Raw genomic sequence first — 57,671 nt, forward strand, 5'->3', positions numbered from 1 at the left:
GTATATTCCGTTTGACAAGGTTACTCTGTTGCAGGGCGATCCCGGCAATGGGAAAAGCAAGTTAATGTTATCAATCGCCGCCCTGCTCTCAAATGGAGAACCACTTCCATTTACTGATGAAGAAGAAACCGAGCCTATGACTAATGTATAATTGAATTATAAGTTGTAGAATCTCTACTGTAGTTACTTGCACATATTTATTCCAATGGGAGGGAATTTTGATTACGGGAGAAAATTTATTAGAAGAATTGACATTGGAGCAAAGGCAAAAATTACTGACATTGCCAGCCGAACTGAAACATTTCACTTAGACTCAATGGGCTGCAATATATGGGATCGAGCCTATGACACAAACACTTTTCGACAGTATTCAGTTGGAACGCTTGAAAGCATGAGAGGAACTGGAATCTGCTGCCCTGGATACATTTCTGAAATATCCAGAGTTTGCCCTTAATTACAGCAGTCGGCTCGAAAATGCCTTAAGCACTTCAAATACTATCTCTTCTGACGATACAGAAGAAAATTTTAAGAAATTATATGAAAAAATGCGGCATTCTACATATGAGAAATTTCAATATGATATAGGCGCATAAGCTAAGAAAAATCAGGAATATTAAAATTCTGACTTTCTTGTAAACAATTATGTCACATACGACATTATCTCAAATAAAAAACAGGGAACCCTCTTATCATCAAATTTTAGGATATACCTAGATAATAAAAGAGTTCCCTTTATTATGATTTATCTATTATTACTCATTCAGCTCTTCAAAGAAATCATTAAACTCACACTCAAAGATTTCTTTCATGGCCACCAGTTCGCTTACTTTAATATTCATCCGATTTGTTTCCAGCTTCGCATAGGTACTTTTGGAGATCTGGATCCCCTTGAGATTCATTTTAGCAATCACCTGATCCTGTGTAAGCTTTCGGCTATACCGTATTTTCTGTATGTTCCCGCCAATGTTCATATCCGGTCTGAGTTTCTGCATGATATTCCCTACCTTCACCAATAATTCGTTATTAAGAAACTTTTGTATTGATAATAGCCGAGAAACTTCATATAATGTTTCGTGATAAAGAAATATTTCATGTAAAAAATCACAAAGGAGAAAATGAATCAATGCAAGAACAAACAAGAACCCCCGTCTTCCAAAACAGTGACGGCACCTGGGGACACCTTACCAAAACCATAAATCCGCTTATCTGCACCATTGAATATGGCAGCAGTACCAGATTTTCCTCAAAAGAAGAAGCCGAAAAAAGTTATCAGAAATCCATGGATTCCTACCAGGATCTTCTTTCCATGCTAAAGAAGACCCGCAATGTTCCTTTTACCTTTTCAGAATACCTGGATTACTGGATCAAAGAAATCCAGGCCTTAAGACGTATAACCATCGCTAGGTCAAATGAAAAGAATGTTAAAGATCGTAGGAATCATTTTTTCTGATCATTGTGCTTATCGTAGCAACATTATTGATTTGGTTTTCTCAAAGCCGGCGGTAGTAGACGATTATATAAAGTTCAGACAAGCGGTGAGATTGAAACAAAGTATCCTGCTGTGTTAAAACATCTTGCTTCATGGGGATTTATTGTTATGGCAACCGAAGAAGAAAATTCGTGGAATGGGTTTTCTTCTGAGATGTGTTTGAGAACGATTATCAAGTTTAATGAGACAGAGACTATTGAAGGATGGGAATCGAATCCATTTTACGGTCGTGTTAATATTGATAACATTGGTGTTTCTGGACACTCTCAAGGCGGTGTAGGTGTTATCAATGCGGCAACAGAGAATAAGCATGGATAATATGATTAAGGCGATTTTCTCTGCAAGTCCAACGAATATGACGATGGCACAGGCTTTGCAGTGGGATTATAATCCAAGCCTAATTTCTATCCCTGTGTTTTTTGTATCAAGTATGGGCAATGGCGATGAAAATCTTGTTGTATCCGGCACTCAGCTTCAAGAAATATTTGATGCTGTTCCCGATACTGTTACGAAAGTGATGGCTCGAAGAACAGATGCAGAGCACGGCGATATGCTCAGCGTTGCCGATGGATATATGACAGCATGGCGGGAGTGTCATTTTCATTTGCTTTTTCTCTATCTTTCCCTATAGCATCCCATGCATACTAAGAAGAGTGCTCATTGTTTCTGCTGATTCGCACATACCACGTTTCAGCCATTCTTCAATCCAGCCGAGGATACCGTTGGCAACAAAGACAACGGTGTAGGCGGTCATATTATCCATTGTTTCAGAAGGTCCCCAAAGGGTAAGATAGCTTTCTTTGAATAAATGGAATAATCCACGCATCTGGATTAACATCATCATATCACCATGTTGTTTTAGATGCATAAAAAGATGCCCGAATAATTCTGCATTCGAGTCAGAGTTTTTTTGTTTCCATTCATTATCCCATTCGGATAGCAGCTGATAGAGATATTTTTTTATAATATCTTCTTTGTCAGCATAGTTCCTATAGAAGGAGTTGCGGCTTACCTGAGCTTTTTTTGTTATTTCCCCAATATTGATATCGGACAATTCTTTCTCCTTCAGTAATTCCAATAATGTAGTTGTAATTTGTTGTTTCACATAAGTGTTCTTATCTTGATTATTCATGATGGTACAAATCTCCCTGTTTTGTGCCATTTTTTTGAATGGCTTGATTTTAGCAAAAATTGATGATACATTTGGCACAACATAGATGGTACAAAAGTTCCATCAAAATGTCAAGGAGGAAGCATGAAAAAAGTACTTAAAATGATAGGAAAAATATTAGGAATCATTCTTTTAGTGATACTTGTGATTGGAATTATCGTTTATGCATTTGTATTGCAATATCCAAAGTTAAAGGATGATCCCAAAGTTGGAAAATCATTATACGGATACCGATGGAAAGGAAAAGATTTTGTATCATAATGGTTATGTGAATTATACAGAGACCATGAAAAAAGTGATGGAACAGGCAGGGATTAATGATGCAGATACCGTTCTTGTGACAGGGTACAGTGCCGGAGGATTTGGTCCTGCTGGCTGATGATGTGTTTACAAATTATTTCCCGGATGCAAAAAGCAAAAATGTGCTCGTAGATGCATCCTTACTTCTGAATAATGACCGGCATAGTATTGCAACTGATGTCTGGCAGACACCAAAGGAGATATTCGACAAACTGGTAAGTAACAATCTTACTTTTGACTGCTTTGCTTCATTACATAAAAAGTATGGAGACGATATCCATCTTCTTTTTGACTGTTCAACCAGAGATGGTGATTTGGCAAAGGTGCAGAATTATTTTGATGATGGAATTATGGATGTGGATGAAAAGCAGGCGGATGAGTTCCAACAGATACTAAAAGAGGCAATACCTGAGTTTAAAGAAGCTGGAGTAAGCCTGTTTATCTGGGATGGAGTACCTTGGTATGATGATCTGAGAAATATGACAGCACATACAATCATTGCAACCCCGGCAGTATGGATACCATTTGAAGATCAAAAAAATCTGTTGCAGAATGGCTGACAGATGCAATTGAGGGGAAAATGTCTGATTATGGAGTTGAACTGATTGATAAAAAATATGATTAGTACGAGAAGGAGAAAGAGATGTCACTTACAACAAAACGAGTAATACTTATTGCGATTATTGTTATTGTAGCATTCATTTTAGGAAGATTAGCAGTTAGAGCATTTATGAATTTCCTCTTGGGAGGAACCTTGTTTGGAGGGAATATTTTATGATGGAAATAAGTAAAGAAAAGAAGGAGAAAAAGAAAAGAATTGTGCCAATTTGGGTTTGTATTCTGATATTTATAGGTGCTTTTTTTGCGGGGATGATTTCAAAGGTTGCTATCAAGCCTGCATGGAGCACAAAGTACACAGCTACCTGGTCTGAGGAACTTGGAACAAAGATTACAGATATTTCCTATGGAGAGGCTAACAAATTTGACCTTTATTTGCCGAAAGATTCGACAAAGGATACCTATGGATTGGTTATTTATTTGCATGCAGGTGGTTTTACATCCGGAGATAAGACAGACGATGAAAATATGCTTGCATGGCTTTGCAGTAAAGGATATGTTGCAGCCGGTATCAATTATACCCTCCGCACCGATACAAACAATGCAAGTGTATTGTTACAGTCCAACGAGATTAAGGAAGCTATTCCTATAGTAGTTGAGGAAGCGAAAAATCAGGGTTATAACATTGATAAAATGACCGTAGCCGGCGGTTCTGCAGGACATGCTTTGGCAATGATTTATGCATACAGAGATGCGCAGGATGCTCCGGTACCGGTTGTATTTACTTTTGGAGCTGTAGGCCCATCTTGTTTCTATGTGGAAGATTGGGGTGTTTATGGACTTGATCAGAATACGGAAGAATCAAGAATTGCAGCAGCAAATCTGTTCAGTGTTATGGGTGGCGTAGAGATTACTCCGGAAGAGATACAGAACGGAAGTTATACAGAAAAAATGAAACCAATATCCGCAGCAGAATGGGTGAGTAAGAATCCAATCCCAACAGTAGTTGCGTATGGTACGTGCGATAAAGTTCAGCCATTCCTGGCATCATTAAGATTGAAGGAAGCATTAGAAGACAATGGTGTGGATTATAAATATTATGAGCTGCCACATTCAGGACATGGGCTTCAGAATGATAATAGGATTTCGGAACAATGGATGGAATCAATTGATGAATATTTGAATAAGTATATGCCGGTGAATTGATATGAAAAAGAAAGATATCATATTTTTGTTTGTGATAGTAATTATCGCCATTATATTAGGAGCAGTATGTGGCAAATTATTATTGGATAATATCATATGAAAAAGAAAACCAAAATCTTAATATATGTCATTACATTTATTGTCGTATTTCTAATCAGTGCCCTAATAAGGATTATGTTATTAGGGAGTGCTCCGGAAAGACTGATAAAAGTGGAATGGGACGAAAGTGTAGGTGAGATATATAGTAATCTTGATTATGAGAATGACAACGGAAATCAGTATGACCTGTATATTCCGTCAGGCTTAGATAAGTTAGAAAACCAGTATTTGATTCTGTTCATTCATGGTGGCAGTTTCAATTCCGGTTCCAAAGAAGACGGAGAGAGCTGGTGTAAATATTACGCTACAAAATGGTACATTACAGCTTCTGTTGATTATACGTTGCAGAATCAGGGCAAGGACGCATCAATCTATTTAATGAATGAAGAAATTGAAAATGCAGTAACGGCAATAAAGCAGAAGACAGAGGAATTGGGATATCATATTGCAGGAATGGCACCTTGCGGAGTGTCTGCGGGTGGAACGCTGGCGATGAATCTTGCATATAATGGTAATTCTGCGATTCCGGTCAAGTTCGTTTTTCAGTTGGCTGCGCCTACATACTTTGCCCCATCTGAATGGTCATTACTTATGAAAGTTGACCGATTGGATTCAGAAGAGAAATTTTGCAAAATGATGACGGGAAAAGAGTTGGAGGACTATGATACAGAGATTCAGAATATTTCCCCGGCGTGTATTGTAAATGAGGATTCCGTTCCATCGTTAATTGGATATGGACTTATCGACCATTGTGTGCCGTTAAGCCAAAAGTATTATTTGATAGAGGTATATGATAGGGACAATGTCATGTATGACTACATTGAATTTCCAAAGTCAAATCATGGCATGTATAACGACTTGGATAAGCTGCAGGAGTTTTTGGACAAATCCCTTGAGTATGCAAGAGTATATTTTACAAATTGATTTCATGATTGGTTTTTCTATTGCTAATGTATTATTTTCATGATTTCAATTATGTGAAGAAGAGACGGTATTACCGATTTACCCACATTTGCATCGTTCCATCAAGATACAATCTTGCATATTCAAGTGGTTCATCAATAGCAAGTGCATTTAATGCACAATCTGATCCAGGTGTTGTTTTTAAATTCTTTTCTGCTTCCCAGCAGTCAATGCGAAGCATATAGCCAGCACTGGTATATACATCAATGCTGTTTCTGTGTGGATTGTATTCTGCAAATATCGTTCTCATCGTATCAAATTTTTGCCCTTATCAGAGTTCGTAAACACTCATGGGACAATATAATGCAAGGGAAACAATAAGAGAAAGCTCACCTGCGACAAACTTAGTGTTTTCAAGGGCTTGAGAGATATTTGATAATAAAATATAACAATTATTAAATCCCATGGAATATATGAAATCTCAATTCAAGTTTATCGAACTATCAAAACGCAAAAAACAATATACTATATAATCAATGGGCGGCCGACTTAATAACGAGATCGTCTGCCATTTTTTATACGTATTATGGCTTCCACAAATTTTTTTCAAAAGAAGCTTTTATTGCTGCAAAAACTCGGCATCCTCAATCTACACAACTAGAAAAACCATGTCTTCGCCAAACAGAGATGAGGCACTCATTCAGATCTGCCGGAAGCAGTTTGTCCCATATTCCTATACCGTAAAAGAATTTTATGATTACTGGCTTTGGTATTATATGTGGAACGAAAAAGATATTTCTTATAATACTTACATGACATACCGGAACATCATATTAAATTACATCGATCCTGCACTCGGCACAATTTCTCTGCCTTCCCTGAAACGGAAAGATCTCTTACAGGTTCTCCTTAGGATTCCGTCTCCCACTGTACGAAAGCATGCCTGCGCCATTGTAAGCAGTTCCATGCAGGTCGCCAGGGACAAAAACTATATTTCCTGCAACATTGCCATGAAAATCACCGCCGAAGTAAACCGGCTGAAGAGGGCAGAAGAGCAGCAGCTTATGGACACATACTCTGCTAGGAAACGGACTGTAAAAGTATATTCTGCTGCCCAGTTAAACTGTCTCCAAAATATATGCCGGCAGGAAGAACCATCCCTTTACCTGCCCATGCTGCTGGCAACAGCAACTGGGCTCCGGATTTCAGAACTCCGAGCCTTAAAATATGAGAATATTGACTTTCTGAATAAATACGCATCTATCGAAACCCAGCTTGGACGCACAAAAATTTCCTTTTGTTTATTCTTTCTGAACAAATATTATGGAAGAAGGAAGAGAACAACTATAAAGAAAAATTTAAGAAATCAAGATAAAAAAAATAAAAATAATAATAATTTAAATTGAATTTCCTGCATATTATGGATATAATAATATCGGAGGTGCAAAAATATGTTAGTAGAATTTCGATTTAAAAATTATAGATCTTTCAGGGATGAAGCTGTTCTTTCTATGGAGGCAGTTGGACTTGCATCGTTTAAAAGCTGTCTGATCGAACAAAATAATATGAAGTTATTACCCGGTGTAGCTATTTATGGAAAAAATGGCGGTGGTAAGAGTAACGTAATCCGGGCATTTTGGTTAGCTGTTCAGTTTATTCGAAATGCACAGAGAATACAGCATGAAAAAGCTACAGTTCCCGTAGTACCTTTTGCACTCAATGATTATTCTGCGAATGAACCAACAGAGTTTGAATTTGATTATATTAATGACGGTATAAAATATTGGTATTCATTTTCTGCAACGAAGCAAAAAATAGTAAGAGAATCTTTATATCATGCACCCAAAGGCCAAAAAGCTCAGGTGTTTGTCAGAGAAGGACAGAAATTTACATTTACTGAGGATAAAGCAAGGAGAAAATTAATAAGTGAAGCGGTAGCTGAAAACCAGCTGTTTTTCTCAGTTGCATGTACAATGAATGATGCCATATGTATTAATGCAATGAAATGGTTTCGGGAAGATATTTTCTTTTCCAGGGATTATACCGACATTCCGAGGCAGCTGCTGGAATATTACAATGACAGCAATATGCTTAAAGCTATTTCGGATTATGCAAAAACAGCAGACTTTGGAATTGAAGAGATGCAGTTTGAGGTAGAAAACAAGGAAATTGGAAACGATCTTGAATTTCCTGATGATATTCCAGAAGGCGTGAAGGCTGCGCTGACATCATTTATCCAGATTTTGTCTGAGACTTCCAACAATTCGGAAGGCCAGCTGAAAATGAGCCAGGTAAAAGCGAAAACCAGGCATAAGGGCATTAATGCTGCAGGTGAGGACAAACTGTATCATCTGGAATTGGAGGATGAATCAGATGGAACAAGGAAACTGATGTCAATTGCACCTGCAATTGAGTCTGTCCTTAATAAAGGAGGAATTTTATTAGTAGACGAATTAGAGAGGGAATTACACCCTATGCTTGTTAATTTCATTATTGCAAAGTTTCAAAGCAAAAAAAGCAATCCTAATGGTGCCCAGATTATTTTCACCACGCATAACACTGAACTTATGAATTTAGAGTTTATGAGAAAAGATCAGATTTATTTTGCAGATAAAAAAAGGTCTGATGGCTCATCTGAGCTTTACAGCGTGACTGATTTTGTCACCAAGACAACCGATAATATCCGGAAAGGCTATTTGGTTGGAAAATATGGTGCCACTCCTAACATTGAGATTGAAGAGGTGGAATAATGGCAAGAAAAACTGGCGGCAGAGGATCTGGTAAAGTTATTATCAGAGTGTTTTGTGAAGGAGAAAGTGAACAGGCATATACTGAATTTTTGAAGCATAAATTCAGTGATGTGGCTGTAATTGAGTATCCGAAAGAAACTGGGTTATTTGACAGAGCAAGTGATCGTTTTGCTAAAGATCCATTGTACAGAGACTATAAAGAGGTTATTAACGAAATTTGGTTCTTCTTTGATGTTGAAACAAAGGATATTGATAAAGTAAATGAACGGTATCAAATAATAAAACGCTTAAGGAAATTTGGCAGGAATAAAAATACCCGTGTTCGTCTGTTGATGACAACGGGATGTATTGAATATTGGCTCATGCTGCACCGCAGATATTATACACCTTCTTTGCAAACTACTGCTGAGAAAGAGAAAGTGATCTCTGATATAAAGGTAGAAGAGCCTTTATATAAAAAGGGAAATAAAGAAATCACTGCGAAGATAGCAAAAGATTATCCGGTTGCAGTGAAAAATGCCAAAAAGACTTTGGCAAGACTTTTGGATGAAGGTATGCCGGGTTTGGAAGATACTGATGTACGAAATCAGTGGCTGCTCAGAAAATGTATGACCTTTTCCAATGTTTTTGAAGCCATCGAATTTCTGGAAAGTAAGGAACGCTGAAGGAATGGTTTTGGTAACATATTCCCAAATTTCCAAAGTATGTTTGGCGAAAAAGGAATTTTTGAAATGTATAGTGTTCCCACTGCACTATACATTTTTTATTTCTCGTCCTTTTTCCTTTACATAAAAATACACATAGGAGAAGCAAAACAATGCAAGAAAAAAGGACACCTGTATTTCAAAATGAAGACGGTTCCTGGGGACACGTCACCCAGACAGTAAATCCGCTTATCTGTACTATTGAATACAGCTATAATACCGGCTTTCCCTCAAAAAAGGAAGCAGAAGAGAGCTACCAGAAATCCCAGGATGCCTATTCCAACCAGATCCAGCAGCTGAAAAAATCCCGGAAGATCCCGTTTACCTTTTCTGAATATCTGGACTACTGGTTCCGTGAAGTCTACTCCCCTTATTCCACCAGCAAAAGTACCTTATTCAAATACCGCTGGGTCCTGTACCAGATCATCCTTCCACATCTTCAGAATGACGTTCTCCTGGACTGTGTCAGCGAAGAATTCCTGAATAAACTGCTGGATTCCTGCCAGGGATACTGCCAGAATGGAGGCTATTATGCCTATAAGCTGTTAAATATCATCTTATGGTCTGCTTACCAGAATAATTATATTCCGGAAAAGGAATTTCCCACGCTAAAACACTATTCGGACCCTCAGCATAAATCCGTATTCCTTTCCACCGAACAGATCCGGAAACTGCTTGACCAGGCTTCCACAACATCCTCTTATCTGGAAATCCTCCTTGCCCTTTTCTGCGGACTTTCTACAGGAGAAATCCTGGGACTGAAATATTCAGACCTCAATTCCAAAGAACATACCTTAACTATTCAGCGGCTCTGTACCGATAACAGGGCTCATCTTGACACTCCAACATTTAAGAACCTTTTTGGAACTGCCCAGAACCGGACCTTGAAAATACCAGATTTCATTTTCCAGGAGCTTTCCAAACGTAAAAAAGAAAACCGGCTGATCCTGGAAGCCAATCCTGATACAACAGAATTTCAGGATTATGTCTGCCTTGGCGCCACTGCCAGAATAAAATCCACTGCCACTCCCGGCTCAACACTTAGAAGTATCACAAAAAATGCCCTTCTGCCAGCTCTTAACATGACCGATCTCCGACATATGTCAGCCTACATACTGGCAGAAATGGGAGTGGATATCGAAAGCATTTCCCATATCCTTGGACACACAAAACTCAGTTCCACCATCGCATTCTGCTGTAATTTTCCTGATGAAAATAATGAAATTCAATCTGTATTAAGCAACACCCTGGATCCGGTTCTTGGCATCCGGAACAGTCTGGGAAAGGAGGTTTCCCATGCCCAAGGGAAAGAGCATTGAAAAACCATCTGTGAAGGATACTTTCTTTTTGGGAAGCGTTGTATCCTGTCTTCCCGGAAGGAGCATAAGTTTTATAACGTCCCGTAAGAGATACAGTTTCCGTTTTAAACTTGTTTTCCAGTCGGGAGTCTCAAAATCGATCCAGCGCGGTGGCTTTCCCACCCGGAAAGCAGCCCAGCTCGCCAGAGATGATGCACTCATTCAGATCTGCCGGAAGCAGTTTGTCCCGTATTCTTATACCGTAAAAGAATTTTATGATTACTGGCTCTGGTATTATATGTGGGACGAAAAAGATATTTCTTACAACACCTATATGACATACCGGAACATCATATTGAATTATATTGATCCTGCACTGGGTACCATTTCCCTGCCTTCCCTGAAACGGAAAGATCTCATCCAGGTTCTGCTTGGGATTCCGTCCCCCAATGTGCGAAGGCTCGCCTGTGCGGTTGTCAGCAGTTCCATGCAGGTTGCCAGGGACAGAAATTATATTTCCTGTAACATTGCCATGAAAATCACCGCAGAAGTGAACCGGCTGAAGAGGACAGAAGAGCAGCGTCTTATGTCCACACCTGCAGCCAGGAAACAGACTGCAAAAGTATATTCCTCTGCGCAGCTGAGCCGTCTCCAGAATGTATGCCGGCAGGGAGAACCATCCCTTTATCTGCCTATGCTGCTGGCAGCCGCAACCGGTCTCCGGGTTTCGGAACTCCGGGCCCTGAAGTATGATAACATCGACTTTCTGAACAAATGCGCATCTATCGAAACCCAGCTTGGACGCACAAAGGATGCAGATCCTGATAAAAACTACCACTCCATGCAATTCCAGGAAAAGAAGCTGAAAACGATAAACAGCCGCAGGAAAATTGTACTGCCTGACTATGTCCTGACGGAGATCCTGCTGGAGCGGCAGCGTTATGAACACAACCGGGCCACAGAACCGGATTTCTGTGATCTGGGCTATGTCTGCTGCCGCAAAAATGGTTTGCCCTATGGACAAAATTTTTACAAAAAACCGTATCAGCGTCTGTTAAAGAAATACAATTTTCCAAAGATCGACTGGCGGAAACTGCGCAATTCCAATGCTACCATCCTGGCTAACGAAAAAGTCAGCATGAAAGCCATTTCAAAAAACCTTGGGCATTCCAGTCCGGGTTTTACCAATACTGTATATGTAGAGCATCAGCCTCTGGTCTATGACCTCAGCAGACAGATGGAAGAGTATGTCTTACTTCATGGACTTCTGCCAGAATCCCCGGCAAAGAGAAGCAGCAAGGTAAATGCCTTTCCGGACGACTCGGCATATATGAAATATTTTTCGGATAAAATTTAAACTTTCATTTCTTTATAAGACGCACAGTGTAACGATCCGTTATATTGTGTGTCTTTTTTCTTCTGTATAAACAGGCGCTTTTGATTCCAATTCAGCCGAATTTAGTTTTTCCAATGTTTTCTTATAAAAATAAGCCTTTTCTATCATTTTCATACATATTATATATGCCTATAAAATAATTTTATTTAAAAAGATAAATCAGCTAAATTATTTTTTCCAAAAACAGGATTTCAAAATCCGACATAATAGTAATAAAGGCAGGAAAATACTGGTTCGAATGCCAGCCATCAGTCGGCACTGATGTTTTTACGCCTTATATAAGCAGGAGGTCCTTTATGCAGAAAAAAGCAGAAGAGAATGTATTTTTCTCACACAAAAATTTATGGTGCTGCCATACTCCGGTTGTAAACTTTAACTCTAAGACTATTGAACACCGTACCCGCACAGGGTTTCTGACACGGGACAATGCAGAAAAAGCTTATGAGAAAGCCAGCCGCCATTTCCCAAAAGAGCTTGCAAAGCTGAAAGCATCCAGCCCGTGTCCATTTACTTTCACGGAATACCTCAAACACTGGTATGAAAAGCTCTACGTCCCAGTGAGTACCAGTGGAAGCACAAAAGTAAAATACCACTGGATCATCTACCATATTATTCTGCCCCGGGTCACTGCCGATCCGCTTCTTCCATATGCAGATGCAGAATATATTGAAAACCTGATTGAATCCTGCAGGAACTATTGCGCAAGTGCAGAATATGCCGTTTATAAATTATTATACAGGATCCTTTATTCTGCATGGGACCAGGGATTCCTTGAAACATGCCTGGCATCTGACATCACAGAACGCAAAGAACCGAAATCCAGCCTTCGTATTTATACCAAAGAACAGCTGAAATTATTCCTGCACGCCGTGCATGAAGATCCATATGCACACCGCCTGGAGTTTCTTCTGGCACTGTTCTGCGGACTGCGTCCTGGTGAGATCCTCGGGCTTACTTATAACAACTTCGATTCCAGCACCCAAACCTTAAACATCCATAAACAATATACAAAAGATGGACGCCTTCCTTCTGAATCAGCAGATTCCATATACAGCTGTAAGAAGTTGGAAGGAGACCGGTACCGTTCTTTTCAGATCCCGGATTTTGTCTGTGAGGAACTTGTCCTCCGGCAGGAAAAAAATATGTGTTTCTTTCGCAACCATCCGGATAAAAAGGATAATGATAACTTCTGCATCAGCAGCCGTGGGAAAGTAAAAACCCTGGAAACCCTAAATACAAGATTAAAATACATCACGGAAAAGAATGGACTTCCCATTATCACCATGTATGATCTCCGTGATATGTATGTCTGGATCCTGTTAGAAAAAGACTGCCCCTGGGAAGAAATCCAAAAGCTTACCGGAGGGGTTAAAATGGAACGCTTTTTAGGAACCTCATAAAAATCCATAACAGAAAGGAAAATGATAAAATGCCACAGAACACGATCAACCCGACAAAACTCAAAGACATTTTCTCAAACGGAAACCTGGTCCTGGCAACGCTTTCAGCCCATCCGCTTTACATTACCGCCCGAAACCAGTATTGTTACCGTATGAATTGCACCTTCGAATCAGGACGCCGCAAAATGGTTCAGACAAAATATTACGATACAGAAGCAGAAGCCGAGGCTATGTATCCAGTTTACAAAAAACAGGTGGAAGAAAAGCGGATTACTGTTTTTAAGTGTACTGTACAGGAATTCCATGCATACTGGACGCATTCCTACTGTTTTGACAATACGTACAACCGGTCTATTGCAGCTTATATTCTTCCGGTCCTCGGAAAACATTTCATGGACAACGTGACTGCCAGCGATCTGACGGATGTCCTTGCAAAAGTTCCATCTTCCGAATTTTACAGGGTATGTGATGCTGTAACCTGTTTTTTCCGGGCTGCACGGAACCATTACTGTACAACGCAGGATAACAGTGCGGATGCAGTCCGCATAATGAAAGAAAGAAAAAAAGCAGAAGAGGATCTGCATAATTATTACGAAGTTCCTTCCGGTACCTATTCTCCACAGCAGCTTCTCCAAATGCTGCAGATCTGCAAACTGGAAGCACCGACCATCTATCTTCCCATGCTTCTGGCATCCACTGCCGGCCTGAGGATTTCAGAAATCCTTACGGTCACGTTCCGGGATATTCATTTTTACAACCAGACCATCTGTCTGCAGCTTCCCGTAAAAGATGATCTTCCCAGTCGAACGGATACCATCACCATCCCGGAAGAAAACACGAAAATGGTATACCTGGCCGATTTTGTGATGGACGAGATCCGGCTCCAGAGGGAACGCTTGGAAGCCTGTCAGAAAACAGCCCCGGATTTCAATCCTTCCGGATACCTGATCTGGGGACGAAACGGTTTCCAGAGACAAAATAATTTTATCAACAAGCCTTACGCCAGGATCTGCGCCAAATGTCCGTTTCCTACCTTTCCGTGGAAAGAACTTCGAAGAATAAAGTTATCAGCCAGCAGCATGAAACGATTTGCCGAAACCCTTGGGGCTGAAAATTCCGGACAGCCTCAGCCACGCGAGATTCCAAAAATTCCAATTGACAGAAGTGACCTGATAGAATTGATGAAATAATCAGCCAGCCAATATATGAAAGCAAAATGAAAGCCATCTCTTGAAAACTACCGCATTTCATCATGCGTGTTTAAAAGGGATGGCTTTCATTTTTTTCTTCATAATATAGGAATAAATATTTACAGCAGGAAAGTGACCAAACAGGAATTTTATAATTTCCGTCAATCCTAACAAGATATAATAAATAACACTAAATAACACTAAATAACACGAAATAGCACTAAATAACATTTTATAGCATTCCTTGATACTACCCGATATTTTATACTTTTTTCCTGTTATTCTAGCCGGATTTTCTATATAATGGTCATTTCAATGCGAAAAATCCCATGATTTTCTGAATTTTCCCGAATAAAAATTATATACTTGAACTTCTAAGCGTTTCTGTTTATAATAAAAACACTGTTAATGGTCCTGTTTTCCGGTATCAAAATGGTCTCACGCATTTCCAGATGCTGAGGTTATTTTTTTGCTTGAAAATAGAAAAAAGTGACCAAACCCATTTTTAACCAAAAAACCGGCTTAAAAGTGCCCCTCTGTTTTTCAGATTTTTAGAACGAAAAGACAGATTTTTGAGTCCTAAAACGCATATTACAGCAAGTTACATTTCCTAAAAATTCATGGTTTTATTGTTGTATATGCACAATTATCGAAAGGAATAGTATGAGAAAATTAGCACTTAGTGACGAAATATTGCTTAGTGTTGACAAAGCAGCCCGCTATATCGGCGGGGAAGTCAACTCTATTATGAAAGACAAGGATAAAGTGACCACTAGAGTCGCATTTAGCTTCCCGGATGTCTACGAGATCGGCATGTCCAACCTTGGTATGATGCTTCTTTATAATATGTTCAATAAACGCCCTGATGTCTGGTGTGAGCGAGTTTATTCCCCATGGCTTGATCTTGATAAGCTTATGAGAGAACAGAATATCCCGTTATTTGCCCTGGAGTCCCAGGATCCTGTCAGGGATTTTGATTTTCTGTGCATCACACTTGGATATGAAATGTGTTATACTAACGTACTCCAGACACTGGATCTTTCCCAGATTCCACTGAAAGCAGCTGACCGTGACGAATCATGTCCTATTGTAATCGGAGGCGGTGCGTGTGCATATAATCCAGAGCCATTAGCAGCCTTTTTTGACCTGTTTTATATTGGCGAAGGAGAAACTGTGTATGATGCGCTTTTTGATGCATACAAGGCCAATAAGGAAGCCGGAGGCAGCAGGGAGGAGTTCCTTCTGAAGGCAGCTCAGATTCCGGGAATTTATGTTCCGGCATTTTATGATGTCACATACAAAGAAGACGGTACAATTGCATCCTTTGCACCAAATCGTCCGGGAGTTCCCGAGAAAGTCCAAAAGCAGCTGATCGTAGATATGGATAAAGGATATTGCCCGATTGAAAAACCGGTTGTTCCTTTTATTAAAGCTACACAGGATCGTGTCACTTTGGAAATCCAGCGTGGATGTATCCGTGGCTGTCGTTTCTGCCAGGCTGGTATGATCTACAGACCTCTCCGTGAACGTGATGTAGAAGAACTGAAGGAATCTGCAAGAGCTATGCTGAAGAATTCCGGTCATGAGGAAATTTCCCTCAGTTCCTTAAGTTCCAGTGATTACACCCATCTGGAAGAGCTGGTAAACTTCCTGATCGACGAATTTAAATCTGCAGGTGTTAATATTTCCCTGCCGTCACTTCGTATTGATGCTTTTGCCCTGGATGTTATGAGCAAGGTTCAGGATATTAAGAAAAGCAGCCTTACTTTTGCCCCGGAAGCTGGTTCCCAGAGACTTCGTGATGTAATTAACAAAGGACTTACCGAAGAAGTGATCCTTCACGGTGCGCATGAGGCATTTGTTGGAGGATGGAACCGTGTGAAGCTTTATTTCATGCTTGGGCTTCCTACTGAAACAGAAAAAGACATGAAGGGAATTGCTCATCTTGCAGAGCGTATTGCAGAAGAATATTACGATACCGTTCCAAAGGAAAAACGCCATGGAAAGGTTCAGATCGTAGTCAGCACATCCTTCTTTGTGCCAAAGCCATTTACCCCATTCCAGTGGGCTCCAATGTATACAGAACAGGATTTTATTGACAAGGCAAAAGTAGTAAAAGAAGAAATCCGTGCACAGCTGAACCAGAAGAGTATTAAATACAACTGGCATGAACCGGATGTAACCACACTGGAAGGCTTCCTTGCAAGAGGTGACCGCCGTGCTTCTGAAGTTATCTTAAAAGCCTATGAAAAAGGCGCCCTTTACGATGCCTGGTCAGAAAGCTTCCGCTACGACATCTGGAAAGAGGCTTTTGCAGAAACAGGAATTGACATTGAATTCTACACACTCCGAGAGAGAAGCACAGATGAAATCCTCCCATGGGATTTCATAGATGCAGGTGTTACCAAGGAGTTTCTGATCCGTGAGTGGAAACAGGCAAAAGGCGAAGTGGTTACACCAAACTGCCGTCAGAAATGTGCAGGCTGCGGAGCAAGACGTTATGAAGGAGGCGTATGTTATGAAGGTAAGAATTAAATTTACGAAAGAAGGGCCTATGAAATTTGTAGGACATCTTGACACCATGCGCTACTTCCAGAAAGCCATCCGCCGCGCAGAGCTTCCAATTGCTTTTTCTGGAGGTTACAGCCCTCATATGATCATGTCCTTTGCTGCCCCTCTTGGAGTTGGCGTTACCAGTACAGGGGAATATTTCGATATGGAGCTTACCGCTACGATTCCTACTGATGAAATCTGTCAACGTCTTAACAGCCAGATGGTAGATGGTATTCATGTTTTAAGTGCCCGCCAGGTGGAAGATGGAAAAGCGAGCAAGGCAATGTCCCTGGTGGCAGCAGCTGATTATCTGGTGGAATTTCGTCCTGGAAAAGCACCGGCAGATGGATGGCAGACAAGAATTACGGAGTTTTTAAAGCAGCCTGAGATCCTTGTTACAAAAGAAACCAAAAAAGGCGAAAAACAGGTAGATATCCGACCTTTTATTTACAAAATGAATTTACAGAATGACAACCGCATTTTCTTAAGTCTTGCTTCTGCAAGTGCCAACTATACCAAACCAGATGCTGTAATGGATGCATTTACCAGCTGGCTTGGACAGGAGCTTCCGGAATTTGCCTGCATGATTCATCGTCTGGAAGTATATGCAGATCTTGGAAATGAGAAAAAACATAAATTTGTATCGTTGGAATCCCTTGGCGTGGAAGTTCAATAAACTTAAAACAGGTGAATCAAGTGACGAAATTAATTCTAACAACCATGGAACTTTGCGGTAACAAATGTCATGCCTGTGCAATCGAGGAAGAAGGTCAGATTATGGAGCTTCGCCTGGAGGCAGCCGCCCGACAGTCCATTCTCGGAAATATTTATGTAGGACAGGTGGAAAATATTGCTTCTAATATCCAGGCAGCATTTGTTCTTATTGCACCTGGAGTACGCGGTTATTTTCCTCTTCAGGAAGCAGAGCAGGTTATCTATGCCTCCGGGAAAGCACTTGGCAGTCCCTTGCGTCCGGGTGACCAGATTCTGGTGCAGGTAAGCCGTGATGCCATGAAGGGCAAGCTGCCCGCACTGACTGCAAACTTAAATTTTACCGGTAAGTATCTGGTGCTCACCACAGGAGAAAAAAAGTTCGGACTATCCGGTAAGCTCTCTGGTTCAGAACGCCACACTTTATCCGGCTGGCTGGAAGCAGAGGCTGCACGTCCGGATAAGGAATATGGCCTGATTGTCCGCACCAACGCAGCCCAGGCTGAAAAGGCTGAAATCCTTCAGGAACTTTCTTATCTGAAATCACTGTATGAAAAAGTTGCTGTCAACGGCAAAAGCCGCAACTGTTTCAGCCTTCTCTACGAAACAGAACCGGTTTACCTTACCACTCTCCGTGATATTTACAGCGAAAATCTCACAGACATTGTAACAGATGATCCTGAAATTTTTCAGCAGATCACTTCTTATTTGAAAGAAACAAGTCCGGAGGAAGAAAGCAAAGCCCGTTTTTATCAGGACAAGCTTCTTCCGTTATACAAGCTTTCCCGCATGGAAAACGCGCTGGATGAGGTTCAAAAGGAAAAAATCTGGCTGAACAGCGGCGGGTTTATTGTGATCCAGCAGACAGAAGCCTTTGTCTCCATCGATGTAAACAGCGGGAAATTTACCGGAAAGAAAAAAGCCGAAGAAACCTATCGCAAAATCAATCTGGAAGCAGCTAAGGAAATTTCACGACAACTGCGGCTTCGCAACCTGTCCGGAATTATTCTTATTGATTTTATCAATATGACAAACCCAGATCATAACAACGAGCTTTTTCATGTATTGCAGAAATATCTGAGGAAGGATCCGGTGAAATGTAAAGCCATAGATATTACACCGCTTCACATTCTGGAGATGACACGAAAGAAAGTCAGAAAACCGGTAATAGAGGAGATCAGGCAGATAAAGTCAGGAGATTTTTCAAACACTCTCTAAGTAAAACTATAAGAAATTTCTTTTTCGTATTTTCGAAATTATTATAAGCAGCAAACCCGAAATATGGATTTTCATTTTTATTTTTTTACAATTTTTTTCGCAAAACCTCTTGACGAAACCAAATCTCCCTGTTATTATAATCGAGTATGCCGCACAAAGAGGTTTAAGAGTCGAGAGACCACCATATTTGGCGAGTAAAGTCTATAGGAGGTGCCACAAATGTACGCAATTATTGCAACAGGTGGTAAACAGTACAAAGTTGCTGAAGGCGACGTAATCAGAGTTGAGAAGCTCGGAGTTGAAGCTGGTGAAACCGTTACTTTTGATTCTGTAATTGCAGTTAGCAATGACGGATTAAAGGTTGGAGAAGACGTTAAGGATGCCAGTGTTACCGCTTCTGTAGTTGAGAACGGAAAGGCTAAAAAAGTCATCGTTTACAAGTACAAGAGAAAAACTGGATATCACAAGAAAAACGGTCACAGACAGCAGTACACCAAAGTTAAAATCGAAAAGATCAACGCTTAATCAGGTGCTGTTATGATCAATATTACAGTTAAGAAGAGAAAAGGCTCTTATCTGGATTTTCTGTCCAAAGGACATGCAGGCTATGCCGAAGAGGGACAGGATATTGTATGTGCTGCCGTATCAGCCTTGATCATTACTACCGTGAATTCTCTTGAGGAATTTACGGAAGAGCAGATTGAAGCGGAAGCGGATGAGGGATATGTATCCATCCATTTTAAAACAAATCCGAATACTGAGCGTGGGAAACTGCTTATGGATTCCCTGATTCTTGGATTAACAGAAATTGAGCATAGTTATAACAATCGATATTTGACAGTAAGAGTCAAGGAGGTGTAACAACAATGATGAAGATGAACCTTCAGTTATTCGCACATAAAAAAGGAGTTGGTTCCACAAAGAACGGTCGTGATTCCGAGTCCAAGAGATTAGGTGCGAAGAGAGCAGACGGACAGTTTGTTAAAGCCGGCAACATCCTTTACAGACAGCGCGGAACTAAGATCCATGCAGGCGAGAACGTAGGATGCGGAAAAGACTATACATTATTTGCACTGACCGATGGTGTTGTAAGATTCACCAGAAAAGGCCGCGATAAGAAACAGGTTTCTATCGTACCAGTAGAGGCAGAGTAATTCGTAGAGCAGGAGGCTTCAAATCTATAAAGGTTTGGAGCCTTTTCTTATAAAGGAGATTTAATGTTCGCAGACAGAGCTACCATATATATCCGTTCCGGTAAGGGCGGCGACGGCCATGTAAGCTTCCGCAGGGAAAAATATGTACCTGACGGCGGTCCGGATGGCGGCGACGGCGGCAAGGGCGGAGACGTCATTTTTGAAGTTGACGAGGGACAGAATACCCTCGGTGATTACCGTCATAAAAGAAAATATAAGGCAGAAGACGGTCAGGAGGGCGGCAAAAAGCGCTGCCACGGTGCCGACGGTGCCGACATTATATTAAAGGTACCGGAAGGTACTGTTATCATGGAGGCTGAATCCCGTAAGGTAATTGCAGACATGTCCGGTGACAATCGTCGTCAGATCGTTCTGCGCGGTGGACGCGGCGGTAAGGGAAATCAGCATTATGCAACCCCTACCATGCAGGTTCCCAAATATGCCCAGCCTGGACAGCCTTTTCAGGAGCTTGAAGTGCTTCTGGAGCTAAAGGTGATCGCAGATGTAGGACTGGTAGGTTTTCCTAATGTTGGTAAATCTACATTTCTCTCACGTGTTACAAATGCGAAACCGAAAATTGCCAACTATCATTTCACAACCTTAAGCCCGAACCTTGGTGTTGTAGATACTGAGAATGGCGGTTTTATCATCGCAGATATCCCTGGACTGATCGAAGGTGCTTCTGAAGGAGTCGGTCTTGGTCATGAGTTCCTTCGCCATATTGAGCGTACCAGAGTTCTGGTGCACATTGTGGATGCAGCTTCCACAGAGGGACGAGATCCTATTGATGATATTTATAAGATTACCAAAGAACTGGAGAAATACAATCCGGAAATTGCAAAGCGTCCTCAGGTAATTGCAGCCAATAAAGTGGACTGTATTTTTGACGACGGTCAGGAGAATCCTGTAGACAGACTTCGCAAAGAATTTGAACCAAAAGGTATCAAAGTATATCCCATTTCTGCAGTTACCGGACAGGGTGTACGCGAGCTTCTTTTCCATATCAAGGAACTTCTGGACAGTTGTCCGAAGAAAGCAATCGTATTCGAGCAGGAATTCTTCCCGGAAGATATGCTGATCAATGAGAGCCTTCCATTTACCGTACAGGTTGATGAGGAAGATCCCTCTGTATTTATCGTAGAAGGACCACGTATCGAGAAAATGCTTGGTTATACCAATCTGGATTCTGAGAAAGGCTTCGCCTTTTTCCAGCGTTTCCTGAAAGAGGGCGGCATTCTGGATGAACTGGAAAACGCCGGTATTCAGGAGGGTGATACGGTTCGTATGTATGGATTTGAATTTGATTATTATAAATAAATAGCAGCTATTCAGCAGGTATTCAGGAGATAAATTATGACAAGTAAGCAAAGAGCATATTTAAAAAGTCTGGCAATGAAAATGGATGCCATTATCCAGCTTGGCAAGGGCGGTCTTACACCGGAGAACACCAAGGCTGTTGACGAAGCACTTGCAGCGAGAGAGCTGATTAAAATCAGTGTGCTTCAGAACTGTCTGGAGGATCCTAAGGAAATGGCACAGGTTCTTGCAGAGCGCACCCATTCCCAGGTTGTACAGGTGATCGGTAAGAAGATCGTATTATACCGCGAAGGTAAAAAAGAGAAAAAGAAAATTGAACTGCCAAAATAATCGAAAAAAAATCGGGATCATGGGCGGTACCTTTGATCCCATCCATATGGGACATCTGATCCTGGGTGAGCAGAGCTATGAGCAATTCCAGCTGGATAAGGTTCTGTTTATGCCTTCCGGCAACCCGCCTCATAAACGGGACCGTGCTGGCAGAGCCTCTGATAACCAGCGTGTGGATATGGTCCGGCTTGCAATTGAAGATAATCCCCATTTTGAGTTGTCTCTTGCAGAAATGCACGAGACCGGGTATACCTATACCTATCGCACTCTGGAAGAGCTAAAAGAATACAATCCGGACACAGACTATTATTTTATCATTGGTGCAGATTCTCTTTTTGCTTTTGACGAATGGATGGAACCAGAGCGGATCTGTCGGGCCTGTACTCTTGTGGTGGCTGTCCGGGATCATGCGTCCTACGCTGAACTGAATCGGGAAATCCAGCGTCTTTCTGCAAGGTACAACGGAAATTTTGCCCTTTTGGATACTATGAATATTGATGTGTCCAGTCATCAGATCCGTCAGTGGATTTCAGAAGAAAAAAGTCTGAAATATTACGTCCCGGATAAGGTGATTTCTTACATGAAAGAGAATGGAATTTACAGAAAGAAGGAAGTCTGACCATGGCAGATTACGATTTTGCAAAAATTGAAAAAAAACTTTCCAAATACCTGGATGAGGATCGTTTCCAGCATACCATGGGCGTTATGTACACCAGCGCATGTCTGGCTATGGTCCATGGATATGATATCAAAGATGCACAGGTGTCCGGTCTTCTTCACGATTGCGCCAAATGCATTCCCAATAAGAAAAAACTGAAGATGTGCAGCGAACACAATATTCCGGTTTCCGATTTTGAGAGAAGTCACCCGTTTCTTCTCCACTCCCGTCTTGGAGCTTATATTGCTCACGAGAAATATGGGATTGACGATCAGGAGATTCTTTCTGCCATCAATTATCACACAACTGGCAGACGTGAAATGAGTCTTCTTGAAAAGATTATTTATATTGCAGATTATATTGAGCCCATGCGTTATAAAGCAAGCCGTTTACCGGAAATTCGCAAACTTGCGTTTGAAGACCTGGATGAGTGTATGTATGAGATCCTGAAAGATACCCTGGAGTATCTGGAAGAAGATTCTGCCGATGATATTGAGCCAACTTCCAAGGAGGCTTATATTTATTATAAAGAATTGCATAATAAGCGTAATAACGTATCTGATAATTAATACTCCGCATATACTGGCGAATATTTTGTCACGTTTAAAGACATTTGTTTGCGCAGGAATTTGAAATAATATTGGGTCAGTATAGGCATTATTAAGAAAGGAGCAGATCAGAATGAGTACAGTAAGTACAGAGAAAATGATGGCACAGATTGCCTGCAAGGCAATTGATGATAAAAAGGGACAGGATATCAAGGTAATTGATATTCATAATGTTTCTGTAATTGCAGATTATTTCGTAATCGCAAGCGGTACAAACTCCAATCAGGTTCAGGCGATCGTCGATAATGTGGAGGAGCAGCTTGGACGCGCTGGCTTTGAGGCGAAGCAGATCGAGGGAAACCGCAATTCCAGCTGGATTCTCATGGATTACGGCGATGTGATCGTGCATGTGTTTGATGAGGAGAACAGACTTTTCTATGATCTGGAGAGAATCTGGAGAGATGGAAAGGTTTTGGAGATGGATGAGTTCTTAGAGAAATAAAAAGTCCCCTTTAGCAAACAAATTGTCTGGAAACAGCAATTGTTTGCTAAAGGGGAAATTTTTTATGACTATTGGTAGAAACGCATGACACCAAATACTTTACCCAGAATCTGGATTTCTCCTGTAATGATAATGGGATCCATGGTGTCATTCTCTGGCTGAAGGCGGTAGTAGCCCTTCTCCTTATAGAAGGTCTTCACTGTGGCAGAGTCCTCTACCAGGGCAACTACAATGTCGCCATTATCGGCAGTAGGCTGCTGCTTTACCAGGACCTGATCACCATCAAAGATTCCTACATTGATCATGCTGTCGCCTTTTACCTTCAGCATGAAGCTCTGTTCATTGGGCATAAATTCTGCCGGGATGGGAAAATAGCCATCTACATTCTCTACAGCCAGAATAGGCTGTCCGGCGGCTACGGTGCCTACAATCGGAACATTGACCACTTCACGGCGGACAAGATTGAAATTGTCATCTATGATCTCTATAGCTCTCGGCTTCGTGGCGTCGCGGCGGATGTATCCGTTCTTCTCAAGAGCTTCCAGATGGGCATGAACAGATGATGTAGACTTCAGATTTACAGCTTCACAAATCTCACGAACTGCTGGCGGGAATCCGCGGTTCAGAATCTCACTTTTAATATATTCTAAAATTTCCTGCTGTTTTTTGCTGATTTTACCATATGTCATAAGAGTTTTCCTCCGAAATTCATTCAACTTTTTCTTATCATATCATATTTTTCTTAATTAAGCAAACAGATATTCTGAAAATATGTTCGTTTTTTGATATGCAGGCTGTTCACAGCTTCCAGCTTTGTTCACACACTTTTCGTTTTCTTTTCCTTGTGTTCACCGGCAAAAAATGGTACAATTGTTTGGTATGAAAATTCAGAGCCCGACTCAAAAACAAAGGGGGAATCCGCTTGTCCGAGAAGAAATCTAACAAGCCTGGCAAAACGGCAGGACTTTTTGTCCAGTTAAAGAACATATTCGGACTGAATATTGCCACCGTTGCTTTTGGTATATTGTTATTATATATGATTTTTACTGCATTTTTACTTGTAACCTCCACACATATCGAATCTTACCAGGTTACCACAGGTCCTTTGTCGCGAAACGAGACCTACACTGGTATTTCTCTTCGGGAAGAGAGTGTTTTTAAGGCAGAATCCTCCGGTTATGTGAATTATTATGCCCGGGAGGGAAGTAAGATCAATGCCAACGGTGCTGTTTACGGATTAAGTTCCGGAAAAATTGCAGAAACCAAGTCTGCATTGACTGCTGATGAACTGGAGAAGATCCGCAGTTCTATGCTCAGCTTTTCCAAAGGATTTTCCGGAAGTAAATTTAACAACACTTACAGTTTTAAGAACCAGCTGGAGGGAAGCATCCTTCAGTATGAGGGAATTTCCACTGACGGGAATGCAGATTCACAAGTAGTGACCATCGGCGGACAGAATATCTGTAAAGCCCAGGAAGACGGCATTATCCTCTATTCTATGGACGGCTATGAGAATAAGACTGTGGAAAACATTACAGCAGAAGATTTTGACCAGACTTCTTACCATGAAACGGATCTGAAGACATCCGAAAAGGTGCAGGCCGGAGATAACATTTATACAAATATTACCAGCGAATTATGGAGCCTGATCATTCCACTAAGCGACAAACAGGCCGCCAAGCTGGAGGGACGTTCCACCATTCGTGTGAAATTTCTCAAGGATGATATGACACAGAGCGGCGATTTTTCCATCATAAAAATCGATGGTGACAAATATGGAAAAATCGACTTCAGCCGCGGTCTGATCCGCTATGCATCTGACCGTTTTCTGGATATTGAACTGGTTACCAATACAGTAACCGGTCTTAAGATTCCCCTTTCCGCTATTGAATCCAAGGATTTTTACGTGATTCCGGCAGAATATGCCACAACTGATCCTGACAGCGGAAGTGTAGGCTTTAACAAGATTTCCAAAGATTCCAGCGGAAATAACGTAAGAACCTTTATCAATGCTACAATCTACGGTAAAGTTAAAATTGAATCAGATGATGATTCTGCTGATGAAGCTTACAATTATTACGTGGATAGAAGCGCTTTTAAGGAAGGAGATGCTATTGTAAAAGATGACTCCAACCAGCGCTTTATTGTAGGGGAAACAGATTCTCTGGAAGGCGTTTACTGCATCAATCAGGGGTATGCGGTATTCCGTCAGGTAGACATACTGGATCAGAATGAAGAATATGCCATTATTTCCAGTAATACATCCTACGGACTTTCCCGTTATGACCGTATTGCCAGAGACTCCTCCCAGGTAAAAGAACAGGATATTCTCTACTAAGTTTAACATATACTATTTTTAAGGAGGCTTATAAATGTTAGCTGAAAATTTACAGCAGGTAAATGCAAATATTGAAAAAGCCTGTGCTGCTGTTTCCCGTGACCCAGGTGAAGTCACACTGGTGGCAGTAAGCAAGACCAAACCGGTCTCCATGCTTCAGGAAGCGTATGATGCCGGTGCGCGTGTTTTTGGAGAAAATAAAGTCCAGGAGATCATGGATAAATATGACCAGCTGCCATCAGATATCCAGTGGCACATGATCGGTCATCTGCAGCGCAATAAAGTAAAATATATTATTGACAAGGTTGCCATGATCCACTCTGTAGATTCCCTTCGCCTTGCCCAGACCATCGAGCAGGAAGCTGCAAAGAAAGATCTTGTTATGCCAATTCTGCTGGAAGTTAATGTAGCAGAGGAAGAAAGCAAATTCGGATTAACGACGAATGAAGTGCTTCCTCTTCTTGAGAAAATCAGCATATTTTCTCATATAAAAGTAATGGGACTTATGACCATTGCCCCATTTGTGAAAAATCCAGAAGAAAATCGTGAAGTTTTTCGCACATTGAAGAAATTAAGTGTTGACATTAGTGCAAAAAACATTAATAATGTTAACATGAGTGTTCTGAGTATGGGTATGACCGGAGATTATCAGGTTGCTGTCCAGGAAGGCTCAACCATGGTACGTGTGGGAACCGGTATTTTTGGTGAACGAAATTATGCCACACGGCAAGAAGATTAAGATTGGAGATTGAAAATGAGCGTTTTTGATAAATTATTAGATTCTATTAAACTGAATGATGACGATTATGATGAAGATAATTATTTAGATGAGGATCTGATGGATGATGACGAGGGGGATTTCTTGGATGACGATCCCATGGATGACAAGCCTAAGAAGAAATTCTTCGAGAAATTCGGTCGTAAGAAAGAGGATGATTTGGCCGACGAAGATACTTCCTTTGACGAAGAACCTGTACATACAGCAGCACCAAAGACTGCTGCCAAGGCTCCTGTGAAACAGCCAGCTGAGAAGCAGCGCCCTGTAGCTTCTTCCAAAATCACTCCGATGAGAAGCAGCCGTCGTGCGAATCAGGCTTCTTCTATGGAGGTTTGTGTGATCAAACCAGCTTCCATGGAGGACACCCGGGAGATTGCAGACACACTTCTTGACAATGCAACTGTAATTCTGAATCTGGAGGGTATTGATGTAGAACTTGCACAGCGTATTATTGATTTTGCATCTGGCGCATGTTATTCCCTGAATGGTTCCCTTCAGAAGATTTCCAGCTACATCTTCGTACTTGGTCCCTCTTCTGTAGATATCACTGGTGATCTTCAGAATATTCTTGGCGGCGCTACACCTTCTGTAAGAGCCGGTTATTGATTTTTATGGATAAGGATGAATTTTTACTTAAGAGAATCCGGGAGCTGGCAAATCTCTCTTACCAGAGAGATATTGTCACCTTTACGGATTTTCTTAACTTAAACGAACAAAATATGCTTGCTTCCCTTAAGCTTCATCAGATGGGCGTAGAGGTAAAGCTTTTCGGTGGCTATGAGCATGCAGAACGACAGATGGCAGCTTTTTTCCCCGGAGGCCTTGGTTTTACCTGGGATTATCCTATTGACTGCCTGAAAATAGAGCCCAAGGCTCTTCGTTTTTCTGAGGAGCTTGGACATAGAGATTATCTTGGAGCGCTCCTGAATCTTGGAGTTGACCGCAGTGTAGTTGGTGATATCCTCATCAAGGATAAAGAAGCCTGGTTTTTCTGCCTTCATAAAATGTCTGACTTTTTTATCGAAAATCTTATTCGGGTAAAACATACTACCGTGCTGGTTTCCAGAGTAGAGCAGGCAGAAGAGATTCCGGAACCTGAATTTGAAATGATAAATGGTACCTGCGCTTCTGTAAGGCTGGATGCTCTCATCGGGCTGGCTTTTCAGACGTCCAGAAGCAGCATGGTTTCTTTTATTGAAAGCGGTCTTGTGTTTGTAAACGGCAAACTGATCACCTCCAATGGATATGAGCCAAAAGAAGGCGATATTATTTCCATTCGCAGCAAAGGACGCTTTATCTATGATGGTGTATCCAGACAGACAAAGAAAGGACGCCTTGGTGTCCGCATTCGAAAATACGTATAAACAATAATACATTTGGAGAGGATTTAACTATGGCAGAAGAAAAATTACTTGTAAAACGTGACGGGGAGTTCTGTTATCCCATTTATTTTGAAAATGACTTTTCTTTTCTTTCACAGGCCCTAACAGACGAAGGTCTTGCAGGGAAAAGCATGTGTATTGTTTCAGATTCCACAGTAGCACCTCTCTATGCAGACCAGGTGAAAGCAGAGCTTTTGAAAGTATCCGATCATGTATGCCAGTTCACTTTCCCCGCAGGAGAAGCACACAAGAATCTTGATACCGTACAGGATCTTTTCCAGTGCCTTATTGAGAATGGGCTTGACCGCAAAAGTCTGGTGGTTGCTCTTGGAGGCGGAGTAACAGGAGACTTATCCGGCTTCGGTGCTGCAGCCTATCTTCGCGGAATTGATTTTATCCAGATTCCTACCACGCTTCTGGCACAGGTTGACAGCAGCGTAGGCGGTAAGACCGGCGTTGATTTCAGACAGTTTAAAAATATGGTAGGCGCTTTTCATCAGCCCCGCCTGGTTTATATGAATATGGCCACCTTGCAATCCCTCCCTGAGCGCGAATTTGGCTGTGGAATGGGTGAAATCCTAAAGACCGGACTAATTTGCGATAAAGGCTTTTTCGACTTTGTATGCGCAAATTACAAGGTCATCCGCACTATGGATCCAGAAATGCTTGCCGTTATGATCCGAAAATGCTGTGCCATCAAAGCCGGGGTTGTAGAACGGGATCCCAAGGAGCAGGGCGAGCGCGCTCTTCTTAATCTTGGCCACACCATAGGACATGCAGTCGAGAAGCTGATGAACTTTAACCTTCTCCATGGTCAGTGTGTGGGAATCGGACTAGTTGCCGCAGCTGCCATTTCCAGGGAAAGAGGTCTCCTCACAAATGGTGAATACGAGCAGATCTGCCATAGCCTTGAGCTTTACAACCTGCCTTTGTATGTGGAAGGACTTTCTCCCATGGACATTCTTGCAGCTACCAAAAAGGACAAAAAAATGGAACAGGGACAGATTAAATTTATTCTTATGGATGGTCTTGGAAAGACTTTTATTGACAAGACAGTTACGGATCAGGAGCTTCTTGTGGGAATTCACGCCATCTGCAGGTAATCTATCATGGAAAATAAAACAGCTTCAGACTACAATGACCTTCCACTAAAAGCACCTAAATTAAAAGGAATTCTGCTTATCCTTTTTCTGGTGCTTCTGGATCAGGGAACAAAGTATTTTGCAATCAGGTATCTGAGAGGAACCTCCGGGATTACTCTTATTGATAGTGTGTTAAACCTTCGTTACCTTGAAAACAGAGGCATGGCATTTGGCCTTCTCCAGAATAAGATCCTTTTTCTGGTGCTTATCTGTATTGTGTTTTTTATGGCTATTATATATCTTTTTATAAAAACACCTGCAACTGTTTATTACAGACCACTGCTTTATACAGCGGCAATTGTGTTCGCTGGAGCAATGGGGAATTTTATAGACCGTGTTTTCCGTGGATATGTGGTAGATTTTATTTATTTTTCCCTGATTGATTTTCCCACGTTTAATGTGGCAGATATTTACGTGACCTGTGGGATCACAGTGATGGTATTTCTTATGTTTTTCCGTTATAAAGAAGAAAATGATTTTGACTTTCTGAAACCGGGGAACAGATCTGCCAGGTAAATTGATTTGTCTGATTTTTCATATACCGCGTAATTGAGAGAGGAGTTTTACTGATACATGGAGCAATTGGAATTTACAGCAACCGAAGATGAAGCAGGAGTGCGCATAGACCGCTGTCTTTCCGATAAATATGAGGAACTTTCCCGTTCTTATCTTCAGAAGCTTCTGAAAGAACAAGGTGTTACCGTCAATGGGAAAGCAGTAAAAGCAAACTACAAAATACAGGCAGGGGATCTGGTTCAGACAACCCTGCCTGATCTGACTGAACCGGATATTCTTCCGGAAAATATCCCTTTGGACATTTTATACGAAGATGATGATGTACTGGTGATAAATAAGCCCAAAGGAATGGTAGTCCATCCTGCAAACGGCCACACCAGCGGAACTTTGGTAAATGCTATTATGTACCACTGTCAGGGCAATCTATCCGGTATTAACGGTGTTATGCGCCCGGGAATCGTCCACCGTATTGATAAGGACACTACAGGAGCTCTTCTTGTATGCAAGAATGACACGGCTCACCGTGATCTGGCCCAGCAACTGAAAGCGCATACCATCAAGCGGCGTTACCGGGCTATTGTGGCAGGTAATCTTAAGGAAGATGAAGGTACTGTAGAAGGCCCGATCGGTCGTCACCCAATTGACCGGAAAAAAATGGCGATCAACTACAAAAATGGAAAAGACGCTGTCACCCATTATAAAGTCCTGGAACGTTTCGGGAATGCGACTTATATCGAGTGCCGCCTTGAAACCGGTCGTACCCATCAGATCCGTGTACATATGACCAGCCTTGGACATCCTCTTCTTGGCGACGAGATCTATGGCTCAGGCAAAAATCCCTATCATCTTCAGGGACAGACTCTTCATGCCATGGTTTTGGGCTTTGTTCACCCAAGAACAGGAGAGTATATGGAGTTTTCTGCACCTTTGCCAGAATATTTTCTCGATTTGTTAGAAAAATTAAGAAAATAGTTGTCAGTTTACCCTGATGTAGTGTATAATAATCTTACAAAATTCCTATGAATTGCCAGTCACGAAGTGAACAGTAACAAAGGAATTGCAGAAGGGAGTGGCAGATATGAACAATACAACAAGTTCAATTATTACCATCGGACGTGAATATGGAAGCGCCGGCAGGCAGATTGGTCAGGAAGTAGCCAGATATTTTGGAATCAAGTGTTACGACAAAGAGCTTCTGGAGCATGCTGCAAACGACAGCGGTATTTGCAAGGAATTATTTGAGAATCATGACGAGAGGCCAACTAACAGCTTCCTGTATTCTCTTGTAATGGATACTTATTCTTTTGGATATTCTTCTGCTGGATTTACAGACATGCCTATGAACCACAAGGTTTTCCTGGCACAGTTCGAAGCCATCAAGAAATTAGCTGCTGAAGGTCCCTGTGTTATGGTAGGGCGTTGTGCAGATTATGCTCTTGCAGATAATAAAAACTGCTTCAGTGTTTTTGTTCATGCTGATCTGGACTGGAGGATCAAGCGTATTGCAGGCAAATACAATAAGACACCTAAAGAAGCCAAAGATATGATCACCAAGACAGATAAGAGCCGTGCAAGCTACTATAATTACTACACCAATAAGAAATGGGGTGCAGCAGCGGGCTACAGCTTAAGCATTGACAGCAGTGTGCTTGGTATCGAAGGTGCTGCCCAGGCGATTATCAATACCATACATATTTTTGATGACCTTAAGAAATAATATACAGAATCATGTGTAAATAAGGAGTTCTCGAAAGAGAGCTCCTTTTGTAATTTGTTGCATCTCAATTCCTGTTTTCAAACGCCATCGCCACTTTATATTTTTTTAATAAGACATTGAGACAAAACTGTGTTATAATAGATGGAAATCGCTGTTAAATAAATAACAGTGCAGACACTTATTGGTTACTGTACAAACAGCAGGCAGTAACACATATTTTGCATTCATGTTTCAGGAGGACGATATTAGAATATGAAATTACGCTGGGACAATCAACATGTTCGCTGGGGAGTAACTTCTTTCCTTGTAATCGCAGCCAGTATGCTCTTTTATTATGGTGTTTTCCATATGAAGACACTGATTACAGGAATCCAGACATTTCTGGGGATTCTCACACCTATTGTTTATGGTGTCGTGATCGCCTTTTTACTGACCCCTGTATTAAATTTCCTGGAGAAAAAAATTATTTATCCGCTTCTTGCCAGGAAAGAAGTATCAGTAGGAAAGAAGGGGCGCAAGGCAATTCGGTGGGCATGCGTAATTTTATGTATGTTTCTCTTCCTTGCTCTTATTTATGCCCTTATTATGATGATTCTGCCGGAACTGATCCGAAGTATTATGGGTCTGATCTACAGTTTTCCAGCCTATGTGAAGGTTATTCAGAAATGGCTGCAATCTTTCATTGAGAAATGGAATCTGAACAGTGATGCACTGGACACTTTGAATCAGTCCATCACCACAGCTCAGGACTACCTGACCACGAATATCCTTCCGCAGATGCAGGAAATGCTAAAAAATATTTCCGCGGGTGTGTTTGAATTAATTAATTTTCTGAAGAATTTCCTCATCGGAGCTATCGTTTCCCTGTACCTGATGGCAGATAAAGAGGGATTCATTGCCAAGGCAAAAATGCTCACCTACGCAATTTTTAATACCCAGCATGCGAATTTTATCATCCATTCCATGCGTTTTACCAATAAAACCTTTATCGGATTTTTCAGTGGTAAGATTTTGGATTCTGCCATCATTGGCGTATTGTGCTATATTGGTATGAACTTTTTGAATATGCCATATATACTTTTGATCAGTGTGATCATTGGTGTAACCAACGTAATTCCATTTTTTGGACCTTACCTCGGAGCAATCCCAAGTATTTTTCTCATCTTGTTGGTGGATCCGCTGCAGGCTATTTATTTTGCAATTTTTATTCTTGTTCTCCAGCAATTTGACGGCAATATTCTTGGACCGAAGATTCTTGGTGATTCCACAGGACTTTCCAGTTTTCTGGTCATTGTCGCCATCCTTATTGGCGGTGGAATCTTTGGAATCCCAGGTATGATTATTGGCGTTCCTGTTTTTGCAGTACTTTACGCAGCACTTGGCAGACTAGTCCATATCAGCCTGATTTATAAGCAGGTTCCAAATGAGGAGCAAAAATACACCAACATTGACTGTCTGGATCCGGAAACACATGAACCCGTTCTTTTCCCGGAAGAAGAGCCGAAGAAAAGGGAGACGCCCAGACGCACTGCAATGTTGAAATTTACCCTTACTTTGTTAAAAACGATCCAGAAAATTCTGACTACAATCTGGACCCTTATAAAAAAATATTCTGTGATAATTTATCAAAAAGTCAGACAATTGATAGAAGAGTACAGACAGAATCAAAACAGTAAAAAGGACGGAAATTAACATGCGGCTTTTAATACAACGTGTAAATCATGCAAGCGTAAAAGTAGATGGTGAAGTTATCGGAAATATTGGGAAGGGCTTTCTTGTACTGGTCGGCATAGGTCAGAATGATACCAGGGAAGTTGCAGACAAATATATGAAAAAAATGCTAGGACTTCGAATTTTTGAAGATGAAAATGGCAAAACAAACCTTTCCCTGGCAGATGTAAATGGGGAGCTTTTGATGGTTTCGCAATTCACATTATATGCCAACTGCAAAAAAGGAAACCGGCCAAGCTTTATTGAAGCCGGTGCGCCAGAACAGGCAAATGAACTTTATGAATACATGCTAAAGGAGGCTGCAAAAGTTGTTCCAGTTGTTCAGCATGGTATTTTTGGCGCTGATATGAAAATTTCACTGGAAAACGATGGACCGTTTACAGTGATGCTGGACGAATCGATCATGTAAAATTAACAGCAATTGTAACGAAACCGGCCAAGGCTATATTGAAGCCGGTGCGCCAGATGTTCAGAATCGTCTGTGACTGCATAATGAATGCAGTCGAACCATCAATTATATTTTAACATTTAATGAAACCAATTATATTTTAACATTTAATGAAACCTTGAAAAACGCCGAAAACAGCCAGAAGAAGTGGCTGATTCGGCGTTATACCACTCATCTAGATCTATACGACAAACCCGAGTTTTTCATATAGATTGGTATCATTATTACTTCTAAAGGAGAATCTTTCATGGATAAAAAAGTCACCTACCACGAACAGACTGACGTCGAAAATACCTTGCGGCTTCGTGATGTTCTAAAAACCTTGCCGCCATTTTGCAAGGATTTCTTTCGTGCCATTGAACCTCGTACCACAACTAAAACCAGAATTTCCTATGCATATGACATCCGCATTTTCTTCCAGTTTCTTCTGGAACAAAATCCAGCCTTCAGGGACTGGTCTATAGATGCCTTTACAGTGGATGTCCTGGATCAGATCACAGCTGTTGATCTTGAAGAATATGAAGAATATCTGAAAGTTTACCAGGCCGGGGATAAAACGGAAACCAATGGCGAACGTGGTCTGAAGCGAAAAATGTCCTCATTGCGAAGTTTTTATGCATATTATTTTAAACGTGAAATGATTCACACAAATCCTACCGTCCTTGTGGACGTTCCAAAGATTCATCAGAAAAGTATCATTCGCTTGGAAGCTGATGAAGTTGCCTTGCTGCTGGATTATATTGAGCACGGCGGGGACGACCTTACCGGTCAGAAAAAGGTATATTATGAAAAAAACAAAGACCGTGACCTCGCTCTCGTTACTCTTCTGCTCGGAACAGGTGTTCGTGTTTCTGAATGTGTAGGTCTTGACATAGAAGACGTAGATTTCAAAAACAATGGAATCAAGGTTACTCGAAAAGGTGGAAATGAAATGGTTGTATATTTCGGTCCTGAAGTAGAAAAAGCTCTGAAAAACTACCTGGAAGTACGCAAGAACATTATTCCTGTAGAAGGCCACGAACACGCTCTCTTCTACTCTACCCAGCGCAAACGAATTGGTGTCCAGGCCGTTGAAAACCTGGTCAAAAAATATGCCCGCCAGGTTACCACCACCAAGAAAATCACCCCTCATAAACTCCGCAGTACCTACGGCACCGCCCTCTACCAGGAAACAGGCGATATTTACCTTGTAGCGGACGTTTTAGGCCATAAGGACGTGAATACTACCAAGAAGCATTATGCAGCCTTAGACGATTCCAGACGGCGTCAGGCAGCCACTGCTGTAAAGCTGCGTGAAGATTAACATCTGCTTCACACGTACAATTGTTGTAATCACCGCATTTAATTCACATAATATTATTATTGTAAATCAATTCAAAACTTTCTGCAAAATCTCCCTCAAAGTGGAGCGTGCAGATTGTAGGAATGATTTTTCAAACACGCTCTAAGGCGCAGCTCAAAAAAGGACATGACCCACAGTCGAGTCATGTCCTTATGTACCTCTAATTTGGTTTTACTGAGTTTATAGCTGCAATATCATATTATCCGAGATTATAATGCTACTGCAATCTTATCCTGTAATGCTTCCGGAATCTCTTCTTTGTCAAGCGAAATACTTACAACTATTGAAATTCCATATTTCTCACCGATCTTGTCCAGCTGATCAAGTGTATCTGTAACATCAGCGTCTTCCAACTTGGAAACCTTGAGGAAACTGTCCAGATAAATCTGCTCAAGATCATGATCCTGAGAAATAATACCACAGATGAAACCTACGAATTCATCTGCATTCTTCAATGGATAAGAGGAGACGTCGATAAGACGTACCTTATTGTTAAGCTCATACATATGTTTGGTACTCTTGTCAAGGTAAACAATGCTTCCGTTGGCTTCTTTCACCGCACCGTTTACTCTGTCTAAGAGCACTTTTGTTTTGCCTTTGCCTTTCTTTCCTACGATCAGTTCAACCATGATGTTTTCCTCCTTAGACAATATGATATTAAATTTTTACCAAAACCTTGTTTAATATGTTTCATATTATAGTATAATTTTTCTAAATTTTCAAGAGTTTTTTTAATATTTCTGTCTATTTTTCTCAATTGTGGCTACGATTCATAAACCGACTGACTAGTTTATATTCTGCAAAAGGGACGACATCTGCTCATACAGCTCGTCTTTTGTGGAGGCACCCATTACAATGGAAATGTACGGCTTTCCATAAGCATTCTGGCTCAGCAACGCCAGACAGTTGCCTGCATTGTCCGTAGTACCGGTCTTTCCACCCAGAATAGTCACATTCTTAGGAGGGGTAGCTTCTCCTGTGAGATAATGGTCTGTGGCAAGTAATGTGGTACTTGCACTGCTTCCGTCCGCATGAGTATATTCTACGGTATAAGATCCGGACTGTGTGATCTGAGTAAACTCCGGATAATTCAAAGCTTCCTTTAGCATCAGATAGATATCATAGGGAGTGGTATAATGGTTTTCGTCCTGCAGTCCATGAGGATTGGTAAAATGGGTTCCGGTACAGCCAAGCTCCCTGGCATAACTGTTCATCATCTCCACAAACCCATCTGTAGAACCACCCACATGCTCTGCAATAGCCGCTGCTGCGTCATTACCTGAATAAACCAGCAGACAATGAAGAAGCTGATCCATAGTCACCTGGTCACCTGCCCAAAAGCCGCAAACCTGTGAACCCTCCTCCAGATTCAGATTCTCCTGTGTAATGGTTACTACATCATTCATATTTCCATATTTCAGTGCCAGCATAGCTGTCATGATCTTGGTGATACTTGCTGGGTATACCTTTTGAAGTGCCTGTTTGGAATAAAGCACCTTTCTGTCATCCAGATCCAGAAGAAGTCCTTTCTGGTTTTCCCCAAGGGAAACACCATCCATAGGAACATCTGATACGACCACACACAGATTCTTAGCAAAACCATCAGCTCTCAGGCTGTCTAAGTCTGTAATTCCACCAGAAAACTCTCTGGAAGCTACATATGCCTCCTCCAGCTTATCAAAAACAGTTCCATTTCGGAGAACATAAATTGCACCGATCCCAGTACCGCCAAGTACAACCAAAAGCAACAGCAAAAGAACAGTATTTCTGATTCTCTTTCTTCTGGAACTTCGAAATCTTGCCTGTTTACGTCTTGAGTTCTTCTTTTTTGCGGCTGTCATAAATATTCCTCTTTCTTATCAATTTCTTTTCTCTTAAGTTCTTTATTATAAGTACTGCTCTGCAGACCTACATTCATCACAAGCCCCATACCGATAAACAAGCTGACTAGGGAAGTCAGACCATAACTTACAAAAGGAAGAGGCGTACCAGTATTAGGTGCCAGTCCAGTAGCAACGCAGATATTTAAAAAACTCTGTATAGCTACAACACTGCCAATTCCGCAGCAGATAATCTTCCCGGCCAGATCCTTGGCCCTGAGGCTCATCCTGATACATTCAACTGAAATCAGCAGCAATAATACAACTAAAGTTGTACATCCTATAAATCCATACTCTTCTCCGGCAACCGCGAAGATAAAGTCGGTCTGGTTCTCTGCAACAAAGTTTCCGGCATTTACAGAAGAAACCTGGTCATCCCCGGTAAGCTTTTTCCCAACCAGTTCTCCGGAGGCAATAGCCGTCTTCGAGTTATTCTGCTGTTCAATATCCTCCTGATATTCCTCGTTTTCCGGGTAAAGGAAAGACATAATACGCGTTCTCTGATAATCCTTGATCAGGGTCTGATCCGGCTGCACAACAATGGACAAAAATATGATCAAAAGGGGAACCGCGATCAGAATCGCACCTCCGATGATCTTGTAACTCAGTCCTGCTATATACAGCAGAATACAGAAAATAATGGTTACCGTAATGGTATTTTTCATATCCGGCTGTGCATAAATAAGAGCCAATGGAACAGCCAGAAGGAGCACTGATTCTGCCAACACTCTGAAAGTATTGATATCATCTTCATGATCCATAAAAAACTTGGCAAAAAACAGAATAATAATAACCTTGGAAAGCTCGGTAGGCTGAAAACGGAAACCACCGATATCCAGCCATCTGGACGCACCTCCTGCCTCACTTCCGAACAATCGTACACCAATAAGCATAAGCAGATTAAACCCATACATGATCCACTGGAAATTCAATATCCAGGAATAATCCATTAACGATAAGATCACCAGCAACACAAGCCCCATCACAACGCCCAAAAGCTGTTTGTTTCGAAGATCTGGCGACGCACTTGCTACCAGCTGCACTCCAAACAGACTGATCGCAGTCAGAAGGATCACTAGTTTAAAATTGTAAAAACGTAGCTTATACTGTTTAATCATAAATTTATCTGTCCTTTTTCGTCAACACAGGAATATACGCCATTAAAACAGGCGGTTCCTGTGATATCTGTATTTTCACTTTAGTTTCCTCTATGGTCACATACTTCTTTACTGTATGTACCAGGTCACTTTTTAACATTTTCATCATCTGCGGAGAGCATTCTATGCGTTCTGAGATAAGAAGAAGTTTCATCCTGTCGCGAGCATATCCTGCTGAACGCCTTCTTTCATTAAAAAAGGTCTTCATGCAAAATCCCTCCATTCCAGAGTATTAGTTGACATAACATTATTACAAGCAACCAACATGCTATTTTGCGTAACTAATTATTACCTGAATATCAATGTCTTTTAAACAGTCTTGAAAACATACCTTTCTTCTGTCTGAGTTCTGCAAAGGGAACTTCCTCTCCCATAAGCCGTTTGCAAATATTTTGGTATTCCTCCTCCGCCTGAGAATTTTTACCAGAAAGAGGCTCACCCTGATTGGTTGCTATTACAATCTGCTCGTCATCTAAAAGAGTTCCAATCAGATCTACAGCCAGAATCTCTGTTACATCATCCACAGACATCATATCTCCCCTGGCGATCATGTCAGGACGAAGACGGTTGATGATCAGATGGATATCCCGCAGATCATTTGCTTCCAAAAGACCAATGATACGATCCGCATCGCGAATTGCAGATACCTCCGGTGTCGTCACTACAAGAGCTTTATCCGCACCTGCAATGGCATTCTTAAATCCCTGCTCAATTCCAGCCGGACAATCCAGCAATATATAATCAAACTCTTCTCGCAGATCATCCGTCAGTTTGATCATCTGTTCCGGTGATACGGCAGTTTTATCCTTGGTTTGCGCAGATGGCAGCAGATAGAGCTCCGGATGGCGCTTGTCCTTGATCAGAGCCTGTTTCAGACGGCAGCTTCCATTCACCACATCTACCAGATTATACACGATCCGGTTCTCCAACCCAAGCACAACATCCAGATTACGAAGACCAATATCCGTATCCACAACCACGGTTTTCTTTCCCATCATAGCCAGACCAGTTCCTATATTGGCAACTGTAGTGGTTTTTCCTACACCGCCTTTTCCGGATGTAATGACAATGACTTCACCCATTTCTTCTGATTCCTCCTAAACAAAATGTTCCAAAATCCTGGTATTTCTCTTATGGATATGCCTGCCGGAACACTCCCGGCAGGCATATCCAGTACTGCTGATCAGACTATGAACAGCAGCAAAATCGTTTTTAGTCATTCGATGTATCACTGGTATCTGTAGAAGCAATACCTGTGAGAATAGAATCTTTATCTGCAAGATTGTACATATATTTAAAAATATCATTAGCAATCAGACATGCATTACCGGAGCTATAACCATTGGCAATACGGATTGCCACTGCATACTCCGGATCAGAAGCCGGCGCATAACCGACAAACAGACCATGGTTTGGATGGCGAAGATCCAGCTCTGCTGTACCGGTTTTACCTGCCACTTCTACTCCAAGACCGTCAAACTGGGAATGAGTCTGGATCACACGACGCATACCATCATGGATCACATCCCAGATATTTGAAGAAATATTTACCACATCCTCAATTTCCGGCTCATACTCCTGGATCACATCTCCCTTCGGGTCCATTACTTTGTCCAGAAGGGTCAGTTTAAATACATTCCCGGAAGTAGCCATAACAGTAGCATAACGAGCCAGTTCTGATGTGGTAAACAGGTTATTTCCCTGTCCCATATAAGATGGAACTGCTTTGGCATCGGAAACCTTCGGAGTTGCCTCTGAAAGCTCGATTCCAGTCTTCCGGTCCAGACCGATCAAAGAAGCATATTCCTGAAGCTTATTCAGACTCTGCACTTCGGAGAACTCATTATCCCCTACTTTTCCCAGCTGAAAACCGATCATGTTAAAGAAATAGTTACAGGACTGCTCGATTGCAGTACGGATATCCAGACTTCCATGACCATTCTTATACCAGCAATTAATAGGCGGATCTACATAGTCAAAAGTTCCGGTACATTCAATATATGTACCTTCGTCAATAATTCCTTCTTCCATTCCTGCAATTGTTGAAAGAAGCTTCAGTGTGGAACCTGGCGCAGTGGTTTGCTGGGTCGCTTTATTGAAGAACGGACTGGACTGGTCAAGTGCCAGCTTTGCATAATAATCTGTATCCATATCATTGGTCAGACGATTATTGTCATATCCGGGATAGGAAACAAGTGCAACTACATCTCCAGTCTTTACATCTACAACCACAGCGGACGCTGAGCATGGCATTAATGCCAGCTGTGCAGGCTCTATCTCCAGAGTGTATATCTTGTTGATCATAAAATCATAAGCTCCCATTGCTCCGGAAGCCAGATTCTCATAATCATCATCATTTTTGTCAAGAACTCCCTGCTCATAAAGCACCAGGCAGATTTCCTGTCCGGAAATTGTATCTTCCTGCAGCATATATTTGTAAAGGAGCTTGGAAAATCCAGTATCTGTACTGAGATAATCGATAATATATGCTGTCAGTGCCTGATAAATTTCCTCAGAATCCAGATACTCTCCTTCCGGTGAAAAGCTGCTGATGTCGATCCAGCCCTGGCTTGTGGCATAAGTCAGGTAATCCTTCAGGCTGATGGTTTCATCTGTTGTCCAGGCCTTGTAAGTAGCATCTGATGTATCGATGGCATCTTTGGAAATAATTCCAAGCGTGTCTCTAAGAAGGTCATTACAGATGTAAGACAGATATTCCTGTGTTTCTTCATCTTCATCCTTATAGGCTGGCGGGTTTGAGCCATTCAGCTTCGTGCTTATTGTATCAAAAACTCTCTGCTGCTTTTGTTGAAATTTGGCATATAAATTTTTTTCTATGTCAGAGGCATCCTCATTGCTGAATTTGGTGATATCAATCACACTGTTGGAAATCAGGGCATTGTATACATCATAAATAGGAATACGGATCTGACTGGCATCTGTGACATACGTGTAATCAAAAGTCTTTGCCGCATCAATTTTCGTCAGAAGAACACCAGCCACACGCTGTTTGAGGATCTGATAGATTGCCGATTGCCAGTCAGTTTCAATAGTAAGCTGCACATCATCTCCTGCAACCGGCTCTACTTTGGTGTCCTCGTCAATTTTTAGAACCTTTCCAAGGTTATCAACAGAAACCGTCTCCTTACCGTCTGTTCCCTGAAGGGTAAGTTCCATATACTGCTCAATTCCTGCTTTACCTACGATCGCATCATTGGAATAATCCGGATTCTGTTTCCGAAGCTCTGTCAGCTCCTCGGAGGAAGCCTTACCAGTATAGCCAAGGATTGGTGCCATGCTTTCATCATCAATATACTGGCGGATGGAATCCTCAACCACATCAATTCCCTGCAGTCCGGTCTTATTCTCCATGATCGCAGCTACCGACTTTTCACTGACATTGGTAGCAATGGTAACCTGCATGTATTTCTTAAAACTGTTGGTATTCAGTTCGTAGCGGATAGTTGCAATATCAAGCATTTCCTGCTTGGTCAAAGTAAGAGGCAGACCATGGGAGATCAGCTCGTCCTCTGTATAAGCACGATCACCGCTAAGAACAATAGAAAATTTCTCGGAACCAGTGAGAAACTCCATCATCTGATCCGCAGTCGCCGTCTTCTGTTCATCTTTCAGATCATCGATCAATGCCTGTCCATAAATATCGGCACGGAAGCGATTCAGGGTAAAGCCCTCAACAACATCAAAAGCATACTCTCCATTCTTATCTACCACAATATGGAAGGAATGGGTAATATCATCTCCGTTGCTGTGAAGGATCTGAAGTACCTGATAGGCTACACCATTTAATGTAAGATTCTTCTCCCTTGTAGAAGTGTAAGTTCCATTATCTTCCAGCGTCAGAGAATAGGATAGCACATTAGATGCAAGAATATCTCCGTTTCTGTCCAGAATATTTCCGCGGGTGCTCTTGAGCACACGCTCTTTGGTTGTCCTGGCCTGGAATTTGCTGATGTAATCCTCTCCCTGAATAATCTGCAGATCAAATAATCTACGCACCAGAACAACTGACATTATCACAAATACCAAGATCAGGACTGTTGTTCGTTTTAAACTGATTTTCTTGAAAATTCGTTTTATTTTAGTACCCAAATTGACTCACTTTCTTTCCTGGTTATGTTCATGTAGTGATAGTTTATGTAACGGAAAATCCGGTATACAATCAAGGTAATAAATACCGTGTAAAACATTTCCGGGATAATGATCCTGTACAGATAAGTCCCAAGTCCCAGTCTGCCTCTTAAAAGGAACTGCAGCCCATAAACAGACAGATTATATAAAAGATCTGCAACTGCAGTCAGAAACATAGGAACCTTCACATCATCATCGTAATAAATCCTGTGCGCATATCCACTTAAATAACCAATATACATATAGATCAAAGCATAAAATCCAAATACTGATCCAAAGAACAGATCCACAAAAAGCCCTGAAAAAAATCCTGCCCAAAGGCCGCTTTTGCGCCCGCGCATAAGCCCCATGGATACACAGAAAACCAGCATCAGATTAGGAGTTACAGAGCCAATAGAAATCAGATCCATAACCGTACACTGCAGAAGAAAACATATTACGATCGTAAGAAAATAGACAATCTTACCCTTCATCTGCGCCCTCCTGTCCGTCTGCCGCACTGCTGTCAGTACTGCCGCTACTCTCCTGACTGCTGTCGCCAGAAGTACTGTCAGAACTGCCGCTGTCAGAATTGCCTTCCACCTGCGCAGTTCCGTCTACCAGATCCTGCTTATTCACAGTAATAACAAATACATCTTTCAAATGAAGGAAATCCACAGGTGTTACAATGGTTCCTGTCTTAGTCAGATTATTGCTGTCTACCTGCACTTCGCTTACATATCCGATAAACAATCCTTCTACAAATTTCTCACTGATATTGGAAGTAACAATACGTTCCCCGACAGTCACCTTGTTCTCCTGATCATAAAGCTGCTCAAAGCGAAGCTTTCCTTCATCAATCAGTTCCAGGTCTCCGTTTACAATACAGTTATCAGAAGTGCTTACAGTCATTGCACTTACGCTGCTGCTGTCATCAATAATGGAGCGGACAGTAGCCCAGGAGGAACCAACTTCTGTGACAATTCCAACAAGCCCCTTGCCTGCGATCACATTATTATCGACCCTTATCCCATCATCAGAACCTTTGTTGATCATAAAGGTATCGTACCAGTTTCCAGGATCTTTGGAAATGATAGTCGCAGCCACCTTCGGATAGTCCTCATAGGTCTGATCCAGATTGTAAAGTTCTTTCAGTCTCTGATATTCCCCCTGATCCTGGATCAGTTTGTTATTCTGTGTAGTCAGACTGTCCAGTTCTGCCTTCAGCTCTTCATTTTCAAAAAGCAGATCCTGTTTGTCCTTGAAACTGTCCCTAATAGAACGGACCATACTGCCGATCTTTTCAATGCTTTTTTCAAAAGGGACTATGACAATTCCCGCTGTTTCCTGCAAAGGAGCTGTGGAAATACCTGAAGCAAATGTAGCCACAATACAGCTCAGACAGAAAAGTGTCATAATCGCCAGCAAATGTTTACTTTTCAGATTTATGCGAAATCGAAATTTTTTCTTAAGGTTTTTCATAAAATGGCACCCCTAAAAATTTATGATTTATAACTGTTCAGTACCTTCACAGTTACTATAATTTTCTTTGTGTGATGGGCTGAGCCCATTTACGAAGTTCTCTGTCGTGGATGATCTTCTCCAGACCTTTTACAGCTGAAGTTTCGTAAAGATCTGACAGGTTAAAAGAATAGCCTGTGTAACTTGCCAGATATGTATCTATATGAGGGATTCTGGTGCTCCCTCCGGTAAGGAAAATGCCTTCTTTCGCAATGTGGTAGGATATCTGCGGCGGGATACGTTCCAGAAAAACCTTCATCTGGGCACCGATCTCATTGACACAGTTCATGATTCCCGCATTGACTACATAGGCAGAAATAACCTCTTCCCTTGGAAGACCGGAAACACTGTCAATTCCTACAACCTTACGTGCCTGCTTATGCTGGTCTGCAAGCCGTCCCATTACCAGCTTCAGCCGCTTCCCGGTACGGGTACCGATCTGAAGATTATAACGCTTGCGTACTTCGCTGCACACGGCCTCATTCATCTGACGTCCGCCAATTGGAATCTTCTTGTTTATGATAATACGGCCTCCCGTAATAATGGAAAAATTCGTACTCTGGGCACCAATATTTACGATCATGCTTCCTGCATTGTTCTCCAGATCCACACCCATAGCTATGGCATCTGCAATAGGAGCCTCTACCATGTAAACCCTGTTCTTCCGCAGCCAATGTCCATTCGCCACCTGATAATAAGCTCTTTTTTCAATAGCAGTCATGTCCAGAGGAACTGCAAAGTACATGACAGAGCCTATTCCCAGAATTTTATCAATTTTTTTCATCATACTGTAAAGTACAATTTCCTGCAGTTCCAGATTGGCTATCATACCAAAAGCCATCGGCGAACTTACGGAAATATCAGAGGGTGCTTTCTCAAACATTTCATACGCTTCGTTGCCCACGGCTATGATTTTGCGGCCCTTGGCCGCAATCATGTTCTTCTCAATGTAGCTTTTATTTCGAATCATGGAATAGACCTTGACGGAACTGCTTCCAAGGTCTATTCCATATGTTTTTTCAAACAGCATATATCTGTCCCTTCATCCTTACTATGCCCTGCAAAAACAAATACCCGCCACTGGTTTACAGACGGCGTCAGCACTTCCGGCGGATCATTCCTCCGGCATCATTCCCTGTTCTTTAAAGCTAATGTATCTCTGGTCACCGATCACAACGTGATCCAGAAGCTTCACCCCAAGAATCTCCCCAGACCGGTAAATACGCTCTGTAATTTTCTTATCACATTCACTGGGCGTAGGATCTCCGCTTGGATGGTTATGAACCAGGATCACACTTACAGCGTGAAACTTCAATGCTTCCATAAAAACCTCCCTTGGAGTGATCAGAGTTGAATTCACGGTTCCCCGGGAAAGCATCTGCTCACCAAGAAAATGGTTTTTTCCATCCAGCAGCATAACGATCAATACTTCCTGCTCTTCGTGCCGGAGACGTTCCATATAGTATTTTGCTATCGTGATGGGTTCGTTAAAAGAAAGTCTTGGTCTGGCAACAGCAGACGCCATCCGCTTGGAAAGCTCCCCGATACATTTCAGCTGGACGGCCTTGACTTTCCCGATTCCGTTCACCTTCATCAGATCCGGAATGGACATATGTAAAAGTCCCAGAAGTCCCGGATAGGAGGTATCTTTCGTAAGACTTAAGATTTGATTGGCGAGTACAAGAGAATTGCAGCCTTGTACACCGCTTCTCAGGATCACTGCCAGAAGCTCGCTGTCGCTGAGCACGGATGGTCCCCACTGCAGACATTTCTCATAAGGACGTGACGACTCCGGCAGTTCTCTGATGGTCTGTTTCATTTCATTCATATCTTTCACCTGCAGTTCTCCAGGACTGACAGGATACTGCTCACACCATACCCAAAGCATACTTCGCGCAGCTTTGCCAATGAACAGTAATGGGACTGTTCTTCATGCCATAATAAGCAGATTCTTCTTATTCCCCGAGACACAAAGACAGTTTTCCCCGCATTGTGTTTCACAATGCAGACTCATTTTAGCATAAAAAAGGAGAGATGTACACTCTCTCCTAAAAATTTCTAAACTTTTTAGAAACAGCTTCCGCTACTTTTATGCCATCCATAGCAGCAGAAGTAATCCCGCCTGCATATCCAGCGCCTTCCCCACATGGGTAAATCCCCTCATAGTTTGCTTCCAGGGAATCCTTATCACGGACAATACGCACCGGAGATGATGTTCTGCTTTCCACGCCGGACAACACTGCATCAGGACGGTCAAAGCCTTTGATTTTTTTTCCAAAGGCAAGAACACCCTCTTCTATGGAATCACCGATCTCTTTTGGAAAAATACTGCGCACATCACCTGGAACACAGTCACCCTTAATACAAGGTTCTACATCTTTAAGTCTTGTACTTGGCTTATGATTCTGATAATCTTCAAACAACTGTACCGGAACCTTACCATTTCCAGCTTTCCACGCTGCGCGTTCCAGACTGCGCTGGAATGCTACACCGCCCAGTGGACCCTCTTCTGGAAAATCAGCCGGAGTCACCGATACGATCAGCGCACTGTTTGCATTGCGGCTGTCCCTGGCCTGATAGCTCATACCATTTACAGCAAGCATCTCCGGTTCCGAAGAAGCGTTCACCACATAACCTCCCGGACACATGCAAAAGGAATAAACACCACGGCCATTTTCACATGTGTGAGTGACTTTATAAGCAGCTGCTCCAAGTTTCTCGTTTTCCTCTTCCCCATAAAGAGCCAGATTGATCATGGACTGTGGATGTTCCATACGTACACCTACTGCAAAAGATTTTGGTTCCATATAGATTCCTTTTTTCTCAAACATGGAAAAAGAATCTCTTGCGCTGTGTCCAACTGCCAGCACACATACCTGGGCAGGAATCCTTTTTTCCCCATTTATCTCAATTTCTTTTAACTGACTGTTTTCAAAAAAAAGATCTGTCACTTTGGAACGGAACTGGAATTCCCCGCCCATTTCCTCAATTTCATGGCGAAGAGTCTCCACCACACCAACCAGCACGTCTGTACCAAGATGTGGTTTCTGCTGATAGATAATTTCTGACGGTGCACCCGCCTGCACGAAACGCTTCAGTACTTCATGATTTCTTCCTGAAGGGTCCTTTACCAGAGTATTTAGTTTTCCGTCGGAAAAAGTACCAGCCCCACCTTCACCAAACTGCACATTGGAATCCGGATCCAGTATGCCATTTTTCCAGAAATTCTCGACAGTCTTCTGACGGATATGCGCTTCCTCTCCCCGTTCCAGAACCAGAGGCCGATAACCTGCCCTTGCCAGATACCAGGCACAAAAAATTCCGGCAGGTCCGCTTCCTACAATGACTGGCGGATATTTCAGTTCCTCTTCACCAGGAGATGGAAATATGTATTCCTTTTTCTTGGTTGACATAATGTTATTATCATGAACCTTTCGTAAGATCTTGTTTTCCTGATTTATATCCTGCAAAGACACGTCTACTGTATAAACAAATTTCTTATCCTCTTTATGCCGGCAATCCAGTGACTGCTTCACTATTTCGTAAGTGAAGCCTTCATTTTTCAGACGAAGCTCCTTACGGATCTTTTGGCTTAACTCTTCCGGGGTATGATTGATTGAAAGTTTCAGCTGGGTAATTCGAATCATGTTATTCTCCTTTTTCAAACACGCTCTGACATTTTGCTGGCATTCACTCCTGCAACATAACCGCTGGACCAGGCCCACTGCAGATTGTAACCGCCACATTTCCCATCAATGTCCAATAGTTCTCCTGCGAAATATAGGCCTGAATTTCGTGTGGATTCCAAGGTCCGGGCGTTAACCTGCGTAGTATCAACGCCGCCTGAGCACACCTGTGCCTGTTCAAAAGACTGATAACCAGTCACTTTAAGCGGATAGCTGCTGATTGCTTCTTCCAGATCATTTGCTGACAAAAGCACTTTTGCAAGCTTATCCGGGAAAAGTCCGGTCAAAAAGTCTTTTTTTCCTTTATAGGGGCAGTTTTCCTTTCGTATTTTCAGAAAAGCTTTTAACTGTTCCCGGGAAAATTCTGGCAGAAAATTTAAAATCAGAGTCACATTTTTTCCCTGTTTCAGTGCACGGATTCCGTATCGGCTGACCTGAAACACCGGAATTCCAGATACGCCATAATCAGTAAGCTGTAGTTCTCCTGTTTCCTCTGTGACTTTTTCCCCATCCACAAGCAGCGTAATTCTGCCTTCTGTTCGAACACCTGCCCAGCCGGAAAAGCCTGTATTCCTGCATTTCAGGGCAGTTAAAGCTGGGAGAGGCTCTATAAGCCTGTGCCCCAGTGCTGCGGCAAGCTCATAACCGCTGCCATCGGAACCGGAAATTGCAGAAGCTTTGGAACCATTGGCAAGAATAACAGCCTCACCCTCGTATATCCAGCCTTCTACCTGAACCTTCCAGATATCCTGTTCCTTAAAAACACGTTGTACTTTTTGGTTGGTCTTGATCTTTACCCCAAGATTCCGTGCTTCCATACACAATACCTCGGCAACGCTTGCTGCCTGTCCGCTGTGAGGATAGAGATAGCCGCCGTTTTTATTTACAGGATAAATTCCAAGCCGGGTAAAAAATTTCACCGTGTCTTCTACCGAAAACTGGTTCAGAACTGCCTGTTCAAAGCCTGGATTTTCGCTTCGATATGCATCAGACGGCACCTGGATATTGGTAAAATTACATTTGCCGTTTCCTGTAGCGCAGATCTTTTTGCCTGGTTTTTCATTTTGTTCCAATATGGTTACAGCGGCCCCGTTTTCTGCAGCTGCAATGGCAGCCATCAACCCGGACGCCCCGCCGCCTGTAACGATAACACGTTTTTTCTCCATATAAACTCCCGTTTTTTACATCTGTTTTAAAGAACTTATGGTAACGGTTCAGCGCCTCCCTGTTACACGCCTGGCGTTGCACGAAAATTCATGTTTTTCATGATTTCACTGTAATTTTACCAAATCCTGCTCCACAAGTTTCTGCAAGGACATCATAACACCTAGTTTTGCATGCTCCCAGGTAAGTCCTCCCTGGAAATATACGGCATATGGCTCTTTCACAGGTCCATCTGCGGAAAGCTCAATAGAAGAGCCCTGTACAAATGCGCCAGCCGCCATAATGACCTGACTATCATAACCTGGCATATCCCATGGCTCCGGATCAACATAACTGTCAACCGGGGCAGCAGCCTGAATCCCCTTACAGAATGCGATCAGACGCTCCGGACTTTTTAAAGTCACTGCCTGAATAATATCCTGCCTTGGCTCTGTGGAATTTGGAACCACGTCAAATCCAAGCTTTTCATAAATATTGGCTGCAAAAACAGCGCCCTTTAACGCACCCTTTGTCACCATCGGTGCAAGGAAAAATCCCTGATAGAAGGAACGGTTTACGCCAAGTGAAGCTCCCACCTCAGCACCAAGTCCCGGACAGGTCATACGGTAAGAAGCATTTTCCACGCACTCTTTGGTTCCCGCAATGTAACCGCCAATTGGAGCAAGTCCGCCGCCCGGGTTTTTGATCAAAGAACCAACCACCATATCTGCACCAACATCACTGGGCTCAATCGTGTCAACAAATTCGCCGTAGCAATTGTCTACCATACAGATCACATCAGGCTTAATGCTCTTTACAAATGCGATCAGCTCGCCAATCTGCTTTACTGAGAAAGAGGGGCGTGTCATATAGCCTTTGGAACGCTGAATCTCAACCAGTTTTGTTTTCTCATTGATTGCTTTGCGGATATTTTCATAATCGAAAGTTCCATCCTCAAGAAGATCCACTTGACGATAAGTTACTCCGTATTCTGCCAGGGAGCCCTTGGATGGACGGATACCGATCACCTCTTCAAGAGTATCATATGGCTTTCCGGCTGGTGCCAGCATTTCGTCGCCTGGACGCAGGTTTCCAAAAAGAGCAATGGCCAGGGCATGCGTTCCACACGCAATCTGCGGACGCACCAGACATGCTTCTGTGTGGAATGTATCCGCATAAACTTTTTCCAGAGTATCACGACCGTAATCGTTGTAGCCGTAACCGGAAGAAGAACCGAAACACTCCTCGCTGACACGGTTTTTCTGCATAGCCAGAAGCACCTTCATCTGGTTATATTCTGCTGTTTTGTCAAACTTTTCAAAACGCTCCTTTAAGGATTCCTCTATTTCATGGCAAAAATCGTAAACCTGGGAAGAAATTCCCAGCTGCTCGTATAATTCTTTCATAATAATTCTTTCCGTCTGTCTGACGGTATTCCTCCATTTTTTGTTATTTTCAAAGGCGGGCGATTCCCCTGGGGAAAATCTGATTATTGAAATAACTACTCTCCAGTTATTCCTTTTTCATGGCAAACATTCAGCATATACTCCAGCATTTTATCCTCGTTATACCCGAACTCATCTTTATTCACCCACACTGTTTCCGGCTCTCTGCGGAACCAGGTGAGCTGGCGTTTGGCAAAGTGCCGGGTGTCGCGCTTCAAGATCCGCACAGCCTCTTCCAGCGGCATTTCTCCATCCAGATAGGCCAGGATTTCTTTATATCCAAGACCCTGCATGGAAACCATACCTCTGTGATAGCCCATGTCCTTCAGCTTCTGGACTTCTGCCACAAGACCGCTGGTCATCATTTCATCCACCCGCTTATCAATGCGTTTATATAAAAGCTCCCGTGGTGCATTCAGCACAAAGTATGCCAGATTATAGGGGCTGGTTCGTTCCTGCTGCTCCTCATTGTGTGCGGAAATAGGGCTATGGTTCTGATGATAAAATTCCAGTGCGCGGATTACACGCTTCGTGTTGTTTTCGTGGATCACTTCGGCGCTTTTGGGATCCACCTCTGCCAGCATCTGATGAAGATATGCAGGACCTTTTTCCTGGACAATCGCCTCCAGATCGGCCCGGTATCCATCGTCCTGCTCAGCCTGGGTAAAATCAATATCTCTGGTCACCGCCTGAATATAAAAGCCGGTTCCCCCCACCAGAATGGGAATATGTCCCCTGGTGTAAATCTTTTCCATGGCATCCTTTGCCATCTGTTGAAAACGCACAATGTGAAATTCATCCTCTGGCGTCAGCTCATCCACCAGGTAATGGGGAACTCCCTGCATTTCTTCTGGCATGATCTTCGCAGAGCCAATATCCATATATTTATAAACCTGCATGGAATCTGCAGATATGATCTCGCCGCCAATGGCTTTTGCCAGAGAAATAGACAGCCTGGTTTTTCCAACTGCAGTAGGACCGGTAAGGACAATAAGAGGTTTTTTCATAATCTCTCCTGTTTATACAATTCGCTTAAATTTCTTTTCAATTTCTGTCTTTGTCATCGCAATGATAGTGGGACGGCCATGAGGACAATTATATGGATTGTCCAGAGTAAGAAGCTCGTCGATCAGCTTATCTGCCTCCAGAGCAGACATCTGATGATTTCCTTTGACAGCAGATTTGCATGCCATTGTGGCAAGTCTTGCTGTGAAAAGGTCAAAAGCATCCTTTGCACCTTCTCCTCCCAGATTGTCAAGCATTTCCAGAAAGAGTTCTTCTTCATGGAATCCGTACAAATTTGTCGGAACTGCACTGATACAGTATTCCCTTCCACCAAAGGGTTCAATCTCAAAACCGTATTTCCTGAAATATTCTTCGTTGGCTTTTAATTTCGCCTGTTCATCCATGTTCAAGGTCACCACAAGCGGAGGATTCAGATATTGCGATTCAATGGACTGTTCTTTAAAACGTTTTACAAAGCGCTCATAATTTACCTTTTCGTGAGCTGCATGCTGGTCGATAATGTAAAACTGGTTTTCAAATTCCACCAGCCAGTAGGTGTCAAACAACTGGCCAATCAGCTTATGGCGGTTTCGGGATTCTGGTGCCAGAAGTTTCTCCTGAAAAAGCTCAAGCTGCTTTCCCCCAACGGATGGATATTCTGTACCTGGATCACTCTGTCCAGGCTCAGATTTATCTGGTATCTCATAGTTTACGGATACAGCAGTCTCTGCCTGATTATCGGCTTCATTCATTCTCTCAACCGATATGTTATCTTCTGCCGCTTTTTCATCTGCACTTTTATCCGCTTTTTCTTCTGCTTTTTCTTCTGCTTTTTCATCCGCTCTTTTATCTGCCTCCGCAGCCTCTTTTAAAGTTCCTGCAAAAAGAGCTTCCTCTTCCTTGCTAAATGGCTTCACCTGATAAATTGCCTGCTCACGAAGCACACTGCTGGCCTGACAGCCAGAGCTGTTTACAAGGCTTCCAGATGAATTTATTTTTCCAGTTGGAGCTGTTTTTTCAGTTAGAGCTGTTTTTCCAGTTAGAACTGTTTTTTCAGCAGCCTGTGAATAGCAGCTTTCATTATTCCCTGCGCTGCTTCGACCAGCTTTTTCAGCAGCACCTTCACAATGAAGTTCCGTCCTGCGACTTTTCTCAAATGGCTCCGGAACTGCTCCGCGGCTTACTGCTGCCACCTTTGATTCCCGCTCCTCTTTTCCCACTGGAACAACCGGTATCAGTTCTCTGTGAAGAAGCGCATTGTGAACAGCCTCGTAAATGGCATCATACACCTCCGCCCCTCTTGCAAAACGAACCTCCAGTTTCCGGGGATGAACATTTACATCCAGATCATTTCCTGTCATCTGGATCTGCAATGACACAAAAGGAAATTTATGCTGCATGACAAAGCCCTTATATGCATCCTCAATGGCCTTCGTAATAATATTGTTTTTCACAAATCTGCCATTTACATAGTAGTTCTCAAAGCTTCGGTTTCCTCTGGAAACCTCCGGTTTGCCGGCGTATCCCTCAATTTTCATAAAATCATTTTCGTAGGAGACTTCCAGAAGTGCTTTCGCCATATCCCGGCCATATACATTATAAATAACATCCTTCACATTATAATTGCCGGAAGTATGCAGTTTCACCTGTTTGTTCTGAATATATTTAAAAGAAATCTCCGGATGGGAAAGAGCAAGCTGTTCCATCATAGTTCCAATATAATTTGCTTCTGAAGAATCAGATTTCAGGAACTTGCTCCGGGCCGGTGTGTTGTAAAAGAGATTCCGAACCAGGAAAGTAGTTCCATCTGGAGCTCCCATTTCCTCAAGGCTTTGTTCTACGCCGCCTTCGATCACGTAACGCACGCCGCTGATAGCAGAAGGAGTTTTTGTGATCAGCTCCACCTGGGAAACTGCGGCAATACTGGATAAAGCCTCACCACGAAATCCCAGTGAGGCTATGTTTTCCAGATCTTCTACTTTTTCAATTTTGCTGGTAGCATGACTTAAGAATGCCGTAGGTACCTGAGCAGCCTCGATTCCCCCTCCGTTGTCTGTAATACGGATCAGCTTCTTTCCTCCATCTGTAATCTCTACTGTTACAGCAGTAGCACCAGCATCAATGGAATTTTCTACAAGCTCCTTTACAACAGAAGAAGGGCGCTCTACCACCTCACCTGCTGCAATTTTATCAATGGTATGTTTATCTAAAACTGCTATTTTTCTCAAGTTTTTCTCTCCATATAAAAGCAGGTTGACCGCTTCGGTTCACAATACGGACATGTCGCCTGCCGGTGACAGCACCATATATGAAAGTCAGCTGTCAGTTACCATCTGTTCTTTATCTTATTCTGAAGATTGTATAACGTATTTAAGGCTTCCATGGGAGTCAGATTTCCAATGTCAATGCCTTTTAATTCTTCAATAATGTCATTGTCTTGTACAGTGTCAAATAATGACATCTGCGCCATATCCATTTCTACCTTCGGCTTCTTCTTCGGTGAAGCCAGATCTTTTACAGCAGCAGTAATGTCTGCATCGCTTAATTCCTCAACCAGCTCTTTTGCACGGTTAATAACAGAATCCGGAACACCTGCCAGCTTGGCGACCTGAATTCCATAACTCTTATCTGCGCCGCCTTTTACAATCTTGCGGAGAAAAACAATATCGTCACCTTTTTCCTTAACTGCAATGCAGTAGTTGGTAACGCCAGATAGTTTTCCTTCCAGTTCAGTCAGTTCATGATAATGTGTGGCAAATAATGTCTTGGCTCCACAAAGCTTTGTATTACTGATATGTTCAATCACTGCCCAGGCAATGGCAAGACCATCAAAGGTACTGGTTCCACGGCCAATCTCATCCAGGATCAGAAGGCTCTTGGCAGTGGCATTTCGAAGGATATTGGCCACCTCAGTCATTTCCACCATGAAAGTACTCTGTCCGCTGGCAAGGTCATCTGATGCACCTACACGAGTAAAGATTCTGTCCACAATTCCAATTACAGCCTTATCTGCCGGAACAAAGCTTCCAATCTGTGCCATAAGTACGATCAACGCAGTCTGGCGCATGTATGTGGATTTACCTGCCATATTTGGACCTGTAATAATGGAAACTCTTTTTTTAGTATTGTCAAGGTATGTATCGTTGGCAATGAACATATCATTATCGATCATCTGCTCTACAACCGGATGACGACCACCTTTGATATCTATAATTCCGCCTTCATTTACCTTCGGACGTACATAATGATTGCGCTCAGCAACAAGCGCCAGGGATGCAAACACATCCAGACCTGCAATTGCCTTGGCTGTACGCTGGATTCTTATCACTTCCTGGCCAACTTTATCACGGACATTGGAAAACAGCTCGTATTCCAGGGCATAAAGTTTATCTTCAGCGCCAAGGATCATATTTTCAAGGTTTTTCAACTCCTCGGTAATATAACGTTCTGCATTTGCAAGAGTCTGTTTACGGATGTAGTTCTCCGGCACCAGTTCTTTAAACGTATTGGTTACCTCAAGGGCATAGCCGAATACACGGTTATATTTGATCTTCAGGGATTTGATTCCGGTACGCTCACGTTCCTTTGTTTCCAGCTCTGTAAGCCATTTTTTTCCATCTGTGCGGGCACTGCGGAATTTATCCACATCTTCGTTAAAGCCTTCACGAATAATGCCTCCATCCTTCTGGGCAAGGGGCGGTTCATCTACAATGGCGTGCTTGATCAGATCTGTAATATCTTCAAGACTGTCCATGTCCTCGTAGATTTCTTTCAGAATCGGTGCCTGAAAGTCCTTGAGAACCTGTTTAATATAAGGAATCATTTCCAGAGAGGACGCAAATGCTACCATATCTCTTGGATTTGCAGACTTAAAGCTGATGCGGCTGACCAGACGCTCCAGGTCATACACTGGATTGAGATATTCCCGGATCTCATCGCGGAGCATCGGTTTCTCATTCAGCTCTTCAAGAGCTTCCAGTCTGCGATTGATCTCTTCTGCATCGATCAGTGGCTGTTCCACAAAGGAGCGAAGAGTACGGGCACCCATGGCTGTTTTAGTCTTATCCAGTACCCAGAGAAGAGAACCTCTTTTCTGCTTTTCACGGAGGGTCTCCACCAACTCCAGATTTCGTCGGCTGGAGCTGTCAATCAGCATATAACGCTCTGCCGTATAAGGACGGATGGTAGTCATCTGAGAAAGTGCAGTCTTCTGCGTTTCCTTAAGATACAAAAACAGCGCTCCGGCAGCTATGATTCCACTGTCATAATCGCTGATTCCAAGGCCTTCCAGATTGGTTACGTGAAAATGTTCCCTTAATTCTTTTCTGCAGGTATCATCATCGAAATACCAGGCATCCAGGGAAAAAATACAAATTCCAAGACGTTCTTTCAAATCGTCTGTGTCAACCCCACTCATAAAAAAGGAATCATTACATATGATTTCAGCCGGACTGAATTTGTTGATCTCATCAACCAGTTTCTGGCTATTTGGTACTTCTGTAAGGAAACAGTCACCTGTGGTAATATCCGCTATTGCACAACCAAAGCGGTCTGCTATGGAGACAATTGACATCAGATAATTGTTCTTTGACTCATCCAAAGAAGTTGCATCTAAAGTAGTTCCGGGAGTAACCACACGGATAACAGCACGCTTTACAAGTCCTTTTGCTTTTTTCGGATCCTCTACCTGTTCGCAGATTGCAACTTTATGTCCCCGTTCAATAAGACGGTTAATATAGGTATCAGCTGCATGAAAGGGAATTCCACACATAGGAGCACGTTCTTCCAGACCGCAGTCTTTACCGGTGAGCGTCAGTTCCAGCTCCTTGGATACCAGAAGTGCATCATCAAAAAACATCTCGTAGAAATCCCCGAGACGATAAAATAAGATGCAGTCTTTGTATTCTTCTTTTGTTTTGCAGTATTCCTGCATCATGGGCGACATGTTCATTCTTTTGCCAGAACCCCTTGATTTATCTACATTTGCGCCGCTTTTGGAAGTGTTACTGCACGGTTTCTGCACGGTATTTTCATTTTTTGTTTCATTTGTATTCATCTTATTCTTCTCTTACTATCATCATAAAATATCGTAGTTTTATTAAGTGTTTTGTAAATGCGGATTCGGTGTGCATGAAAATCAATGTCTTCCCACATAAGAGCTGCCAGTTCTCCAATACGCATCCCAGTGTTTAAAATAATATAAAACACCTCATAATATCTGGTTTTCATCCTTTCCCGACCAGATCACAAGTACATCAGAATATTAACACGTTCCAGAAAAATATTCAAGTCTCCTGTTTTTCCAGCCATTTCTCAAATTTTTTCTTATGAACAAGGGTTCTTCGCCCAATCCGAACGGTAAAATCATTTTCTGCCATTAAAGTTCGCACTGTCCTTTCAGACAATCCGGTAAGTCCGCAAGTTTCTTTTACTGAAAGAAGAAGTTTCTCATTTTCTTCTCGTCCGCCTCTACTTTTCAACATAACTGTTCTCCTTTCGAAATTGTGTTCTGTTTTCAACACGATCAAGACTTTCCCTTCTAAATATACTCTGTTTATCCACTTTTCCATCCTCCAGTATGCAATTTGTTTATCATATCATCTGACTGATGCTGTATTTTTATCATTTGTTTATTGTATCTGGTCTCTGACGCTTTGCATCAAAGATCTCTAGATAAAAATAATTTTTTCTTCATATAATGTGACAAATCCTCTTCTGATGTTTATAAACAGATAGGAAGCATTCGAATTCTTACAGGAAAGGAGAACTATTATGAGCGAAATCAAACAGAACATTACAAACGAATTATCTGAAGAAGAATTAGAAAATGTTGCCGGTGGTTTTGGCCGTCCTACTATGGATGATCCCAGATATAGGGAGCAGATGAGGATAAACAATATGTTAAAACGAGGCATGAATATGGAGGAAATTCAAAAAGCGTTGAAGTCCTATTCGTAAATAACTATATCAATCCTTCCGGGCAGCCTTAGGGCTGCCCCTGTTTTTCTCTGGTCACCTTATCACTTCCACGATTAGTCAGAGTTCCTGCCAGTACCACCGTTCCTGGCACCAGCACCATGATATATATGATTCCAAGCCCAAATCTGAGGAACTTGCCAAGGCTTCGGCTTATTTCTTCTATTATATATGGGCACCCTGTATTTATCCACCAGTACAAAGGAATTAATGCAAAAATACTGATAAACAACCTTAGCTTTTGCGAAATTCTGTCAAAATCTAATTGTCTTTTTTCCAGTATCCTGCAGATGACAAAGGATGCAATAAATCCGACTCCTTCATATGCATCTCCCCGCATTTTAGCAGGATCAACCAGAAGTGATCCATCCGGCAGATAATCAAGTGGATATGGTTTGTATTCATAGTACAGCACAGCAGCAATACAGATCAAAAGCCCTGCCACAAGAATCATGAGGTCTCTTTTTTTTTCTTTTTCACTCCACAATTCCAACCACCCGGTCAGATACATCATAACTGCTGTTGATATAAATCCCACCAGAACATCCTGCGGAGTATGTACTCCCAGATAATTTCGTGAAAACATAGTCAGGAATACCAGCACAAACAACAGACCTGCAACGACACTGTGCTTTTTTTCCATGAACCAAAGTCCACTTCCACCGAACATAGCCGTTGCCCGCGTTGTATGCCCACTTGGAAATGAATATCCGGTAGCTGCTGTTTTAGAATCACCATAGGGTAAAATCCGTGTATCCCGTATCCATGGGCGATAGACACAGAAAGTAAGCTTTAAAAATCCGTTGATAAACAGACCGCCCCCAAGTCCTGCCAGGATTTTT

At 42.2% G+C, this 57,671-nt stretch carries 61 protein-coding genes (1 of these 61 running past the window's edge); 39 read left to right on the plus strand and 22 right to left on the minus strand.

Translation table 11 applies throughout. The features are described 5' to 3' along the window. Positions 1-752: 752 nt before the first annotated feature. Complete coding sequence (locus I2D69_RS09765; protein ID WP_195379833.1) at positions 753-992, minus strand: helix-turn-helix transcriptional regulator; 240 nt, start codon at positions 990-992, stop codon at positions 753-755. Positions 993-1,123: 131 nt separating this feature from the next. Between I2D69_RS09765 and I2D69_RS09770 the strand changes: the two genes are divergently transcribed. The 3 genes from I2D69_RS09770 to I2D69_RS09780 all read left to right on the plus strand — a co-directional run bounded on the left by I2D69_RS09770 (position 1,124) and on the right by I2D69_RS09780 (position 2,120). Then, the gene (locus I2D69_RS09770; RefSeq protein WP_173719136.1) at positions 1,124-1,450 is read left to right on the plus strand and encodes a hypothetical protein; all 327 of its coding nucleotides are present in this window, start codon (positions 1,124-1,126) and stop codon (positions 1,448-1,450) included. Positions 1,451-1,597: 147 nt separating this feature from the next. Continuing rightward, complete coding sequence (locus I2D69_RS09775) at positions 1,598-1,807, plus strand: hypothetical protein (protein WP_173719135.1); 210 nt, start codon at positions 1,598-1,600, stop codon at positions 1,805-1,807. Next, complete coding sequence (locus tag I2D69_RS09780; RefSeq protein WP_173719134.1) at positions 1,800-2,120, plus strand: hypothetical protein; 321 nt, start codon at positions 1,800-1,802, stop codon at positions 2,118-2,120. Before I2D69_RS09775 ends, I2D69_RS09780 begins: the two co-directional genes overlap by 8 nt. Here the strand turns inward: I2D69_RS09780 and I2D69_RS09785 are convergent. Next, positions 2,115-2,621 carry a TetR/AcrR family transcriptional regulator gene (locus I2D69_RS09785; protein WP_195379834.1) on the minus strand — a complete coding sequence of 169 codons (507 nt, stop codon included), beginning with the start codon at positions 2,619-2,621 and terminating at the stop codon, positions 2,115-2,117. The genes I2D69_RS09780 and I2D69_RS09785 overlap by 6 nt on opposite strands. A gap of 123 nt (positions 2,622-2,744) precedes the next feature. Here I2D69_RS09785 and I2D69_RS19830 point away from each other — a divergent pair, with 123 nt between their 5' ends. The 6 genes from I2D69_RS19830 to I2D69_RS09800 all read left to right on the plus strand — a co-directional run bounded on the left by I2D69_RS19830 (position 2,745) and on the right by I2D69_RS09800 (position 5,747). Further along, positions 2,745-2,921, plus strand: a complete 177-nt coding sequence (locus I2D69_RS19830) for a hypothetical protein (RefSeq protein WP_202017130.1) — start codon at positions 2,745-2,747, stop codon at positions 2,919-2,921. Beyond that, on the plus strand, positions 2,911-3,039 hold the full coding sequence (locus I2D69_RS20475; protein WP_255610493.1) for a hypothetical protein: 129 nt from the start codon (positions 2,911-2,913) through the stop codon (positions 3,037-3,039). Before I2D69_RS19830 ends, I2D69_RS20475 begins: the two co-directional genes overlap by 11 nt. Next, positions 3,011-3,520, plus strand: coding sequence for a hypothetical protein (locus I2D69_RS19835; RefSeq protein ID WP_207741809.1), 510 nt, complete (start codon positions 3,011-3,013; stop codon positions 3,518-3,520). The genes I2D69_RS20475 and I2D69_RS19835 overlap by 29 nt, the downstream gene beginning before the upstream one ends. Before the next feature lie 83 nt (positions 3,521-3,603). Then, on the plus strand, positions 3,604-3,738 hold the full coding sequence (locus tag I2D69_RS20480) for a hypothetical protein (RefSeq protein ID WP_255610492.1): 135 nt from the start codon (positions 3,604-3,606) through the stop codon (positions 3,736-3,738). After that, positions 3,735-4,724, plus strand: coding sequence for an alpha/beta hydrolase (locus tag I2D69_RS09795; RefSeq protein ID WP_173719525.1), 990 nt, complete (start codon positions 3,735-3,737; stop codon positions 4,722-4,724). Before I2D69_RS20480 ends, I2D69_RS09795 begins: the two co-directional genes overlap by 4 nt. 174 nt (positions 4,725-4,898) lie before the next feature. Beyond that, positions 4,899-5,747 (plus strand): alpha/beta hydrolase, encoded by an 849-nt coding sequence (locus I2D69_RS09800; protein ID WP_173719524.1) that lies wholly within the window; start codon positions 4,899-4,901, stop codon positions 5,745-5,747. A gap of 70 nt (positions 5,748-5,817) precedes the next feature. Here the strand turns inward: I2D69_RS09800 and I2D69_RS09805 are convergent, their stop codons facing one another. Further along, entirely contained in the window at positions 5,818-6,036 is a 219-nt protein-coding gene (locus I2D69_RS09805) for a DUF6061 family protein (protein ID WP_173719523.1), read from the minus strand. Positions 6,037-6,394: 358 nt separating this feature from the next. On the opposite strand from I2D69_RS09805, the gene I2D69_RS09810 reads away from it, so the two are divergent. The 18 genes from I2D69_RS09810 (at position 6,395) to rsfS (ending at position 23,494) form a co-directional block, all read left to right on the plus strand. Further along, positions 6,395-7,132, plus strand: a complete 738-nt coding sequence (locus I2D69_RS09810) for a tyrosine-type recombinase/integrase (RefSeq protein WP_195379835.1) — start codon at positions 6,395-6,397, stop codon at positions 7,130-7,132. A 45-nt stretch (positions 7,133-7,177) separates the two neighbouring features. Then, a complete protein-coding gene (locus tag I2D69_RS09815; protein ID WP_173719521.1) occupies positions 7,178-8,476 on the plus strand; it encodes an ATP-binding protein in 1,299 nt (432 codons plus the stop codon). Further along, on the plus strand, positions 8,476-9,141 hold the full coding sequence (locus I2D69_RS09820) for an RloB domain-containing protein (protein WP_173719520.1): 666 nt from the start codon (positions 8,476-8,478) through the stop codon (positions 9,139-9,141). Before I2D69_RS09815 ends, I2D69_RS09820 begins: the two co-directional genes overlap by 1 nt. A 152-nt stretch (positions 9,142-9,293) precedes the next feature. After that, positions 9,294-10,499, plus strand: a complete 1,206-nt coding sequence (locus I2D69_RS09825) for a site-specific integrase (RefSeq protein WP_173719519.1) — start codon at positions 9,294-9,296, stop codon at positions 10,497-10,499. Next, positions 10,477-11,835 carry a site-specific integrase gene (locus I2D69_RS09830; RefSeq protein WP_195379836.1) on the plus strand — a complete coding sequence of 453 codons (1,359 nt, stop codon included), beginning with the start codon at positions 10,477-10,479 and terminating at the stop codon, positions 11,833-11,835. Before I2D69_RS09825 ends, I2D69_RS09830 begins: the two co-directional genes overlap by 23 nt. A gap of 335 nt (positions 11,836-12,170) precedes the next feature. Then, positions 12,171-13,274 carry a site-specific integrase gene (locus I2D69_RS09835; RefSeq protein WP_173719517.1) on the plus strand — a complete coding sequence of 368 codons (1,104 nt, stop codon included), beginning with the start codon at positions 12,171-12,173 and terminating at the stop codon, positions 13,272-13,274. A gap of 29 nt (positions 13,275-13,303) precedes the next feature. Then, entirely contained in the window at positions 13,304-14,464 is a 1,161-nt protein-coding gene (locus tag I2D69_RS09840) for a site-specific integrase (RefSeq protein WP_195379837.1), read from the plus strand. A 663-nt stretch (positions 14,465-15,127) separates the two neighbouring features. Beyond that, positions 15,128-16,999, plus strand: coding sequence for a TIGR03960 family B12-binding radical SAM protein (locus I2D69_RS09845; RefSeq protein ID WP_195379838.1), 1,872 nt, complete (start codon positions 15,128-15,130; stop codon positions 16,997-16,999). Further along, a complete protein-coding gene (locus tag I2D69_RS09850) occupies positions 16,983-17,693 on the plus strand; it encodes a TIGR03936 family radical SAM-associated protein (protein WP_118580164.1) in 711 nt (236 codons plus the stop codon). Before I2D69_RS09845 ends, I2D69_RS09850 begins: the two co-directional genes overlap by 17 nt. A 20-nt stretch (positions 17,694-17,713) precedes the next feature. After that, positions 17,714-18,946 (plus strand): ribonuclease E/G, encoded by a 1,233-nt coding sequence (locus tag I2D69_RS09855; RefSeq protein WP_313718403.1) that lies wholly within the window; start codon positions 17,714-17,716, stop codon positions 18,944-18,946. A 219-nt stretch (positions 18,947-19,165) separates the two neighbouring features. Further along, entirely contained in the window at positions 19,166-19,471 is a 306-nt protein-coding gene (rplU, locus tag I2D69_RS09860) for a 50S ribosomal protein L21 (protein ID WP_118580170.1), read from the plus strand. A gap of 12 nt (positions 19,472-19,483) precedes the next feature. Beyond that, positions 19,484-19,807, plus strand: a complete 324-nt coding sequence (locus I2D69_RS09865; protein ID WP_148463023.1) for a ribosomal-processing cysteine protease Prp — start codon at positions 19,484-19,486, stop codon at positions 19,805-19,807. Positions 19,808-19,812: 5 nt separating this feature from the next. Beyond that, positions 19,813-20,100: a 50S ribosomal protein L27 gene (rpmA, locus tag I2D69_RS09870; RefSeq protein WP_015542711.1), complete on the plus strand. Its 288-nt coding sequence runs from the start codon at positions 19,813-19,815 to the stop codon at positions 20,098-20,100. 63 nt (positions 20,101-20,163) lie between these two features. Beyond that, complete coding sequence (gene obgE / locus I2D69_RS09875) at positions 20,164-21,456, plus strand: GTPase ObgE (protein ID WP_118580176.1); 1,293 nt, start codon at positions 20,164-20,166, stop codon at positions 21,454-21,456. A 36-nt stretch (positions 21,457-21,492) separates the two neighbouring features. After that, entirely contained in the window at positions 21,493-21,786 is a 294-nt protein-coding gene (gene yhbY, locus I2D69_RS09880) for a ribosome assembly RNA-binding protein YhbY (RefSeq protein WP_118580179.1), read from the plus strand. Then, entirely contained in the window at positions 21,770-22,405 is a 636-nt protein-coding gene (nadD, locus tag I2D69_RS09885) for a nicotinate-nucleotide adenylyltransferase (protein WP_226815140.1), read from the plus strand. The genes yhbY and nadD overlap by 17 nt, the downstream gene beginning before the upstream one ends. 2 nt (positions 22,406-22,407) lie before the next feature. Continuing rightward, positions 22,408-23,013, plus strand: coding sequence for a bis(5'-nucleosyl)-tetraphosphatase (symmetrical) YqeK (yqeK, locus tag I2D69_RS09890; RefSeq protein ID WP_118580182.1), 606 nt, complete (start codon positions 22,408-22,410; stop codon positions 23,011-23,013). 112 nt (positions 23,014-23,125) lie between these two features. Further along, entirely contained in the window at positions 23,126-23,494 is a 369-nt protein-coding gene (gene rsfS / locus I2D69_RS09895; protein WP_173718931.1) for a ribosome silencing factor, read from the plus strand. 68 nt (positions 23,495-23,562) lie between these two features. On the opposite strand, the gene lexA is transcribed toward rsfS, so the two are convergent. Beyond that, positions 23,563-24,183, minus strand: coding sequence for a transcriptional repressor LexA (lexA, locus tag I2D69_RS09900; RefSeq protein WP_195379839.1), 621 nt, complete (start codon positions 24,181-24,183; stop codon positions 23,563-23,565). Between the two features lie 233 nt (positions 24,184-24,416). On the opposite strand from lexA, the gene I2D69_RS09905 reads away from it, so the two are divergent. The 11 genes from I2D69_RS09905 to I2D69_RS09955 all read left to right on the plus strand — a co-directional run bounded on the left by I2D69_RS09905 (position 24,417) and on the right by I2D69_RS09955 (position 34,849). Next, the gene (locus tag I2D69_RS09905) at positions 24,417-25,832 is read left to right on the plus strand and encodes an HlyD family efflux transporter periplasmic adaptor subunit (protein WP_243243794.1); all 1,416 of its coding nucleotides are present in this window, start codon (positions 24,417-24,419) and stop codon (positions 25,830-25,832) included. 34 nt (positions 25,833-25,866) lie between these two features. Beyond that, positions 25,867-26,571, plus strand: coding sequence for a YggS family pyridoxal phosphate-dependent enzyme (locus I2D69_RS09910; RefSeq protein WP_173718929.1), 705 nt, complete (start codon positions 25,867-25,869; stop codon positions 26,569-26,571). 15 nt (positions 26,572-26,586) lie between these two features. After that, the gene (locus I2D69_RS09915; RefSeq protein ID WP_195379840.1) at positions 26,587-27,216 is read left to right on the plus strand and encodes a cell division protein SepF; all 630 of its coding nucleotides are present in this window, start codon (positions 26,587-26,589) and stop codon (positions 27,214-27,216) included. Between the two features lie 5 nt (positions 27,217-27,221). Next, a complete protein-coding gene (locus I2D69_RS09920) occupies positions 27,222-27,974 on the plus strand; it encodes a YlmH/Sll1252 family protein (RefSeq protein WP_195379853.1) in 753 nt (250 codons plus the stop codon). A gap of 29 nt (positions 27,975-28,003) precedes the next feature. Further along, positions 28,004-29,095 carry a 3-dehydroquinate synthase gene (gene aroB, locus I2D69_RS09925; protein ID WP_173718927.1) on the plus strand — a complete coding sequence of 364 codons (1,092 nt, stop codon included), beginning with the start codon at positions 28,004-28,006 and terminating at the stop codon, positions 29,093-29,095. Positions 29,096-29,101: 6 nt separating this feature from the next. Next, positions 29,102-29,650, plus strand: a complete 549-nt coding sequence (lspA, locus tag I2D69_RS09930; protein WP_195379841.1) for a signal peptidase II — start codon at positions 29,102-29,104, stop codon at positions 29,648-29,650. Between the two features lie 57 nt (positions 29,651-29,707). Next, positions 29,708-30,622: an RluA family pseudouridine synthase gene (locus I2D69_RS09935; RefSeq protein WP_195379842.1), complete on the plus strand. Its 915-nt coding sequence runs from the start codon at positions 29,708-29,710 to the stop codon at positions 30,620-30,622. A 106-nt stretch (positions 30,623-30,728) separates the two neighbouring features. Further along, positions 30,729-31,367 carry a cytidylate kinase-like family protein gene (locus I2D69_RS09940; RefSeq protein ID WP_173718924.1) on the plus strand — a complete coding sequence of 213 codons (639 nt, stop codon included), beginning with the start codon at positions 30,729-30,731 and terminating at the stop codon, positions 31,365-31,367. A gap of 252 nt (positions 31,368-31,619) precedes the next feature. Next, positions 31,620-33,059, plus strand: a complete 1,440-nt coding sequence (locus tag I2D69_RS09945) for an AI-2E family transporter (protein ID WP_173735556.1) — start codon at positions 31,620-31,622, stop codon at positions 33,057-33,059. Between the two features lies 1 nt (position 33,060). After that, positions 33,061-33,507, plus strand: a complete 447-nt coding sequence (gene dtd, locus I2D69_RS09950; RefSeq protein WP_173735557.1) for a D-aminoacyl-tRNA deacylase — start codon at positions 33,061-33,063, stop codon at positions 33,505-33,507. Positions 33,508-33,793: 286 nt separating this feature from the next. Further along, positions 33,794-34,849 carry a tyrosine-type recombinase/integrase gene (locus tag I2D69_RS09955; protein WP_148463018.1) on the plus strand — a complete coding sequence of 352 codons (1,056 nt, stop codon included), beginning with the start codon at positions 33,794-33,796 and terminating at the stop codon, positions 34,847-34,849. Between the two features lie 248 nt (positions 34,850-35,097). Here the strand turns inward: I2D69_RS09955 and I2D69_RS09960 are convergent, their stop codons facing one another. From I2D69_RS09960 to I2D69_RS10045, 17 genes are all read right to left on the minus strand, one after another. Beyond that, the gene (locus I2D69_RS09960) at positions 35,098-35,517 is read right to left on the minus strand and encodes a twitching motility protein PilT (protein ID WP_118580215.1); all 420 of its coding nucleotides are present in this window, start codon (positions 35,515-35,517) and stop codon (positions 35,098-35,100) included. A 156-nt stretch (positions 35,518-35,673) separates the two neighbouring features. After that, positions 35,674-36,729: a serine hydrolase gene (locus I2D69_RS09965; RefSeq protein WP_148463017.1), complete on the minus strand. Its 1,056-nt coding sequence runs from the start codon at positions 36,727-36,729 to the stop codon at positions 35,674-35,676. Continuing rightward, positions 36,726-37,886 (minus strand): FtsW/RodA/SpoVE family cell cycle protein, encoded by a 1,161-nt coding sequence (locus I2D69_RS09970; RefSeq protein WP_148463016.1) that lies wholly within the window; start codon positions 37,884-37,886, stop codon positions 36,726-36,728. Before I2D69_RS09970 ends, I2D69_RS09965 begins: the two co-directional genes overlap by 4 nt. Before the next feature lie 4 nt (positions 37,887-37,890). Next, positions 37,891-38,133 (minus strand): cell division topological specificity factor MinE, encoded by a 243-nt coding sequence (gene minE, locus I2D69_RS09975; RefSeq protein ID WP_148463015.1) that lies wholly within the window; start codon positions 38,131-38,133, stop codon positions 37,891-37,893. 91 nt (positions 38,134-38,224) lie between these two features. Next, the gene (gene minD, locus I2D69_RS09980; protein ID WP_148463014.1) at positions 38,225-39,007 is read right to left on the minus strand and encodes a septum site-determining protein MinD; all 783 of its coding nucleotides are present in this window, start codon (positions 39,005-39,007) and stop codon (positions 38,225-38,227) included. 130 nt (positions 39,008-39,137) lie between these two features. Continuing rightward, on the minus strand, positions 39,138-41,963 hold the full coding sequence (locus I2D69_RS09985) for a penicillin-binding transpeptidase domain-containing protein (RefSeq protein ID WP_330642250.1): 2,826 nt from the start codon (positions 41,961-41,963) through the stop codon (positions 39,138-39,140). 56 nt (positions 41,964-42,019) lie between these two features. After that, positions 42,020-42,547 (minus strand): rod shape-determining protein MreD, encoded by a 528-nt coding sequence (mreD, locus tag I2D69_RS09990; protein ID WP_148463012.1) that lies wholly within the window; start codon positions 42,545-42,547, stop codon positions 42,020-42,022. Beyond that, the gene (mreC, locus tag I2D69_RS09995) at positions 42,537-43,535 is read right to left on the minus strand and encodes a rod shape-determining protein MreC (protein ID WP_148463011.1); all 999 of its coding nucleotides are present in this window, start codon (positions 43,533-43,535) and stop codon (positions 42,537-42,539) included. The genes mreD and mreC overlap by 11 nt, the downstream gene beginning before the upstream one ends. Before the next feature lie 55 nt (positions 43,536-43,590). Next, entirely contained in the window at positions 43,591-44,604 is a 1,014-nt protein-coding gene (locus tag I2D69_RS10000; RefSeq protein WP_148463010.1) for a rod shape-determining protein, read from the minus strand. 84 nt (positions 44,605-44,688) lie between these two features. Further along, positions 44,689-45,402 (minus strand): DNA repair protein RadC, encoded by a 714-nt coding sequence (gene radC, locus I2D69_RS10005; RefSeq protein ID WP_330590270.1) that lies wholly within the window; start codon positions 45,400-45,402, stop codon positions 44,689-44,691. Positions 45,403-45,622: 220 nt separating this feature from the next. Then, complete coding sequence (locus I2D69_RS10010; protein ID WP_173735558.1) at positions 45,623-47,221, minus strand: FAD-dependent protein; 1,599 nt, start codon at positions 47,219-47,221, stop codon at positions 45,623-45,625. A gap of 14 nt (positions 47,222-47,235) precedes the next feature. Then, positions 47,236-48,426 (minus strand): NAD(P)/FAD-dependent oxidoreductase, encoded by a 1,191-nt coding sequence (locus I2D69_RS10015; protein WP_173735559.1) that lies wholly within the window; start codon positions 48,424-48,426, stop codon positions 47,236-47,238. Between the two features lie 105 nt (positions 48,427-48,531). Then, a complete protein-coding gene (locus I2D69_RS10020; protein WP_173735560.1) occupies positions 48,532-49,809 on the minus strand; it encodes a methionine gamma-lyase family protein in 1,278 nt (425 codons plus the stop codon). Between the two features lie 95 nt (positions 49,810-49,904). Then, on the minus strand, positions 49,905-50,855 hold the full coding sequence (gene miaA / locus I2D69_RS10025) for a tRNA (adenosine(37)-N6)-dimethylallyltransferase MiaA (RefSeq protein ID WP_195379843.1): 951 nt from the start codon (positions 50,853-50,855) through the stop codon (positions 49,905-49,907). 12 nt (positions 50,856-50,867) lie between these two features. Continuing rightward, complete coding sequence (gene mutL, locus I2D69_RS10030) at positions 50,868-53,081, minus strand: DNA mismatch repair endonuclease MutL (RefSeq protein ID WP_195379844.1); 2,214 nt, start codon at positions 53,079-53,081, stop codon at positions 50,868-50,870. 98 nt (positions 53,082-53,179) lie between these two features. Next, entirely contained in the window at positions 53,180-55,804 is a 2,625-nt protein-coding gene (gene mutS, locus I2D69_RS10035; RefSeq protein ID WP_334285830.1) for a DNA mismatch repair protein MutS, read from the minus strand. Positions 55,805-56,138: 334 nt separating this feature from the next. Continuing rightward, positions 56,139-56,336 carry a helix-turn-helix domain-containing protein gene (locus tag I2D69_RS10045; RefSeq protein WP_173718917.1) on the minus strand — a complete coding sequence of 66 codons (198 nt, stop codon included), beginning with the start codon at positions 56,334-56,336 and terminating at the stop codon, positions 56,139-56,141. Between the two features lie 289 nt (positions 56,337-56,625). Here I2D69_RS10045 and I2D69_RS10050 point away from each other — a divergent pair, with 289 nt between their 5' ends. Continuing rightward, positions 56,626-56,811, plus strand: coding sequence for a hypothetical protein (locus I2D69_RS10050; protein ID WP_148462071.1), 186 nt, complete (start codon positions 56,626-56,628; stop codon positions 56,809-56,811). Positions 56,812-56,839: 28 nt separating this feature from the next. Here I2D69_RS10050 and I2D69_RS10055 read toward each other — a convergent pair whose 3' ends face one another. Further along, on the minus strand, positions 56,840-57,671 hold the 3' portion of the coding sequence (locus I2D69_RS10055) for a phosphatase PAP2 family protein (RefSeq protein ID WP_118330790.1). The gene runs 158 nt beyond the window's last position; the window shows 832 of its 990 coding nt (coding positions 159-990); the start codon falls outside the window, past its right edge; the stop codon is at positions 56,840-56,842.

This window comes from Ruminococcus sp. D54t1_190329_F1, assembly GCF_015551645.1.
In the GTDB taxonomy this organism is placed as follows: domain Bacteria; phylum Bacillota; class Clostridia; order Lachnospirales; family Lachnospiraceae; genus Blautia_A; species Blautia_A faecis.

What these genes read in the sequence shown, in the direction of transcription:
- I2D69_RS09800 (WP_173719524.1), top strand. Translation starts at nt 4,899, where the DNA reads ATGTTATTAGGGAGTGCTCCGGAAAGACTGATAAAAGTGGAATGGGAC.
- I2D69_RS09970 (WP_148463016.1), bottom strand. Translation starts at nt 37,886, where the DNA reads ATGATTAAACAGTATAAGCTACGTTTTTACAATTTTAAACTAGTGATC.
- yhbY (WP_118580179.1), top strand. Translation starts at nt 21,493, where the DNA reads ATGACAAGTAAGCAAAGAGCATATTTAAAAAGTCTGGCAATGAAAATG.
- I2D69_RS09795 (WP_173719525.1), top strand. Translation starts at nt 3,735, where the DNA reads ATGATGGAAATAAGTAAAGAAAAGAAGGAGAAAAAGAAAAGAATTGTG.
- I2D69_RS09825 (WP_173719519.1), top strand. Translation starts at nt 9,294, where the DNA reads ATGCAAGAAAAAAGGACACCTGTATTTCAAAATGAAGACGGTTCCTGG.
- I2D69_RS09810 (WP_195379835.1), top strand. Translation starts at nt 6,395, where the DNA reads ATGTCTTCGCCAAACAGAGATGAGGCACTCATTCAGATCTGCCGGAAG.
- I2D69_RS09935 (WP_195379842.1), top strand. Translation starts at nt 29,708, where the DNA reads ATGGAGCAATTGGAATTTACAGCAACCGAAGATGAAGCAGGAGTGCGC.
- I2D69_RS09775 (WP_173719135.1), top strand. Translation starts at nt 1,598, where the DNA reads ATGGCAACCGAAGAAGAAAATTCGTGGAATGGGTTTTCTTCTGAGATG.
- I2D69_RS10045 (WP_173718917.1), bottom strand. Translation starts at nt 56,336, where the DNA reads ATGTTGAAAAGTAGAGGCGGACGAGAAGAAAATGAGAAACTTCTTCTT.
- minD (WP_148463014.1), bottom strand. Translation starts at nt 39,007, where the DNA reads ATGGGTGAAGTCATTGTCATTACATCCGGAAAAGGCGGTGTAGGAAAA.
- I2D69_RS09770 (WP_173719136.1), top strand. Translation starts at nt 1,124, where the DNA reads ATGCAAGAACAAACAAGAACCCCCGTCTTCCAAAACAGTGACGGCACC.
- I2D69_RS19830 (WP_202017130.1), top strand. Translation starts at nt 2,745, where the DNA reads ATGAAAAAAGTACTTAAAATGATAGGAAAAATATTAGGAATCATTCTT.
- mutS (WP_334285830.1), bottom strand. Translation starts at nt 55,804, where the DNA reads ATGAACATGTCGCCCATGATGCAGGAATACTGCAAAACAAAAGAAGAA.
- I2D69_RS09865 (WP_148463023.1), top strand. Translation starts at nt 19,484, where the DNA reads ATGATCAATATTACAGTTAAGAAGAGAAAAGGCTCTTATCTGGATTTT.
- I2D69_RS09945 (WP_173735556.1), top strand. Translation starts at nt 31,620, where the DNA reads ATGAAATTACGCTGGGACAATCAACATGTTCGCTGGGGAGTAACTTCT.
- lspA (WP_195379841.1), top strand. Translation starts at nt 29,102, where the DNA reads ATGGAAAATAAAACAGCTTCAGACTACAATGACCTTCCACTAAAAGCA.
- I2D69_RS09765 (WP_195379833.1), bottom strand. Translation starts at nt 992, where the DNA reads ATGCAGAAACTCAGACCGGATATGAACATTGGCGGGAACATACAGAAA.
- rpmA (WP_015542711.1), top strand. Translation starts at nt 19,813, where the DNA reads ATGATGAAGATGAACCTTCAGTTATTCGCACATAAAAAAGGAGTTGGT.
- minE (WP_148463015.1), bottom strand. Translation starts at nt 38,133, where the DNA reads ATGAAGACCTTTTTTAATGAAAGAAGGCGTTCAGCAGGATATGCTCGC.
- aroB (WP_173718927.1), top strand. Translation starts at nt 28,004, where the DNA reads ATGGCAGAAGAAAAATTACTTGTAAAACGTGACGGGGAGTTCTGTTAT.
- I2D69_RS09960 (WP_118580215.1), bottom strand. Translation starts at nt 35,517, where the DNA reads ATGGTTGAACTGATCGTAGGAAAGAAAGGCAAAGGCAAAACAAAAGTG.
- yqeK (WP_118580182.1), top strand. Translation starts at nt 22,408, where the DNA reads ATGGCAGATTACGATTTTGCAAAAATTGAAAAAAAACTTTCCAAATAC.
- lexA (WP_195379839.1), bottom strand. Translation starts at nt 24,183, where the DNA reads ATGACATATGGTAAAATCAGCAAAAAACAGCAGGAAATTTTAGAATAT.
- I2D69_RS09840 (WP_195379837.1), top strand. Translation starts at nt 13,304, where the DNA reads ATGCCACAGAACACGATCAACCCGACAAAACTCAAAGACATTTTCTCA.
- I2D69_RS10020 (WP_173735560.1), bottom strand. Translation starts at nt 49,809, where the DNA reads ATGAAAGAATTATACGAGCAGCTGGGAATTTCTTCCCAGGTTTACGAT.
- I2D69_RS09785 (WP_195379834.1), bottom strand. Translation starts at nt 2,621, where the DNA reads ATGAATAATCAAGATAAGAACACTTATGTGAAACAACAAATTACAACT.
- mreD (WP_148463012.1), bottom strand. Translation starts at nt 42,547, where the DNA reads ATGAAGGGTAAGATTGTCTATTTTCTTACGATCGTAATATGTTTTCTT.
- I2D69_RS09835 (WP_173719517.1), top strand. Translation starts at nt 12,171, where the DNA reads ATGCAGAAAAAAGCAGAAGAGAATGTATTTTTCTCACACAAAAATTTA.
- I2D69_RS09805 (WP_173719523.1), bottom strand. Translation starts at nt 6,036, where the DNA reads ATGAGAACGATATTTGCAGAATACAATCCACACAGAAACAGCATTGAT.
- I2D69_RS09940 (WP_173718924.1), top strand. Translation starts at nt 30,729, where the DNA reads ATGAACAATACAACAAGTTCAATTATTACCATCGGACGTGAATATGGA.
- I2D69_RS10050 (WP_148462071.1), top strand. Translation starts at nt 56,626, where the DNA reads ATGAGCGAAATCAAACAGAACATTACAAACGAATTATCTGAAGAAGAA.
- rsfS (WP_173718931.1), top strand. Translation starts at nt 23,126, where the DNA reads ATGAGTACAGTAAGTACAGAGAAAATGATGGCACAGATTGCCTGCAAG.
- I2D69_RS10015 (WP_173735559.1), bottom strand. Translation starts at nt 48,426, where the DNA reads ATGGAGAAAAAACGTGTTATCGTTACAGGCGGCGGGGCGTCCGGGTTG.
- I2D69_RS09820 (WP_173719520.1), top strand. Translation starts at nt 8,476, where the DNA reads ATGGCAAGAAAAACTGGCGGCAGAGGATCTGGTAAAGTTATTATCAGA.
- dtd (WP_173735557.1), top strand. Translation starts at nt 33,061, where the DNA reads ATGCGGCTTTTAATACAACGTGTAAATCATGCAAGCGTAAAAGTAGAT.
- I2D69_RS09815 (WP_173719521.1), top strand. Translation starts at nt 7,178, where the DNA reads ATGTTAGTAGAATTTCGATTTAAAAATTATAGATCTTTCAGGGATGAA.
- I2D69_RS09955 (WP_148463018.1), top strand. Translation starts at nt 33,794, where the DNA reads ATGGATAAAAAAGTCACCTACCACGAACAGACTGACGTCGAAAATACC.
- I2D69_RS09915 (WP_195379840.1), top strand. Translation starts at nt 26,587, where the DNA reads ATGAGCGTTTTTGATAAATTATTAGATTCTATTAAACTGAATGATGAC.
- radC (WP_330590270.1), bottom strand. Translation starts at nt 45,402, where the DNA reads ATGAATGAAATGAAACAGACCATCAGAGAACTGCCGGAGTCGTCACGT.
- rplU (WP_118580170.1), top strand. Translation starts at nt 19,166, where the DNA reads ATGTACGCAATTATTGCAACAGGTGGTAAACAGTACAAAGTTGCTGAA.
- I2D69_RS09965 (WP_148463017.1), bottom strand. Translation starts at nt 36,729, where the DNA reads ATGACAGCCGCAAAAAAGAAGAACTCAAGACGTAAACAGGCAAGATTT.
- I2D69_RS09920 (WP_195379853.1), top strand. Translation starts at nt 27,222, where the DNA reads ATGGATAAGGATGAATTTTTACTTAAGAGAATCCGGGAGCTGGCAAAT.
- I2D69_RS10010 (WP_173735558.1), bottom strand. Translation starts at nt 47,221, where the DNA reads ATGATTCGAATTACCCAGCTGAAACTTTCAATCAATCATACCCCGGAA.
- I2D69_RS20480 (WP_255610492.1), top strand. Translation starts at nt 3,604, where the DNA reads ATGTCACTTACAACAAAACGAGTAATACTTATTGCGATTATTGTTATT.
- I2D69_RS09830 (WP_195379836.1), top strand. Translation starts at nt 10,477, where the DNA reads ATGCCCAAGGGAAAGAGCATTGAAAAACCATCTGTGAAGGATACTTTC.
- I2D69_RS09910 (WP_173718929.1), top strand. Translation starts at nt 25,867, where the DNA reads ATGTTAGCTGAAAATTTACAGCAGGTAAATGCAAATATTGAAAAAGCC.
- mreC (WP_148463011.1), bottom strand. Translation starts at nt 43,535, where the DNA reads ATGAAAAACCTTAAGAAAAAATTTCGATTTCGCATAAATCTGAAAAGT.
- miaA (WP_195379843.1), bottom strand. Translation starts at nt 50,855, where the DNA reads ATGAAAAAACCTCTTATTGTCCTTACCGGTCCTACTGCAGTTGGAAAA.
- I2D69_RS09845 (WP_195379838.1), top strand. Translation starts at nt 15,128, where the DNA reads ATGAGAAAATTAGCACTTAGTGACGAAATATTGCTTAGTGTTGACAAA.
- I2D69_RS10000 (WP_148463010.1), bottom strand. Translation starts at nt 44,604, where the DNA reads ATGCTGTTTGAAAAAACATATGGAATAGACCTTGGAAGCAGTTCCGTC.
- obgE (WP_118580176.1), top strand. Translation starts at nt 20,164, where the DNA reads ATGTTCGCAGACAGAGCTACCATATATATCCGTTCCGGTAAGGGCGGC.
- I2D69_RS09850 (WP_118580164.1), top strand. Translation starts at nt 16,983, where the DNA reads ATGAAGGTAAGAATTAAATTTACGAAAGAAGGGCCTATGAAATTTGTA.
- I2D69_RS09780 (WP_173719134.1), top strand. Translation starts at nt 1,800, where the DNA reads ATGGATAATATGATTAAGGCGATTTTCTCTGCAAGTCCAACGAATATG.